Below are 56,668 nucleotides of genomic sequence, written 5' to 3'. Positions count from 1 at the left end.
TCAGCCGGCCGCGCGCGAAGAGCGCGTTGCGCTTGATCAGCTCGTCGATGACCGCCTGATTGGCGTTGCCTTTCTTGCCGTTGTCATCGATGACGCGCGCCGCACCGCCCTCGCGCCCGGGGCCGAAGCCCGGCGCGTCCTTGGTGAAGAAGCCGGCATCGTCGACCGTGAAGGGGATCGCGGTATCGACGCCGCGTGCCCTCAGCTGGCTTGCGGCTTCCATCCAGGCATCGAAGTCCTCGCGGCCATGGCCGGGCGCGGTGTGCACGAAGCCGGTGCCAGCATCGTCGGTGACATGCTCGCCGGCAACCATCGGCACCGGGAATTCATAGCCGCCGCCGAGCCCTTTGAAAGGATGCGAAAGCGTAAGCTTCCCAAGCTGTTCGGCCAAGACGCTATGAAGCCTGTTGAACGTGACCTTGGCCTTGGCCGCACAGTCCTCGGCCAGCGCGTCGGCAAAAATCAGCTTCTCGCCGGGCTGCGGACCGAAGGCGTTCTCGGCCGCCGTCACCTCATAGAGGCCATAGGCGATGCGCGGCGAATAGCTCACGGCGCGGTTGCCGGGAATGGTCCAGGGCGTGGTCGTCCAGATGACGACATGCGCCTCGACCAGATCGAGCGCGGCCTCGTCCAGCGCCGGCGCGGCGCCGGCGACCGGCTGGGCAAGACTCGCGACGGGGAACTTCACCCAGATCGTGTCGCTCTCATAGTCCTGATACTCGACCTCGGCCTCGGCGAGCGCGGTACGCTCGACCACGCTCCACATCACCGGCTTCGAGCCACGGTAGAGCTGGCCGGACATGGCGAATTTCAGCAGTTCGCCGGCAATACGCGACTCGGCATGGTAAGCCATGGTCGTATAGGGATTGCCGAAATCGCCGATGACGCCGAGGCGCTGGAACTCGTCGCCTTGCACCTTGATCCAATGAGCCGCGAAGTCGCGGCATTCCTTGCGGAACTCGTTGACCGGCACCTCGTCCTTGTTCTTGCCCTTGGCGCGATACTGCTCCTCGATCTTCCATTCGATCGGCAGGCCGTGGCAGTCCCAACCCGGCACGTAGTTGGCGTCATAGCCGCGCATCTGGAAGGAGCGGTTGATGACGTCCTTGAGGATCTTGTTCAGCGCATGGCCGATGTGGATGTTGCCGTTGGCGTAGGGCGGGCCGTCATGCAGCACGAATTTCTCGCGGCCGGCGGCCTCCTCGCGCAGCTTTCTGTAAAGGTCCATGTCCTGCCAGCGCTTGACCAGGCCAGGCTCCTTCTCAGGCAGGCCGGCGCGCATGGGGAAATCCGTCTGCGGCAAATAAAGCGTTTTGGAATAGTCGATCGTCTCAACGGTGTCGGTCATTGATCTGCCATCTCAGGGTACCCGACGACAAAAGCCGGGCGTTCAGGTCTTGCCTTGACGCATATCGTTTTCCCAAAAACGAAGCCACCTTCGGGCGATATGCGTTGATGTTCATGAAAAAACGCGAGGGGCGCGCGCGAAAAACACCCGGCGGCTCCAGCGGCGCTCAGGCCGCCCGGAACACCGGGCCCGTAATTCGTATCGCGATCGCGAAAAGGCGCGAAAAGCTCGTCATGGCGTGGCTTTTAGCGGATGGCGCGGCAGGAATAAAGCGCGGATTTCAAGGCATGAGGCCGCTTTCGCGACCTACATCGTGAAATTGAAGCGGTAAGTGGTCGAGACACCGAAGGTCCACTGGTTGCGGTCGCCCCGTTCCTTGACCAGGCTGGAATCGGCAGCCGGCCCCATCAGGCGCGAATATTCGGTGAAGACGCTCGCCGTCATCGGCTCGGTCACCTTCCAGGTGATCGCGCCGCCGAGGCCTGTCGACTTCACACCGCCGACCGGATGGTACTCGCTCAAGCCCGAAGCCGCCGCTTCCTTGGCATTGACGCCGTAATAGGCGTCGAAATAGTCCGACGAGGCGAAGGAAACGCGCGGACCGCCGGAGATGCGAACGGTCGGCGTGATGTCATAGAAGGCGTCGGCCGCGATATCGGCGACGAAGCCGTTGTGGGAGCGTATGCCATGCCGCAACTCGGCCCGCGCGCGCAGCCAGTCCAGCGGATAAAATTCGAAGAAGCCGCCCACCTCGCCGCCGAAGCGCACCGGATCGAGCCCCTTGAGCTCATCCTTGCTCTCGCGCGAGAATATGAATTTGCCGGTCAAGCCGGCGCGAACGGAACCGTCATCGATCAGCGCCAGCGAGATGTTGTCGTTGCGCGAGGTGAAACGCGCCTCCGGACCGACCTTGCCGAGCGAAATGATCGGCTGGGCGCTGAGCATGTATTTCTTGCCGCCCTCGAAATTCGGCGCGACCAGCGCTGTGGCGCCGAGCGTCAGATACCAGTCGCCGGATATCCAGCTGCCCTCACCCGCCTGGGCGACGGGCGCGGTGGACAGGCCCATGGCAACGGCCAGCGGAATCGTCCCGACAATACGCATCGTCACCCCTTACGCGAAACGCGCCGGCAGCACCACCTGCCAGCGCTCAAGCCATGCCGTGCGTTCGGTAAAATTTGACTTAAAGTCGTAAAGTCGGAACCAGCGGAATCGACGGACGAATTAGGCGACACGCCGGGTGCGGCGAGACGTCTCTATCAGATCGCAGGCCGCTTCCAGTCCGCCGGTAAGCGGATTCGATGCCCCGTAGGCAAGAGCCGCCTTGTGCCATTGCGCGGGGACCGCCGGGTTGCCGGCCTTCAGGATTGCCTGCCGCCAGATTTCAGGATCGTCGCGGTTGGCCACCACCAGCCCCGCTCCGCTGGCTTCGACATATTTTGCATATCCGCAGGCGTCCGATGCGATGACGGGCAAGCCGTTTGCGAGTGCCTCGAGGATCACCGTGCCTGTATTTTCAAGACGAGCCGGATGCAGCATGAAATCGCTTGCAACCACAATCGCCGGAATGTCTTCCTGGATGCCCAGCAGGGTAACCCGTTCCGACATGCCGGATTTGGCAATCAGAGCGCGAAGTCGCGTTTCCTCCTCGCTGCCTTTTCGAAGACCGGCGATCAGCCAATGGATATCCGGGAACGGCTGAAGGCCCTTTACCGCCCGATCGAGACCCTTCACCTTCAATCTGTTGGCGATGGTCAAGGCAATGACGGATTTGCGGGGAAGCCCAAAACGATCGCGGATCTCATTGCGGTCGACAGTGAGCAGTTCCGGTCTGCGGCGTTTCGGATCGAGCGTCGGGCCGACGACGTGAATGCGCGATTCCTCGGTTCGCCAGAAATCTCGGTAAAGCGCTGCCTGGTTTTCGCTGAGCGCAATGATCTGCACGGTGTTGCCAGGGGCAAAGATCATCGATTCGAGATTCTGCTGGCGCATGAAGCGGGGCGAAAACGGCCGCCACCATCCGAGCTTCGACACAAAATAGGGCGGATCGCCGGCATAGTAGATGTCCAGACCCGCCATCTTGTTGAAACCGACCACGCAGTCGAAGTCGCGCCTGGCCGTCAGCACCGACCTTCCCAGCGCATATTCGGTGCCCGGATTGGAGAGAACCCTTGCCGGCTGGATTTTTATCGTAGCCGAACTCTCGACATGACCGACCTGGCGCGTCGTCAGGATCGTCACGCTGTGGCCGCGCCCGACCAATCGGTCGCTGATATTGAGACAATCCCTCTGCAGACCCCCATTCATGAAGAGGGTAGAGATTGCGCAGCAGATTCTCATCGCGTTTTCCGGAGCGCCACCCCACCCCCAGGTCAGATCGGAGAGAGACCCCGGGTGCGCCCCAGACTTCCCCATTCAAACAAACACGCCGGGCGCTCAAATGTTGGTCGTGTTGAAAAGACGCATATGCTGTATATAGCCCGTTATCAAGAGACCTGGATGCTGTTGCATTCGAGCTTTTTCAAAAAACTCAATTGGAGCGCGCATGAAAATTCCACAGGGCGATCGTGGCTGCCAAGCCGGGTCCGACTGAAAGCCGCGGCGGCCGTGCCAAAGGCCCTGCGCGAATATAACTTGCGGCAATGGCTGAGGCTGCAGCCGCTGCTGCATGTCGTCAAGAGTGCCCGTTACCGGAAAATCGACCGAAGGTTTCTGCGTCAGCCGATCAAGAATGGCGACATCCAAGGGATCCGTGCCGCCGCCCGCGATCGCTATGTCCTGATTACCGTCGCTTTCGGCGATGCTCAGTGCCTGGAATTGCAGTTGCGGCTGACGAGACGATTCGTTCGCCATGATCTCCACATCGTTGCCGACAACAGCATCAGCGAAGCTTCCGCACGCGACAACAGGCAGGTATGCGCAACCCATGGCGCCGCGTATGTCAGGCTGCCGACCAATCCGTGGACCGCAAGAAGCCCGAGCCGGTCCCATGGCGCGGCGCTCAACTGGATGTGGCACAATATTCTGAAGCCTGCCGCGCCGGCCGCGTTCGGATTCCTGGACCAGGATCTTTTCCCGACGCAGCCATGCGACCCTTTCGAGCCTCTTGAAGTTGCGCCGTTTCACGGCGACCTCCGCAGGGCAGGCTCGCGATGGTATTTGTGGGCTGGCTATTGCTTCTTCCGATTCGACGCCGTCGGCCGCAAGCCTCTCGATTTTGGGCTCGACTGGTTCGCCGGCCTCGACACCGGCGGAGCCAACTGGGAGGCGCTCTATCGGTATGTGGATCCGAGCACAGTTCCGCAACGGCCGATAACCGCATTCGCGGCCTTGCCTGGGGTTGAGCTCAGACGGGCCTATTGCGAATGGCGGGGAAGCTGGCTTCATGAAGTCGGCCTCGATGGCGACCTCTCGTTGAAGGCGAAAAAGCGTGAGGCGGTGCTGCGGCTGCTCGCGCCCGCACTTGAGGTCCCGCTCGGATCGGCGCGACAAGGAAATTGACGGTCGACAGACTGAGGAAACTTTGGAATTGGAATTTTGAAGCCAGGCTGCCGACATCCGAGAATTCAACGGCCATTCGGTCGCGACCAATCATCGCAAGGAAAGTTCCATTGCCGACAGTAAGCGTCATTATTCCGGTGCGAGACGGCGCGCAATATGTCGGCGAGGCCCTGCAAAGCATCCTGGACCAGGATCTGGCGGATATCGAAATCATCGTTGTCGACGACGGATCTTGCGACGACAGCGCCGCGATCGCGACATCGATCGGCAACCGTGATGGCCGCGTCAAAGTTGTCGCCAACCACGGCAAGGGGATCGTCGATGCGCTGAACATGGGGATTTCGCTCGCGCGGGCCCCTCTTGCCGCGCGCATGGATTGCGACGATATCTCGCTATCCGACAGGTTGCGCCTGCAGGTGGCGTGTTTCCAGGCCGACGCCGATTTGCAGTTGCTCGGCACGGCGGGATTGCAGATCGACCGGGACGGAAACCCGTTGGGGCCGATAGACGTTCCGGCCGGCAACGACCAGTTGCGGGACGCGCTTGCCAGGTACAATCCGATGCTTCATCCGACGGTGATGTTCCGGACCGAGGCCGTCCGGCGCGCGGGAGGCTACCGTCGGGCGTTCACCTATGCCGAGGACTACGATCTTTGGCTGCGGCTTTCCGAGACCGGAAAACTGGCCAACATGGATGCGCGGCTCGTGAAGCTGAGATCGCATCCGGGACAGGTATCGCGCATGAAGCAGGACCAGCAGAAGGCTGCCGCGGCATTGGCCAGGCAGTCGGCGCTGCTGCGTCGCAATCGCACCGAGCCGTTCGACGCCAACAGCCAACCCGCGCAGGCCATCGCGAGCTTTCTGGCATCGCGCGCCGCCACAGGGGCCGGCATCTCCAGCCTGGAAAGACGCGACATCGAGTTGCTGTTGCGAACCGCGGGCATACCCATGGCCGTCACTTGCAAGCTGCTGTTCCTGGCGGCTGTCGGCGCCCCTTCCTTCAGGACGCTTGCGCTGGGACCTCGACTGGCCTGGCGCAGGATGATCGCGCGCCCTGCAAGAATTCGGCCCAGCTGATGCGGCTTGTCGTCGATCTCTCGAGCATGGTGCGCTGGCTCGGCCCCCCGGTCGGCCTGGTCCGCGTGCAACGCCACTACGCAGCCGCGGCGGCCGCATTCAAGGCCTCCGAGGTGGCATTCACGGTGTTCGACCCGATCGAGCGGATGCTTAGACAGGTTTCGCCGACCATGGCGACGGAGATCATCGCCGGCAACATTTCGTGCGACATGAGCTTTTACCCGGACCCTGCCCGCTTCAAGATACGTTTTTACGATCGCTGGCCGAACTGGGCCCGGCGGTCGCTGATGGCGATCATCAGACCGCGCCGGATCCTGATAATGGAAATCGGCGCGTTCGGCCTGCGCAATCCCGGCAGCCCTTTGCTTCGTTTCCTCGAGCGGATCGAAAACCGGCTGATGAAGGAAACCGAGCGGCGGCAAGTCGCTGGCGTGGGCGGTTCACGCGCCCGGATCGTCCCGCTCAGGACCGTGGCCGGCAACAAATACGACCTTTCGCCCGGCGACCATCTGCTCTTGATGAACAACGACTGGGCGCACACCGATATCGAGGTCATTTCGCGCGAGGCGCGCTTGGCCGGCGCAAAGCTGATCGTGCTGTTGAACGACATCATTCCGATCCAGTTTCCCGAATGGTACAAGCCGCACGACGTCAAGAGATTCACGGACTATGTGGATCTGGCGATGAGGCTGGCAGACCGTTTCATCCTGACCTCGAGGCGCGTCACCACCGATGTCGAGGAATATGCCGCCAAGCGCGGCATCCACCTGCCGCAGCTGGAGCATGTCCCTCTCGGCTGCGACAGTGCCCGCAAATCGAAGGCGGACGGCCGCCTGCCGGATGGGCTCGAGACGGATCGCTACGTCCTCTTCGTTTCCACCATCGAACCGCGCAAGAACCACTCGCTGCTCATGGATGTCTGGACGCGCCTCGTCCTGGACGGAACAGTCGCGCGTAGCGGCATGAAACTGGTTTTCGTCGGCCGCAGCGGCTGGATGGTCGATGGCATCCTGGCCAAGCTTCACGGCCATCCTGCCTACGGCAAGAGCCTCGTTCATCTCGACAACGTCGATGATGGTACGTTGTCCCTTCTTTACCGCAACAGCGCGTTCTGCGTGTACCCGTCGCTCTATGAGGGATATGGGCTGCCGCCCGTCGAGGCGCTGGCCTACGGCAAGGCGCTGATCGCTTCGACGGGCGGAGCCATTGCCGAAGTGGTCGGTTCGTCGGGACTCTGCCTTGATCCGCTCGACGTCGAAGGATGGGAGAACGCGATGCGGGAGTGGATCACTTCGCCCGCGGCCCGTGCTCCGTACGAAGCGAAGGCCGCAGATTTCGTGGCGCGAAGCTGGGGGCAGGCCGGCCGGGAGACGCTGGAGGCGACGCTGGCGCCCTTCCCGGACGAAGTCCAGCCGCCGCCAGGTTGACGATCTCTGCACGCCCGCCGATCGCGGTCATCCGGCCGACGCCGGCCAAGTCGGTTCATCGGCAAATGGCGGGCTGATGAAGGCGGCGCTTCGCTCGCGCCGCGCTGCTCGCTGGACGCTCAAGTTCATCGGGATTACCTTCCTTTCATCCGCAAGCGGCGCGGCGACATCGGAGGGAAAAGATCATGACCTTGCAAGGCGATGCTCTGAAAGACGCGATCGGCCAGACGCGGGACAAATGGGGGTGGTTCGTGGCGCTCGGCGTGTTGCTGCTGATCTTCGGCGGCATCGCTTTCGGCAATCTGTTCATCGCCACCGTCGCTTCCGTCTATGTCGTCGGCTGGCTGATGCTGATGGCAGGTGTCATCGAGATCATCCACGCCTTCGGGGTCAAGACCTGGGGACGTTTCTTCTACTGGCTGCTGAGCGGCCTGCTCTACGCCGTCGCCGGCTTCTTCGCCTTCGACAACCCGTTGCTCGCCTCGGCGGTGCTGACGCTGCTATTGGCCATCGCGCTCGTCGCTTCGGGACTTTTGCGGTCCTGGGTGGCCTTCAATCATCGGCCGCAGCAAGGCTGGGGATGGCTGCTGGCCGCCGGCATCATCACCATTCTGCTCGGCCTGATGATCGCCATGGGCTGGCCGGTGAACAGCCTCTGGGTGCTGGGCCTCTTCCTGGCGATCGATCTGGTGTTCCAGGGATGGAGCTTCATCGCCATCGGACTGGCGCTGAAGCGGTAGCGGCAAGCCGCGATCTAGGGTGTGTTGAGATTCAGGTCAGGCCGAACCGAGAACGGTGGTTTCCGAGAACCGGAGCGGAGCGTACTTTTCGTACGTGAGCACCGGAAGCGCAGGAAACCGTCGTTCGCAGGCCGGCATCACCTGAATATCGACGCAGCCTAGAACGCGATTTCGGCATCCAGTTGCGAGAGCGGGCGCACGCCCTTGAGCAGCGCCCTCGCCTCTGCCTCGTCCTTTTTCATCTGTGCTACCAGCGCATCGAGGCCGTCGAATTTGAGCTCCGGGCGCAGGAAGCCGAAGAACGACACCTGGCAGGTCTCGCCATAGAGATCGCCGGAAAAATCGAAGACGTAGGTTTCGAGCAGCGGCGCGCCATTGTCGTCCACGGTGGGACGCCGGCCGAAGCTGGCAACTCCGTCATGAAGCGCGCCGTCGGCGCGACGGAAGCGGACGGCATAAATCCCTTCCTTCAAGGCCGCTTCCGGCGAAAGCCGCATATTGGCGGTCGGGAAGCCGAGAGTGCGACCAAGCCGCTGACCGCCAATCACCTCAGTCTCGACGGTGAAACGGTAGCCGAGCAGGCCGGCGGCCTCCTCCACCTTGCCTTCGGCGAGCAGGTCCCGGATGCGGCTCGATGAAACCACCTCCGCGCCTTCATCGCGGAAGGCGTCGACCAGCGTCACGCCGAAGCCGTGCCGTTCGCCGGCCGCCATCAGAAAGGCCGGCCCGCCCTGGCGGTCCTTGCCGAAATGAAAGTCGAAACCGGTGACGGCGTGGCGGATGCCGAGGTTCTTCTCCAGCACATCGGTCACGAAAGCCTCGGGCGAGAGCGAGGCAAAATCGCGCGTGAACGGCTGCTCGACCAAAGCGGCAAAGCTAAGTCCGGCGAGCAGCCGCGCCTTCATCGGCGGCGGCGTCAGCACGAAGAGTGGCACCTGTGGCCGGAACACCTTGCGCGGATGCGGCTCGAAGGTGAGCACCAAAGCGGGCACGCCATTGCGGGTTGCTTCGCTCAGCGCGCGCTCCAGGACGGACTGATGGCCGCGATGGACACCGTCGAAATTACCGATCGCCACGACGCCGCCGCGCAGATGCGCGGGCAGCGGCGCGACAGCCGAAAGACGTTGGAAGGCTTGGTTCATGTCGAGGCGCCCGTCATGGCCAGACCTCCAACCTATTGCAGACGCGCAATGACGGCGACCGGCCGGTAGCCGTGCTTTTCAAGGAAGCCGGCCAGCCTTTCAGGATCGGGGCGGAGCGGATCGCCATAATCGCGAGCGTGAATACCGCCCGAGACATAGAGCACGTCAAAGCCGTTGTCGGCCGCGCCCTTGACGTCGGTCATCATGCCGTCGCCGATGGCGAGGACCTCGCTTCGCTCGACGGCGCGGCCAAGAAGGCCGGCGACCTCCTTCATGGCGACATCATAGATCGGCGCGAAGGGCTTGCCGGCAATCAACGTACGGCCACCCAGCTGCGCGTAATCTCGCGCGAGCGCGCCGGCGCACCAGATGGTGCGCTCGCCGCGCTCCACCAGGATATCCGGATTGGCGCAAATGAACGGCAGATTGCGGGCACGCAGCCGCCGCAGCAGCTCCGCATAGTCGGCGGGCTTCTCGACCTCGTCGTCATAGAGGCCCGTGCAGACGATGCCCGAGGCCTCGAATTCCTCGACGAGATCGACGTCGAGCCCATCATAGAGGCTGAAATCGCGCTCGGGACCGATGTGAAAGATCTTCCTCGGTCCTTCGGCGATCAGGTCGCGGGTCACATCACCGGATGTGACGACCCGGTCAAAGGCGTCGGCGGGTACCCCGATGACCTTCATCTGGGCGACGACGTCGGCGCTGCGACGCGGCGAATTGGTGATGAGCACGACAGGCACATTGGCCGCGCGCGCCCTTGCAAGCGCCGCGGCAGCGGCCGGAAAGTGCCATTCGCCATTGTGCACGACGCCCCATACGTCGCACAGTATGGCGGCGTAGCGCCCCGCAAGATCGTCGAGCGAAGCGATGATGTCAGGCGAATCCGCCATGCCGTGTCCCTGATTTCGATCCTGACAAGCGCGGCAGCCACTCATCAGTTCAGAGGACGCCACGGCCGATCCCGCATAACCGAAGCGCTTCATCCTGTCACCAGCTTTCCGGCATCGGCCTTCGACGGCGCGTCGGTGCACAGGGTTAATGCCCTGTCAAACGACCGTGCGATCTTGACGCTTCGAGGGAGCTAAAATTTAACGATTCATGGATCATGCTAAACGAGAAACTATAGGATCCTGGCGGGGGCTAAGGGCGTTGATCCGCAAATTCCTACGCGACAGACGAGGCAACTATGCTTTGATGACGGCCGTCACCATGATACCGCTGATGGGCGGGGTGGCGCTTGCGGTCGACTATACCGAGCTCATAAGGGAGCGGCAGGAGACGCTGAACGCGCTGGACGCCGCCGGCATCGCGACGGCACAGCATATCGTCGCCGGCGCCACCGACGCCGAAGCCAAGGCCTATGCCAAGACATTTTTCGAGGCCAATCTGAGGCACGTCCTTCCGGCGAACACCACGCTGACGGTCACCTTGCCCAACAACAATGCGGGCGGCGGCACGCTGGTGCTCGAAGCCGCCCTGAAGTACCAACCTTACTTCCTGCCGGCCGCGGTCGCATTGCTTGGCGGAACGCCGGGCCAGACGAACGTCAACTTCTCGGCCAGATCTGAAATCCGCCTTAAGAACACGCTGGAAGTGTCGCTGGTGCTCGACAATTCTGGCTCGATGGCCGAACTCGGCCACGGCTCGAATCAAGTACGTTTCGACCTTCTGAAGAGTGCCGCCAAGCAGCTTGTCGACCAGTTGTCGGGGCAAGCGCAGCTGATGAAGCAGATTTCCAAGCCGGTTCAGTTCAGCCTGGTTCCGTTCGCCGCCTCGGTGAATATAGGCCCGGCCAACTCGACGGCGGCGTGGATGGATCAGGATGGCATCTCGCCCATCCAGCACGAGAATTTCGACTGGACGACGATGACCCAGGGAAATTCGCTCTGGCCACAGAGATATGTCGAGAAGGTCGGCAGCATCTGGTATGCGCGCGGCACCGATTGGGATCCCACCCAAAAAGACAAGCCGCTGACGCGCTTCTCGCTCTACAAATGGATGCAGCGAATTTCGGCTTGCACCAAAGATTCGAACAATGTTTGCACGTCCAATATAACCTACGCGCCGATCGCGAGCTGGAGCGGCTGTGTCGAGTCGCGTCCTTATCCGTACAATATCCAGGATACGGCCGCCTCGACCTCCACGCCGGCGACGTTGTTCGTGCCGATGTTCGCGCCTGACGAGACCGACTATACCGACGGCTACTCCCGGCCCGCAAACAACAACTGGCATCTCGACGTGACGTCCAGCAGCGACAGCCCGACACCGACGCGCCAGAAATACATGCCGAAATATTTCAACTACGGCAACAAGGTCACCCCCGCCTACGGCAACAATGCCGGCCCGAACACCAGTTGCAGCACGACCGCGATCACGCCGCTGACCGATGTCTCCACCTCTGCCGGCGCCACCACGGTCAAGAACGCGATCGACGCCATGGTCGATGTCGGTGCCACCAACGTGCCGGAAGGCATGGCTTGGGGCTGGCGGACGCTTTCCAGCACCGCGCCCTTCACCGAGGGACGCCCGGAAACACAAAAAGGCAACGACAAGGTTCTGATTGTGCTGACCGACGGGGCCAATACCTATTACACGCCGGATTCGGTGAGTGCCCAGTCGTACTCCGGCACCTACTACAGGAGCGGCGGCAACGATCTTTCCGGCAACAAGGCCATCTATTCCGCGCTTGGATATCTTGCCTACGGCAGCCAGACCAAGCCGTTCGGAAGCACCTACACCTATGGCCGGCCATTCCTCGGCACCAGCATCAATGTCAGCAAGAGCGATTATTCGAACGCCAACTACACCAAGGCCATGAGCGAGCATCTGGCAACGCTATGCGACAACGCCAAGGCGGCCAACATCATCGTTATGACCATCGCCCTCGATCTCGATTCAACCAACACGGCCGAAGCGGCGCAGATGGCAGCGCTGAAGACCTGCTCGTCGGATTCGCGCTACGCTAAGGATCCAGCGGACCCGACCGGCAAGACGCCGAAGAAACTGTTCTGGAACTCGACCGGCGCCACGCTGTCGGACGACTTCAAGGCGATCGGCAACGAATTGTCGAACCTGCGCATCGTCAGCTAATCTGCTCGGACAAGCAATCGATGACGCCCGCCCTCCAGGCGGGCGTTTTCATCGTGCAGCGCACCATCGGAAATGATTTGGTTAGCGGCTGGTGAAGTCGCCGTTAAGCAATCGAGGGGTTTGCCAAACTGGTCCTTCAGCGTTTTGTGGAAATGTCGCCCGACAGAGAATCCGCCGGCGGGGGGCCGCTCGAGAAAAATGCGCAAATTCTGGCATCAATTCTGCCGTGACCGCCGCGGCAACTATGCGCTCATGACCGCAATCGCCATGGTGCCGCTGATGGGAGCAGTGGCGATGGCCGTCGATTTCAGCGAGCTCAACCGCCAGAAGCAGATGGTGCTCAACGCGCTCGACGCCGCCAATTTCGCCGCGGCGCGGCGGCTTGCCGAAGGCGCCACGGATGACCAGATCAGAGCCTATGCGGTCGACTTCTTCAACGCCAATTTGAGCAACATCGACCCCGCCGACATCTCGCTCAAAATCACGCTGCCCACCAGCCAGGCCGGCGGCGGTCTGCTCACGATGAGCGCGACGCTGAACTATCACCCTTACTTCTACCCGTCCTCCTCGCTGCTAGTCGGCGCATCCACGGTCGATGCGAACAAGTCGATCAACCTTGCCATGGACTCCCAGGTGCGGCTGAAGAACACGCTGGAAGTGGCGATGGTGCTCGACAATTCGGGCTCGATGACAACACCGGGCACAGGCACGGGCCAGAAGCGCATCGACCTGCTCAAGCAGGCGGCCAAGCAGCTCGTCGACACGCTCGGGCAGCAGGCAGCGCAGATCAAGCAGATCGACAAGCCGGTCCAGTTCAGCCTCGTGCCGTTCGCGGCATCGGTCAATGTCGGGCCGAACAACGACAACGCCTCCTGGATGGACACCTATGGGCTGTCGCCAATCGCCAACGAGAATTTCGATTGGTCGACGCTGAACGCTCCCGCCAAATACGCCCAGAAAATCAACGGCATCTGGTATAAAAAGGGCACCGGCTGGGGCGCGGAGGAAGGGCAGATACTAACCCGTTTCGAGCTCTATCGGGATATGAAGGTCGTCACCAGCCACGAACGCATCGCCGGCAGCAAGCGCGTCGTCTGCGACGAATATCGCGACAACCATACCTGCGAGCGCAGCCACAACGAATATGACTACAACGACACCTATGGCCCGTTCGCCAGTTGGCAGGGTTGCGTGGAAGTGCGGCCCTATCCCTACAATGTCAACGACACGCCGGCCTCCGGCGGGCCTAACAACACGGGTATCGGGATCGGCGATCCGGCGACCATGTTCGTGCCGATGTTCGCGCCCGACGAGCCCGGCAACCATTGGTATGTCACACAGGATCCTGACGAACCGAGGCCGGTGACCTATGGCCCCGCCAACAGCTGGTGGAACGACGATCCGTCGAGCACCACCGGCAAGACCAGGCAGTCCAATATGGCCAAATACTTCATGCCACGGCCGATCAATGCTCCGGTATTGAGCTCGGGCGCCGGGCCGAATTACAGCTGCACCACCACACCGATCACGCCGCTCACCGACGTCACCCAAACAGATGGGCTCGCGGCCATCAAGGCGGCGATCGACCTGATGCAGCCCAACGGCAACACCAATGTGCCCGAAGGCATGGCCTGGGGCTGGCGCACGGTTTCGAGCGCCGAACCCTTCACGGAAGGCCGTCCGGAATCCGAGCGCGGCAACGACAAGGTCGTCATCGTGCTCACCGACGGCGAGAACACCTATTCGACGGTCAGTTCCGATCCGGCCGGCAACAAGTCGACCTATGCCGCCTACGGCTATACCGGCGTCGGCTATAACGGCACATCGATCACCCGCCTGTTCGGCGGCACGTCGAGCGCCATCGGCCAGTTCAACTATTCGTCGAGCAACTACACCGCGGCGATGAACGAGCAGCTGGCGAAGCTGTGCGACAATGCCAAGGCGGCCAACATCATGGTGATGACGGTGGCGCTCGACATGTCGTCTATCAGTTCAAGCGACCAGAAGGCGATGGCCGCGCTGAAGGCCTGCTCTTCCGATTCCCGCTTCCGCAAGGATCCGACCGATCCCAGCAAACCGGCCAAGCTGTTCTGGAACGCCACTGGGGCGACGCTCTCCGACAACTTCAAGGAGATTGCCAACGAGCTGTCGAATTTGCGCGTGGTTGGGTAAAGGGGGCCGGCGCTGAAGCTGCTGATCTCCCTCCTTGCGGGGAGATGTCCGGCAGGACAGAGGGGGTGTGAAGGAACGCCAGCCCTTGTCTAACCGGTCACCGCTTAGGCCCTATGAGATTGTTGACGCTGGCGGGACAGCACCCCCTCTGCCTTGCGAGGCATCTCCCCCGCAAGGGGGGAGATCGGCAGCTTCGCCGATTTCGCCAATTGTCCGCGCTGGCGCAAAAGCTCCCGCAATCATGCTCTTGCTAACGCCGAGGCGCGTGATGATTGTCACGTCGCCACCGGAGACTCCGATGCCCGACGCCGCCAATCATCTTACCTTCGCGCTGATCTGCCTCGGCATGGTGCTCACGCCTGGGCCAAACATGATCTACCTGATCTCGCGCTCGCTGTCGCAAGGGCCGAAAGCCGGGCTGATCTCACTCGGCGGCGTGGCGCTGGGCTTCCTGTTTTATGTGGTCTCGGCAGCGTTCGGCATCACGGCGCTCATCTTCGCCGTGCCATACGCTTACGACGCGCTTCGCTTCGCCGGCGCGCTCTATCTGTTGTGGCTCGCCTGGCAGGCGCTGAAGCCCGGCGGGCGCTCGCCCTTCCAGGTCCGCGAGTTGCCGAGGGACAGGCCGCGCAAGCTCTTCGTCATGGGGCTGATGACCAACCTGCTCAATCCGAAAGTGGCCGTGCTCTACCTGTCGCTGCTGCCGCAGTTCATCAATCCGGCCAAGGGCCATGTTCTGTCGCAGCTTCTGGTGCTCGGCGTGACGCAGATCTCGATCAGCCTCACCGTCAACGCCATCATTGCGGTGACGGCCGGCTCGATCGCGAATTTCCTCGCCGGACGGCCGTTCTGGCTGGTCGTGCAGCGCTGGATGATGGGCACGGTGCTGACGGCGCTGGCCTTGAGGATGGCGACCGAGGCGCAGCGCTAGGGCACATTGATATTCAGGTGAGACCGGCCTGCGAATGACGGCTGTCTGCGCTTCCGGTTCTCACGTACAGCAGTACGCTCCGCTCCGGCCTTCGCCGGCCGAAGCCCTCATAAGTGTCTTTGCCCTATGAAGGCTACGGCCGGCGTAGGCCGGTTCTCGAAAGCCATCATTCTCGACCCCGCCTGACCTGAATCTCAACGCACCCCAAGGGCGAGCCATCACATCTACATCGGCCGGCGTACAGGCCGGATCTGCTCCGGCTCGACCACCTTGCGGTAGAGATGCCAGGTCGCGTGGCCGAGGATCGGCATGACGACGGCAAGCCCGGCAAATAGCGGGATCGAGCCGATCACCAGCAACACGGCGACCGTAAGCCCCCAAAGCGCCATCGTCAGCGGATTGGCCATGACGGCACGGGCCGAGGTTTCAATTGCCGAGACGGCGCCGACATCGCGGTCAAGCAGCAGCGGAAAGGCAATGACGGTGGTGGCCAAAACGACGGCGGCGAAAACGAAACCGACGGCGTTGCCGACGAGGATCAACGTCCAGCCCCTGCCGGTCGTCAGCACATCGCGCACAAAGGCGCCGACCGAAGCGGGCGGCTCGGCGCCGAACAGGCTGGTGTAGAGCGACTGCGCGGCGAACAGCCACAACAGGAACAGCGCGAAGAGCAGGACGCCGATTACCGCGATCGACGGCAGCGCCGGCGAATGGCGCACGTCGAGCGCATGGTGCCAGCGGCTGCTCATGCCGAGCTCGCGCCGGCGGCTGATCTCATATAGGCCAATGGCCGCGAAGGGCCCGATCAGCGCGAAGCCCGACATCAGCGGATAGACGAGCTGGATGGCGTTGGAGCCGGAGCTCCACCGGGTCAGGATCAGGCCGACGATCGGATAGATCAGGCACAGGAACACATAATGCGACGGCTTGGCCCAGAAATCCTCGGCGCCGAGCCTCAACGCATCCCAGAGATCCGACGTGGTGATGTGGCGCACCGTGGGCTGCACATGCATCCCGCGCGCGTCCGCCATGACATGAAAACCAGCCATAACCGTCCTCCGTTTTATACCGGGGGCGGTCACCGCCTGGGTGGCCGCCCGTGGCTGCCACTTTCAAGAACGCCGGGATGATAACCGATCTTCCGGGGAATGTCGCGCTTCATGCGATTTTCATCGCCCTGCCCGGCAAAAGCCACGATCGCCAGTATCAGAGGCCGCATGACCACCTCGATCACCACCTCCCCCGATTTCAACCGCCGCACGTTGCTCGCGGCCGCCGGCCTGGTGGCGCTTGCCGGCATAGCCGCCTGCAGCACCGTCTCCGTGCCGACCGGCGAAGGCGCCGGCGTCTCTTCGTCCGCGACAGCGACGTTGGCCAGTATCCGCAGCTCCGCCGGTCTGCCGACGCTGACGCCGGACGCGCAGCTCGAACAGGCGGCGCTGCAGCAGGCCGGCTATATGGCCTCGCGCGAGCGCATGAGCCACACCACTGGCTGGGGCAAGGATTTCGCCTCGCGCATGAAGGACAATGGCGTGCGCGGCGCCGCCGCCGAAAACATCGCCGAGGGCCGCTTCGACCTTGAGAAGCTGTTCGACATCTGGATGCATTCGGCCGGTCATCGCCGCAACATGCTCGATCAGGACTTCAGCCGCTTCGGGCTGGCCTATGTGCGGGACGGCCGCGATCCGGCGTTGCGCTATTGGGCGCTGGTGCTGGGCCGCTGAAAAGGCGGCCGGCTGAGAGCAGCGACTTTATCAATCCATATGCGCGGCCGGCGCCCCGCCCGCCGGTGCCGGTTTTGGCTTGCGCAGCAGAATGACGAAAGGAATGGCGGCCAGCGTCATCACCATCAGGATCTTGAAGTCGTTGATATAGGAAATCATCATCGCCTGAGCATTCACTGCGCGGTCGACCTGCGAAAGTGCTAGGGGATTGCCGGCGGCGGCCGCCGGAGAAGCGGCCCACAGGTTCGGGTTGTACGGATTGATGAAGGCCGACAGCTCGGTGTGGTTGATCTGAGTGTTGCGCACCATCAGCGCCGCGACCACCGATACGCCGATGGAGGAGCCCAGATTGCGCACCAGGCTGAACAGCGAGGTGGCGTCGGTGCGGTAGCGCGCGTCGAGCGTGGCGAAGGCGACCGTCGACAGCGGCACGAACACCATGCCCATGCCGAGGCCCTGGATGACGCCCGAGGAGATGATCAGCCAATTGTCCATCTGCGGCGTGAAGCTCGCCATCGTGTAGAGCGACTGCGCGGTGAGCAGGAAGCCGATGGCGACGAGGATCCTGGCATCGATCCTGTGCATGATGCGGCCGACGACCAGCATCGAAATCATCGTGCCGATGCCGCGCGGACCCAGCACGACGCCGATGGTCACGGTCGGATAGCCGAAGATGTTGGCCAGCATCGGCGGCAACAGCGACATCGAGGCCAGTATCAGTACGCCCATGACGAAGATGAAGCCCAGCCCGGTCACGAAATTGCGGTCGAGGAATATCTTCGGATCGATGAAGGGATGCTCGGCCGTCACCGTGTGGATGATGAACACCCAGAAGCCGGTGAGCGACAGAGCGAGCTCGATCCAGATTTCGGCCGAGTTGAACCAGTCGACCTCGCCGCCGCGGTCGAGCAGAAGCTGCAGCGCGCCGACACCGAGCGACAGCATGGCGAAGCCGAAGAAGTCGAAGCCGCGCACGCGCTTGGCGATGACCGGCAGGTAGGCGGCCATGCCGAGGAAGGCGAGGATGCCGACCGGCAGATTGATGAAGAACACCCAGCGCCAGTTGAAGTTTTCCGTCAGCCAGCCGCCGAGCGTCGGCCCCAGGATCGGCCCGAGCATGATGCCGGCGCCCCAGATCGCCATTGCCTGGCCATGGCGCTCCTTCGGGTTGATGTCGAGCAGGAAGGTCTGCGACAGCGGCACGATAGCCGCGCCGAACACGCCCTGCAGCAGGCGGAAGAGCACTATGGTCTCGAGGCTCCAGGCAAGACCGCAAAGCATGGAGAAGATGGTGAAGCCGACGACGGCGGTGAGGAACAGCTCCTTGCGGCCGAGCCTGTCGGCGAGCCAGCCGGTAACTGGCGTCATGATCGCCGCCGCCACGATATAGGAGGTCAGCACCCAGTTGATGTTGTCGGGCGAGGCGCCGAGGTCACCGGTCATGGTCGGCAGCGCGACGTTTGCGATCGTGGTATCGAGCGCCTGCATGATCGTCGCCAGCATCAGCGCGACTGTGATCAGTCCGCGGTGCGGCACTTCCTTGAAAGGTTCGGGCGTGCTCATGATGCTGAACTTCCAGCAGGTAACAAAAACATGTACGCTAGAGCATGATGCTGAAGTATCCTGCTCTATCTCTTTGATTAGAGGCGGATTCAGATTTCAGGTCGAACAGGCCCGAAATCATCCGGCTCTAGGTTTCCGGGCGGCAAGCCTTCGTTGAGAGACCTTCATCGCGGTGGGACGCGACTATCGATGTGGGGGTTACATCGACTGAAAGTCTCTGTTGGAGCGGATCCCTGCCGCCCGGAAACCTGAGGACCAACGGGTCCGTGGCCGGGCCTCAGCTTTCGAACGAGCCGCCATGCGGCTTGCCTTGCTGATCCTTGCCACGTCTCCACCGGACCAATCCCCTCAATGCCCGACGGATCGCGACGGGCTCGCTGTCTTACCGCGCCTGCTCCCCTGCCGTGGCGGGACCGAAGATCGACGGCAGGCCGCGCGCCACGCCGGTGTCGACGGTGACGGTGGCGCTCATGCCGGTGCGCAACGCCATCTTGGCGTCGGGGTCGGTCAATTCCAGGCGCACGGGAATGCGCTGCGTGACCTTGACCCAGTTGCCGGTGGCGTTTTGCGCGGGCAGCAGCGAAAACTCCGCGCCCGTCCCGGCGCCGATGGCTTTCACGGTCGCCTCGAAGGTGCGGCCCGGATAGGTGTCGACGACGATCTCGGCCTTCTGGCCCGGCTTCATGTTGGTGAGCTGGGTCTCCTTGAAATTGGCATCGATCCAGGTGTCGCCCGTCTCGACCAGAGCGAACAGCGGCGTGCCGACGCCGACATACTGGCCGACCTTGAACGACGCGGCCTGGTAGACGATGCCGTCGGCCGGCGCCTTGACCGTCGTCTGCGCCAGATCGTAGGCGGCCTTGTCGCGCGCGGCGAGCGCCGCCATCACGGTCGGATGCTTGTCGGTCTCGATATCCGGATTGCCACCGAGCGCTGCCTTGGCGCTGACGATGCCCTGCTGTGCGACGGCGAGCTGCTGCTTGGCCTTGTCGAGATCGTTGCGGGCCTCGTCGAGCGACGACTTGGCGTTGATGCCTTTCTGCGCGAGATCGGCGGCGCGGCCATATTGCGACTGCGCATAGTCGACCTCGCTGGAGGCGGACTTTTCCTGCGCCATCGCCTGGCTGTAAGCGGCGCGCAGCTGCTCGACATTGAGGCGCGCGGCGGCGACCGCCGCATCGGCCTGGGCGAGCGCAATCTTGTAAGGCTCGGGGTCGATGACGAAGAGAAGGTCGCCCTGCTTGACCAGCTGGTTGTCGGCTATGCCGACCTGCACGATACGGCCGGCCGTGTCGGAGGCGACCGAAATCCTGGCCTGCTGCAGGTTGGCGTTCTCGGTTTCCTGATAGCGGCCGCCCGTGATCCAGACATACGCGCCGCCGGCAAGCAGGGCCAGCGGCAGGGCGACCATCAACAGGAAGCGTCCGGGGCGGCGCTTCTTCTTCGGCGCCGGAGCGAGCCGCGGCTCGGCAGCCGCCGCAACCGGAGCGGCCGCCGGCTGGGCCGGTGCTTCAGCGACCGGCTGCGCCGGCGCAAGCTTGGTGACGTTGTTGTCGTCTTCTATCTTGGCTGCCGCGTTCATGCTGCTGCCCCTTCCGTATTCTTCATCTTTTCCAGGGACGTTTCGGCGTCCGTCAAATTCTGCACGATGGCGTCCAGCACTCGGATCAGGACGCGGCGTTCTTCCGCCGACACGCCGGTCAGCGATTCCTCATAGACCTCGCCCGCCAGGCTCTTGACGTCGGCATAGGCCGCGTTCGCCTTCTCGGTCGGAAAGATCATGCGCACGCGCCGGTCGGTCGCGTCCTGGCGACGCTCGATCCAGCCGCCCTCCTCCATGCGGTCGACCAGGCGGGAGACGCTGATCGGCTCGATTTCGAGGAGCTCGGCAAGCCGCGCCTGCGCGACGCCCGCCTCCTTGGCAACGCGCACGAGCAGGCGCCACTGCGCCGAGGAAAGACCCAACCCACTGGCGCGCGCCTCAAAACGCTTGCGCATCAGGCGCTGCACGTCGTGGATCAAAAATCCTAATCTGTCGATACCGTCGGAAACCATGAGCGATATATATAATAAGCGTGCTTACTATTCAAGAGGCCGCTTTGTTCCAGAAGCCGGCAAATCGACGTTGCAGCAAGGCAAGCTCCCTTACGGTTAGCGATCGATGAACGTGCAGGGGTCGGTGCCGGTAGGGCGGCAATCCGCAGTTCCTCATCCTGCTCGATTATCAGGATGGGGCCGGCTACAAAGAAACTGCTCGATTCCTCAAGGCGCATCTGGCGATGAAGGAGACTGACGCGGCCAGGAACGAGCGCTTTGTGCGTGCGCTACGCCGGGCGTACATTGCCTTGGCTTGTCAACTCGTTCGACTTCGCTCAAAGCGCAATTTCGATCAAACTGGCCGGCGGCGCGGGGGCTAGTGTGGCCGCGCCAAATGCGAGGGCCATGAACCCGACCGAGAAAGCGCTGTGGTTTGTCGAAAGCCACCTGCCCGACGCCATCAGCCTTGACGAGACAGCTGCAAGCGGCGGCGTGTCGCGCTTCCATGTGACGCGCGCCTTCGGCGCGGCCACGGGACGGTCGGTCATGGGCTATATGCGGGCACGCCGCTTGAGCGAAGCGGCACGCATATTTTAGCGGCGGTAATCGCCATCAGTTGTGGTCTGCATAGGCGGCAAAAGCTGCTCTGGAAGATTAAGTCGCTCGGCCTCTGATCTTTGGGTAAAGTTCACAGGCCGCGCTTCCACAAAATCACTCAATTTCTCATATGCCGTCTGCGCGGCTCTAACTTTCTTACGAATGAGGACCTCTCGCGAAAGCTCTAATACGATAGGTAACCGCCCTTCCTCCTCCGAGTTCCGTGAAAGAGTATGTAAGAACCATTGCACTGAAGGGTGCTCCGATTGCATCAACATTCGTACATCTTCCAATGGGCCTTGCGTACCCCATCCTTCCAATATTCTAATGCTAGCAACACTTGAGGCCACTTCGTTCGTATCGCTCTCCTCATGAAAAATCATTTTCTCTGATATCTTCCAGCCGCCCACATTTGGCCCTCGATAAAAGGCACGATGAAGCATAGCAATGGGCTGGAGGACTTCGCGAAAGGTTGGATCAGCGAGGAATATGCCAGTTAAGGTATCTAACGCCGCCATACTGCGACTGATCAGCCATCGTCGAATAGGCATCAGCTTTCGCAAGCGATTTATCAACTCGTCTCTGTTCTTCGCGTCAGGCAATGCCTTGATCCAGGCCCCAGCCAACCAAGGTGACGTCGCATCATCCGAAATCGGAATTTCCTTCAGAAAATCAATCAGCTTTTCATCAGCCGCTGCCGACGCGTTTCTGACAAAATAAAACAGTAACGTATTTAGGACCCAGCTGTCTCCGCGTTTACGCTTGGCCAATGCTAGCAATTCGACGAGTGCGCTGCTACCTGATCGTTCGATCACCCGACCTACCAAAGGAGGAGCGCCGTTCTTTGCCAAGGTGCTCGGAATCCCGCCCGCACCGTTCGTCGGAAAAAGTTCAATTTGCATTAGGCCCCTGGTTTGCCACCGGACCTCAGCTTCGCGCCACGTCGAAGGATTCCCGTGACGACCGCGTACCACCTCGTCCTTCCGGCCCCGCAACGCTTCGATCCCATCCACGTGAAACACCAGGGCATGTAGCACCCAAGGAAGAGCTAGCGACTTTGTCTCCTCTAGTTGGTTCCGGTCTATAATTTGATCCATGAATGCAGCGGCTTTGCCGATCGACGGATTATTGGAAAAATCCGCTGCGGCCTTGGCAACGTGCCAGACTGGCAGAGCATCATCAGGCACCGCGTCAACCTGGATTGCCGATGTCATGCTAAAATACTTAATAGAAAAATCAGTTGGCACGCCGTCTTGGTCAATTAACCTACATGATTGCAACCGAGGCAGCCCCCCGCAGACAATAACATCAGGCGACGGATCGGCCTCTTCGGGATCTCCAATGCCAAGATCGCCAACCCAAGATGCGACCTCCTTTGGTTCAGCTTGCCATTGTGATTTTCTACTCTTCGCGACAAAATCACCTTGAATAGCAAGAAACGACGTGGAATCGAACACTTCCAAGAAATCACTACTAGTGTTTGGCCACGACGAGACTAGCAGTTCCTCAATCCACGCAAAATGCCGCCCTTTATCTTGATAGGTCAATAGCGCCAAAAGGCGAAGCGCCGCTCGGCGGGTGACGTCGTCGCCGCAGTTTATCGCCTCCACAAAAATTGGCTCTAAGATAGCATTCTGACTCAGATCCAAAACGCGCGCCAACGACGAGATTATGGACCTTTGCGGGACCGAAAGGACCCTTACCGCCCTTGAGATAAGCTTCTTGCGATAGAGCGGAAGACTTGCAGCCGTGCCATCCGCCAACAGTTGAAGAGCCAAATTGGCTCCGGTCCTGACGATACGATCATCGGGGGATCGATCACCAGCGTCCAAACTGTCGATGAGCGCGATGACGGTTTCGCGAAGTGCCTCGTGAGCGGTCGAAGCAAATATCTTACTACAAGCGATTTTAAACACATGGAGCCAATGGGCTCGACCGGCAATTTCGAATAGACGGTCCTTGATACTGCTTTCCGGGCTTGTAGTCAGCCGTGCCGCAGCCATGAATTCTTGTAATGACCTCACATCAAAGGCTATTTGGCCCTCAATTTGGGAACGCAGGAAGACGAGCCGATTGGTCGCTAGATCTGCAATCTCTACCGCCAACGTTCCCCCAACGTCATCAAAACCGTCGCTAGCAAGCTGATTACCGACCAGATCCGCGAATTCTTCCACCGTGAAATAGGCATTGGCTCCGCCGGCACTCTCCGCACGCAAATGAAGAAGATAGCCTGCGTCATAGTGAATTCGGTCGATCTGCGACTTAAATCTTCCAATTGTTGTTCCGCTTGGACCGCCCTTTGCGATTTCTCGATCACGTAGCGTCTCGTAGTGCCGATAAAATAATGTCCAACGATCTTTAGGAATATTGTTGTGCGTCGACACCAATTGAAACAGCAGCATAACCTGCAACGGACTTGTCATAAGTGGCGCCGTCGTTTCTTCCTCTGCCGCCTCAGCGAGAATTGACAAGATTTCTTCGCGACGAGTATCTTCGCTTACCAGGATCGGAGCAACCCGTGTGGCGAGCTTGATTGCGGCGGCGGGACTCAAAAGCTCCAGCCTCCAGTGCATCCACAATTTCGGCGCAAGCTCCTCCTGGTAGCCCTGCGGTCTGCTTGTCGAAAATATAAGAGCGTCCGCATTTATCTCATGCAGCGTATCAATCAGCCGCTCAATTTCTTCTATAACTTGAACTCTATTTCCGCTGTGTGGAACCTCATCTAATCCGTCGAGGATGATGACGGTTGGAATAGTCCCTATCCATTCTCGAAGTTTCGCACTGTCTATATCGACTTCGCTAAGTTTCGCAATTTGCTTAGCGATGTAAGCCACTATAGAGAAACCGACATCTGCCTTCTGCGCTTCACTTAACGCGTCAGCGAAGCGCGGCAATTCGATATGGAACGGATATCGGAGCGGCCCTTCGAGCGAGATGCCTTCAGCAGCTGCACATTTGAGAATAGCCGTTATGGCGCTATTCACCTCAGGCGTTTGCGTCAATCGCATTTGATGCAACAACCTTGCTCGGCAAAGCTGCGCCAAAAATTGACCTATAGTTGACTTGCCCTGCCCAGGGCCACCTAAGAGAACAATCCGATTGGGCAGCGGCGTGTTGCGACGGCAATCGCACTCAACCGAATCTTCCCACGATTGCCAAGATTGTGGATCGAATTTGTCAGCGGATCGTGACATCAGCCGAGCTAGAATTCTGGGATGATCAAAAACTGATTCATCTCCGAACTCAATTTCATCGTCTACCTCTGGGGCATCAGAGTCATCATCAATGTCTTGCCGGTCACCTCTAAGATTTGCAAAATCAAACGCCTCTTGTTCATAGGCTCCCTCATCGATTGGCAGGTCCGTAAACACTTCTTCAAGCATCACAGTCCTGCCGATCGCCTGCCCTATATCTCGCGTTTTAATCTCACGTGACTGCCTCAGGCCGTTTCGTAGATACCGCGAAAGAACGTCCTCGTGCTTGGGACCGGCAAGTTTGCGTAAAATTGCAGCGAGAACGTCACCCGGTTGAACCCAAAACTCAAACAGCGTTCGTACGTTTGAGTGCACGTCCAATAACGTACTTATTGTATCCAAATGCCAGACAACGACATCCCTAAACCCTAGTTTCTTCGCCCATCCCTGCAAATGCGCATAGACCTTGTCAACTCCTCCTTGGCCTCGGCCCGATTTGTCGGCTGCAGCGCCGCTTAGCCGAACATTTGATGCGATAACGTAATAATCCGGCCGCTTTAGAGCTCTCTTTGAGTCAGCAAACTTGGCCATCTCCTGGTCAATTTGTTTGATTAGCCAAGAAGTATTTTTTACCGGAGATTCATTTACCTGATGGTATTTCGCCTGGAATACGATATAGCCGTCCCATTCCTTGCTGCCAATTGTGCATGGTCCGGTGTAGGTTGCTTCACGAGCACCGTCTTTGCCTGCCCCGTAGATTTGAATAGTGGCACCGACTGCGGCGGATGCGAGCGCTTGGATGAGCCGCTCGAAGGACTGCGTAGAGAATCGAGAGAAATCGTATGCCATTCCGTCACTATAGCGACCGTCGGACGATTGCTCAGTCCGCGATGAATATATCCCCTACAATCTGTTTACAGGTACAAACCGCACCAGCGAGAGTCGACACGCGCACTGGTTTTTTACGTTGGTAACTGCCGATCGATGAATCATTCTTTGCTGGCGCGCAATTTCGATCAAACTGGCCGGCGGCGTAGGGCTAGTATCGTCCCGCCAAATGCGAGGAGCCATGAACCCGACCGAGAAGGCGCTATGGTTTGTCGAAAGCCACTTGCCCGACGCCATCAGCCTCGACGAGATAGCGGCAAGCAGCGGTGTGTCGCGCTTCCATGTGACGCGCGCCTTCGGCGCGGCCACGGGACGATCGGTGATGGGTTATATGCGAGCGCGGCGGCTCAGCGAAGCGGCGCGCAAGCTGGCCGGCGGCGCGCGCGACATTCTCTCGGTCGCGCTCGATACCGGCTACGGCTCGCATGAGGCGTTCACGCGGGCTTTTCGCGAGCAATTCGGCACCACGCCGGAGCTGGTGCGCGCGCAAGGCTCGACCGAAAACCTCGACCTCGTGGAGCCCATTCTGATGGACAGTTCGCTTCTCACCACACTCGAGCCGCCGCGCTTCGAGACCAGCCGCCCCTTCCTCGTCGCCGGGCTCGGCGAGCGCTACAGCTGCGAGACCAGCGCCGGCATCCCGATGCAGTGGCAGCGCTTCGCCCCTTATATCGGCAACATTCCGGGCGAAGTGCCCGGCGTCTTCTATGGCGTGTGCACGAATGGCGACGATGCCGGCAATTTCGACTATGTCGTCGGCGTCGAGGTGACGGACTTCTCCGACCTGCCGAAGGATTTCCACCGCGTGCGGGTGCCGGCGCAGAAACATGCGGTATTCTCGCATCGCGAGCACATCTCGACCATCCGCCGGACCGTCAACACGATCTGGAACAGCTGGCTGCCGGCCTCGGGCCACGAGATCGCCGACGCGCCCGAGTTCGAGCGCTATGGGCCCGAATTCGACGCGCGCACCGGCAATGGCGGGCTGGAGATCTGGGTGCCGGTCAAGGGGTGATGGTTTTCCCTTCTCCCCCTGTGGGAGAAGGTGGATCGGCGCGCAGCGCCGAGACGGATGAGGGGTGTTCCAGCGGAGTGAGACGTTGGCATTTCCTGGAGCACCCCGCGCCTTCGGCGACACCTTCTTCCACAAGGGGAGAAGGAAAAGCGCTAAAGCTCGAGATTCCACGTTTGCCCGACAAGATCCTTGCCGAAGGAATGATGGCGTTCTTCCTCGACCAGCTTGAAGCCGGCAGCCTGATAGATACGGCGGGCCGAGCCCAGTACGTCGTTGGTCCAGAGCGTCAGCGTCCGGTAGCCTTTGGCGCGCGCGAAGGCGATGCATTCGTCGACCAGCCGCCGACCGATGCCGAGGCCGCGCGCCGACGGTTCAACGTAGAGCAGCCTGAGCTTCGCGACCTTGGGTGACTTGCGCATGACGAAGACCGAGCCGACCACCTCGCCTTCGCGCTCGGCGATCCAGCTGCGCTCCCATTGCGGGACGAAGTTCTTGACGAACTCACCGAGGATCTCTGCGACCAGCGCCTCGTAAGTTTCGTCCCAGCCATAGTCCTGCGCGTAGATGAGGCCTTGACGGTGCGTGATCCAGCCGATGTCGCCGACCTGCAGCGGCCGCAGAATATAGGGAACCTTGGCTTCAGGTCTGTCGCCGAGCAAGTCTTGGACGGTGCGCATGGCGTTGACCAGCCGCTCCTGTTCGGCCGGGGCCAGGCGATCGAGCAGCGCGCGCACCTGGTCATGCGAATCCTGGTTGAGAGGCGCAAAGGCTTCCCTGCCGGCCGGCGTCAGCGCGATCGAGGCGCGGCGCGCGTCAGTGTCACTAGCTTCGCGTCCGACCAGGCCGCGCTCCTCGAATTTCTTCAACAGCCGGCTGACATAGCCGGGGTCGAGGCCGAGGTCGCGCACCAGGTCGCTTGCGACCAGCCCATCGCGATGGGCGAGCTCGTAAAGCACCCGCGCCTCGGTCAGCGAGAACGGACTTTTCAGCAGGCCCTCGTCGAGCAGGCCGAGCTGGCGGGTATAGAAGCGGTTGAAGGCGCGCACCGCATCGATACGATCCTTGCCTGGGTGATTGTGAATGGTCATGGGAAAATCCTCCTGTCTTGGACAGGATCAACCATTTAGTTGACTTAGTCAATTAATATGGCGAGCGGAACACTACACAATTTCGTCATTCCGGGCGGAGCAAGGAGCGAAGCGACGCGCAGTTGCGGAGGCCAGTGCCAATCGCGACCGCAGCGGCCCTAACCCATTGGCAGCACTGGCCAAACCTCCACAATACTCCCGGCCGAGAACACAGCGATCGCCCCAAAATGCTGCAGCACCGCCTCGCTCTGCGTCGGCCGCAGGAAGGCATAGTCGCCGGGCTTCACATCTGCGCCCGCCGGCAGGCCCATGAATTGCTGGTTGGACGACAGGCCCATCAATCCGTTCGGTTTCATGCCTTCGGGAAACACCGGCTCGGCCATCCATTTGCCGCCATAGAGATAGCAGCCCTTGCGCGGGAAGAGGCCAAGCCCCTGCAGCGCCCTGGAAACCGCCGGCGGGCCGGGCAGCATCGGATCGAGCGCCTTGAGGATCGGCGTGGCGATAAAGGCCGCCGGCTGGAAGCCCTCCAAGCCAGGCATGTCGAAATCCTTTGGCAGCACGAAGGCCGAGCCGATCGACACTTCGTTGGCGACGCCGCCGCCATGCAGCAGCGCGGTCTTGGAGCCGCCGATGTTGAGGATGCGGCGCTGGTCCGGATCGAGGACGGCGGCAAAACCGGCGGCTTTTGCAGAGGCCTGCTTCAGCGCCTTGGCCGCGCCCCCGAACAGGCCCGGTATCTCCGGCGCATGCGCCTCATAGGCCATGATGCCGTCGCAGAGCAGACCTTTTGGAATCGTGAGCGCGTTAATCTCGGCGGGATCACGAAAACCGCCGCGATGCAGGCCGACATCCACCTCGAAAGCGAAGCGCAATTCTGCGTTGAGCGCGGCAGCGAGCGCGCCATATTCCGCCAGCCGTTCCGGCGTGTCGATCAGCCAGCAGACGCGCGACCAACAGCCGGCGCCACCCCTGGTCAGCGCGGCCTTGGCGGCACCCACCGGCATCGGCTTGCCGTAGAGAAGATCGCCCTCGGAAAACGCGTCAAGCACGGCCTGCGTCAACGGCGGATGGAAGGTCATAAAGCGATTGGTGGCAAGCGCCTTGGCGATGTGCGAAAGCAGCGGCACGCAAGGCAGCGACTTGTCGACCAGCCGCACGCCAAGGTCCGGCGCCAGCCTTTGCTTCACCAGCGCGATGTTGCCGTCCAGCCGGTCGCGATCGAGGACAAGGCAGGGCCGGAAAATCTCGGCGGCCATCAATGCATCGGCCAGGGCGGCGAAATAGGCGCTCATTGTTGGATGCCGAACAGGCCGGCCATGTAGGGCGAGACGAAACGGTTTTGCGGATCGATGTCGCGCCGCACCGCCATCGCATCGTCCCAGCGCGGATAAAGCTTCTTGAAGTCCGCCGCCTTCAGGCTGTGCATCTTGCCCCAATGCGGCCTGCCGCCACACTTGCGGAAGATCGGCTCGGCGGCGCGCCTGAAAGGCAGCGGGTCGTTCGCCGCATCGTGGTGGATTGCGATCGAGCAGGTCAGCCTCTTGTAGAATGGCGAAAGCCAGAATTCGTCGGCCGCCACCGAGCGCACCTCGATCGGGAAATAGACTTCCGGGAAATGCTTTTCCGTAAGCGCAATGATCTCGGCCAACGCTTTGGGACCTTCCTCGTAAGGCAGGTGATACTCCATCTCGTTGAATTTGGTGCGACGCTCGCTGGCGTAGACGTTGAGCCAGTCCTGCACATAGTCTTCCGCCGGCACCTTCCTCACCGCCCCTCTGATCAACGCGCGGCGCAACCACGGCAGCCAGTGCAACGCGGTCCGAAGCTTGCGTAAAGTCGCCAGCCCTTCCTCGTCGTCCTCGGTCGGCCGCATAGTCGGCGCCGCGTCGCTGAGATCGCTGGCGATGAACTGGGCGTAGCCGGAGAACGGGATGTAGTAGAACTCGGCCGAGCGATGCGCGGCCATCATCATCTCGAAGTTTTTGAGCATGTCGCCGATCGGCAGCACCCATTTGCGGCGGCGCAGCCGGTAGGTGGCGATGTTGTTCATCGCCACTTCGGTCAGCACGCCGAAGGCGCCTAGCGCGACGCCCGTGGCGTGGATCATGTCCAGGTCGTCTGCCCGGCTGAACTCGCGCAGCTCGCCTTGCCCATCGACGAGTTGCAGCGCCTCCAATTGCGTGTGATAGGCGCCGAGAGTCGGCCCGGAGCCATGCGTTGCCGTGCCCAGCGCGCCGCCGATCGCCTGGCGGTCGATGTCGCCCATGTTGGGCAGACCCTGGCCGACGTCCTGCAGGATGTGCATCAAGGCGCCGAGCCGCGTGCCTGCCCTCACCCGCGCCCGGTTGTTCGCGGCATCGTGCGAGACTAGCCCCTCGATCTTCTCCAGCGAGACGATGGTGCCGTCGGACTGCACCAACGGCGTGAAGGAATGGCCGGCGCCGGCGACGCGCAGCGGACCGGGTGCCGAGCGCACCAGTTCGGCCAACTCGCCGGCATCGGCCGGCGCCGCGATCAATTTCGGGGAAGCCGTGACGAAGCCGGACCAGTTGCTCCACGCGGTTGCCATCTTGACCCCTTTGCTCAGACCCGGCCGCGCCGCCGCGCGACCAGCACGAAAATGCCGAGCAAAAGCACGCTCGCCAAAGCGGCGGCGGCGGCGAATTCGGGCACGGGCCGGAAGTCCGCGCCGTCGATCAGCAGCGAAGCGGCGACCGGGCCGATGGCGAGGCCGAAGAGCTGGGCGGCCGGCACCAGCAGCACCGCGGTGCGCGTCTCGTCGGCGGTGATCGCCAGCCGGATCTGGTAAGGCACGATGAAGAGCAGGATGAAGCCCATCACCAGTGCCACGGCCCAGAACACCGAAAGACCCGGGCCGGACGCAAGCAGCAGCGAGCTGATCGCCGCGACGATCCCGATGACGGTGATGGCAAAACGATAGTCGATGCGCGCCTCGAAGCTTGTCGCGGTCATCGCGCCGAGCACCTGCGCGGCAAGGCTCGCCGAAACCATCAAGCCGACGGTGCGGCCATCGATGCCGAACTGTGCGCCGATGGGCTCGAGAAAAGCCCAGACGGCGCCGAAGAACATGAAATAGCAGAAGATCGACAGCAGCGCGGCGATCGTCGGCACGGTTGCCACGTTGGCGAACTGTTCTTGCTTAGGCAGGTCGGCATAGTCGTCGGGCACGGTCCATGCCACGACGAGCGAAAGCAGACAGACGATGCCGAGCGAGATGAAGCCGCCGGCCGAGCCCGCTCTCGGCACGGCAAAGAGCGCGAGGATCAGCGCCAGCGCGCACTGCGCCAAGGTCTGCAGCGTGACGAAATAGCCGCCGATGCGCTCGGCCCGGCGCGAGCGGGCGATCAGCTCGGTCGCGACAGCGACAAGCCCGCCCTCCGCGAGGCCGGCCAGCGTGCGCGCGCCAATCAGCGCATTGGGGCTGCCGGCATAAGCGGTCCAGACATTGGCGAGCGCGAGCAGGACAAGCAGCACCGTGCTTTTCCAGCGCATGTTGCGCGCCGGCAAGAGCATCGCCACCACGCCCGAGCCGATAGCGATCGCGATCATCTCGGCGGTGGCGACCAGCGCCAGCTCGTCGCCGGTGACATGGCCTTCGCTGTAGAGCGCACCGAGCAGCACCGGCTGCAGTCCGAGGATGAGGAGACCGACCGAGCCGATCCACAGCGCCGAGGCCAGTTGCAGGCCCGTCGGATTGCCGACAAGCCAATCGCCATTTTCCGCTTGCGCAGCTTGCGATGCGGTCACGAGGCGCTCTCCCTTGCAGCTCACTCGAAAAACTGACAAGTTGTCAGTATTTGACGGAACTGATACTTGATCATGTTTCTTGTCAACCGCGAATTCGCGGCTTTCACGAGATTTGGCGCATGACGCAGACAAGGCGAACAGCGACGGAACCGCGGCGCAGGCCGAAGCAGGAGCGCAGCCGCGAGCGCATCGACGCGATCCTCGCCACGACCATGCGCCTGATCGGTGAGAAAGGCATCGACGCGGTGACGATGAAGGAAGTCGGCGCGCTGGCCGGCGGGCCGATCGCTACCGTCTATCATTACTTCCCCAGCAAGTCGGCGATCCTGGCGATGCTCTATGAGCGGTTCTCCGAGGAAAGCCGCGCACGCTTCGGCGCGATCATCGCCAGGATAGCCCGGCTGGACGACGTGACCGCCGCGGCCGACCAGCTGCTCGACGATTATCATGCCCGTGTCGCCGCGGACCCAGCCATCCAGGACCTGCAGAACGCCATCCAGGCCGACAAGGCGCTGCAGCATCTCGACATCGCCGAGACGAGGCAACAGGCGAAGATGTTCTGCGATAAGGTCGGGCCGATGCTCCAAGCGGAGCAGCGCGAGGCGTTCGGACGTGTCGTGTTCCTGATCTTCCAGCTCGCCGGCAGCGTCGTGCGGCTGGCGCTGACACAGGACGAAGCGGAGGGACGGAGGACGATCGAGGATTATCGGTCGATCATCCATACGCAGTTGAAGCTGTTTTTGTAGCCGACGCCATAATCGGGGCCGCGCCTGGCTGCCTCAGCCCGCTTCCAGCTTCGGCCCCAGAATCTCCACCAGCCAATCCACAAACACTCTCACCCTTGGCGAAAGCTGGCGGCTCGGCGGATAAAGCACCGAGATCGGCGTCGGCGTCGGCGGATTGTCCGGCAGCACCTCGACCAGCCGGCCCGCTTCGATGTCGGCGGCGAAGCGGCGGCGCGGCGCCTGGTAGAGGCCGAAACCCTGGCGCACGAGCGTGGCGGCGGTGTCGGAATTGGAGACGGTGACGCGCGACGGCAGCACGATCTCGCGGATCTTTCCATCGACGGTGAACTCCAGCGGCATCACCTGGCCGGTGCGGGACGAGACGAAGCCGATCATGACGTGCCCGGCAAGCTCGTCCAGAGTGCGCGGCAGGCCGTAGCGCTCGACATAGGCGACGCTGGCAACCGTCGCCTCGCGCGCCATGCCGATGCGGCGCGCGATCATGTCGCTGTCGGGCAGCGTGCCGGCGCGGACCACGCAATCGACGCCTTCGCGCACCAGGTCGACGAAGCGGTCGCCCTCGCCGATATGCACGCTGAGTCCGGGATAGCGGGCGAGCAGCGCCGGCAGTTCCGGAATGACGAAGGTGCGGGCCATGTTGCCGTTGATGTCGATGCTCAGACGTCCGCGCACCTCATGCGCGCCGAAGCTGCCCTCGGCATCCTCGATGTCGGCGAGGATGCCGATGCAGCGCTGGTAATAGGCCTCGCCGTCCAGCGTCGTGGTGACGTGGCGCGTTGTGCGCCTCAGCAATTGTACGCCGAGCCGCTCCTCGAGCTGCTTGATAGCGGCGGTGGCGCTGGAGCGCGGCAGGCCGAGATCGGCGGCGGCCGCGGTGAAGCTGCGCCGTTCCACAACGCGAGTGAAGAGCCGCATGCTGTCGAACCGGTCCATCGCCGATTGTTCGCACAGACTGAATAGTGTTGGCAATCCATGGCCGATTATATCGATCAGGCAGGCGAGTATATGCATCTCCATCCAAAAGAAGGAGATTCGCCATGACCACTCGTCCCATTGCTCTCATCACCGGCGGCAGCCGCGGCCTCGGCCGCAACACCGCGATCCACCTTGCCCGGAGGGGCGTCGACGTCATCGTCACCTATCGCTCGCGCGCCGACGAGGCGAAGAGCGCAATCGCCGAGATCGAGGCTGCCGGCGGTCGAGCAGCGGCGCTTGAGCTCGACGCCGGCGCCGTCGCCAGCTTCCCGGCTTCCGTTGCGGCGTTGAAGAAGACCCTCAAGGACACCTGGCAGCGCGACCGCTTCGACTATCTCGTCAACAATGCCGGCACCGGCCTGCGCAAGATGATCGCCGAAACGACGGAAGAGGAATTCGACACGCTGATGAACACCCATCTGAAGGGCGTGTTCTTCCTCACCCAGGCGCTGCTGCCGCTGATCAATGATGGCGGACGCATCATCAACATCTCGAGCGGGCTCGCCCGCTTTGCTGCTCCCGGATCGTCGGCCTATGCGATGATGAAGGGCGGCATCGAGGTGTTCACGCGCTACCTCGCCAAGGAGCTCGGCCAGCGCGGCATCACCGCCAACACCGTGGCGCCCGGCGCGATCGCCACGGACTTCAATGGCGGCCATGTGCGCGACAATGCCGAGATCAACCGCATGGTGGCCGGCGTCACCGCGCTCGGCCGCGTCGGCGTCCCCGACGATATCGGGCCGATGATCGCCTCGCTGCTCTCCGACGACAATCGCTGGGTCAACGCCCAGCGCATCGAGGTGTCTGGGGGCATGAATATCTAGACGATCGGTCACTTGACCTGGCGGATCAGTCCTTCGAAGCCGTCGGCAAGATTGGCATTGCCGGCGGCGATGAAGCTCGACAGGTTCCTGGCACGCCCAGGGGTCTTGTTGGCATCGAGCAGCACCGCCCTGCCCTCATGCATGACGAAGTCGAACTTGCCGTAATCGAAGCCGAGCTGGCGCCGCAGCGCGCGCAGCTCGTCCGGCACGGGCACCGCCTCGCGGCGGATGGTGTCGTCGCCCTTGACCAGGCTCTGCGGCGAGACATGACGGGTGCAGCGCTCGCGCTCGCCGCAGAACAGCCAGAAGCGGGCGCCAAAACCGTCCGGCTCCGGCTCGGGAATGAATTTCTCGACGACCAGATCCCGGCGTTCGAAGACCGCGGCCGGAACATCGGCGAGCGAGGCATGGATCTCGTATTTTTCGAAGGCTTGGACGCCGGGAAACGGCTCCGGCCTGCCGGCTCGCCGCGCGCGCCGGTTCAGCTGCTGTTCCGGCGTTCCCCGATGGTTGAGGCTGCTCTTGACGATGACCTGTCCCTGCCAGTCGTCGCCTTGGCCAATCACGGCGCCGCTGACGCGGCGTTTCGAGATGTCGGCGGCCCCAAGATTGAGGCAGAAGGGAAAGCGGCGCGCATAGTCGACATAATCGGGCGGCGTCACGGTCGCGTCGAGATGCAGCACCGCGATGTCGGCGGCCGGCTTCGCCGAGGTGCCGCGCAGGACCCGCACCGAATGGCCGCGGCGCTTCAGCTCCTCCAGCAGGTCGAAGAGCATATACGGGCTGTCACGGCGCAGCAGCAGCCCGCGCCGGGTCTGGAAGCGGTCTTGTTCATGCGTGATGACGGCGATGCGTGCCATGCGCCCCACTTGGCTTATCATGCGCCTTCGATTATGCGACGAACACAATGCCCTAACCGATACAGGGTTTGCATGACCGAGCACTGGAATGCAATTCGCAAGCACTGGCAGTTGCTCGGCTCGCCGCTGCGGCCGCCGGCTCAGGTGGTCGAGGCCTACGAACGTGAGCTCGAGCTTTCGCAATCGCACGTCGTCATGCTCGGCGTGACGCCCGAGCTCGCCGGGCTCGGCGCCACGATGACGGCGGTCGACGAGTCTCCCGACATGATTGCCGGCATCTGGCCGGGCGACACCGATATGCGCAAGGCGGTGCAGGGCGACTGGTTCGACTTGCCGTTTCCCGGCGCGAGCATCGAAGCGCTGATCGGCGATGGATGTCTCTCCGTCATCGGCGCCGCTGACCTCAGACGCACGCTGTTCGCGTCGATTGCGCGTTCACTCAAATCCGTCGGCCGTGCCGCCATCAGGCTTTATGCTTCCCCCGGAACTCCAGACGACCCGAAGGATGTCCGCGCCCTGGCGTTGAGCGGCGGCGTCTCGACCTTCCATGAACTCAAATGGCGCGTGGCAATGACCGCCATCGGCGGAGCGCCTGATTACACGATACCGGTGAGGGGCATCCTCGAACAATTCGACAGGATGTTTCCCGACCGCGAGGAGCTGTCGGCTCGAACCGGGTGGGAGCTGCCGACCATCGGGACCATCGACGTCTACCGGAACTCGTCCGTCGTCTACAGCTTCGCCCCGGCGGCAGCGCTGATCAAGGAAGCCCAGACCTTCTTCGATGACGTCCGGCTGGCCTCGACCGGCACATACGGGCTCGCAGAACGCTGCCCGTTGCTGGTGCTGCGTTCGCCGAGGCGCCTGGACTAACGGGCGGGTTGCTCGTCGGCGCCTCGCGATGGCCGGTGCATTTCGGCCTTGCGTCTCGCACGAGAAAAATTTCGCGCCGCTGCCCCGTTGCGCGCGCCTTGACTCCGGCAACCCAGCGGCCTATCTCAGCGCCACGTTAGCACTCGCCTTTGGTGAGTGCTAACTTATATCCGGCGGCCTCGCCGGATGGAGGAACAGTTCTCACCGTTCTCATTCGAGGAAGAAAACATGGCAAAGTCCAAGTTCCGCCCGCTTCATGACCGCGTGGTCGTTCGCCGGGTCGAATCCGAATCCAAGACCGCCGGCGGGATCATCATCCCGGATACGGCGAAGGAGAAGCCGCAGGAAGGCGAGATCATCGCCGTCGGCTCCGGTGCCCGCGACGAAAGCGGCAAGCTCGTGCCGCTGGACGTCAAGGCCGGCGACCGCATCCTGTTCGGCAAGTGGTCGGGCACTGAAGTCAAGCTCAATGGCGAAGACCTTCTGATCATGAAGGAATCCGACATCATGGGCATCATCGGCTGATCATCGGCCTCACCTGAATCTTCATCTTCGGGCTCTTCCCGAGCCCCTGCCAGGAGCTAAAACATGGCTGCCAAAGACGTAAAATTCTCCCGCGATGCCCGTGAGCGCATGCTGCGCGGTGTCAACATCCTCGCCGACGCGGTGAAGGTCACCCTCGGCCCCAAGGGCCGCAACGTCGTCATCGACAAATCGTTCGGCGCCCCGCGCATCACCAAGGACGGCGTCACCGTCGCCAAGGAAATCGAGCTTGAGGACAAGTTCGAGAACATGGGCGCCCAGATGGTCCGCGAAGTCGCTTCGAAGACCAACGACATCGCCGGCGACGGCACCACGACCGCAACGGTCCTGGCGCAGTCGATCGTCCAGGAAGGCCACAAGGCGGTCGCCGCCGGCATGAACCCGATGGACCTGAAGCGCGGCATCGACCTCGCCGTCACCGAAGTCGTCACGGCGCTCGGCAAGGCCGCCAAGAAGATCAAGACTTCCGAGGAAGTCGCCCAGGTCGGCACGATCTCGGCCAATGGCGACGAGTCGGTCGGCAAGATGATCGCGGAAGCGATGCAGAAGGTCGGCAACGAAGGCGTCATCACCGTCGAGGAAGCCAAGACCGCCGAAACCGAGCTGGAAGTCGTGGAAGGCATGCAGTTCGACCGCGGCTACCTGTCGCCCTACTTCGTCACCAACGCTGACAAGATGGTCGCCGATCTCGAGGACGCCTACATCCTGCTGCACGAGAAGAAGCTCTCCAACCTGCAGGCCATGCTGCCGGTCCTGGAAGCCGTCGTCCAGACCTCGAAGCCGTTGCTCATCATCTCGGAAGACGTCGAAGGCGAGGCCCTGGCCACGCTGGTCGTCAACAAGCTGCGCGGCGGCCTGAAGATCGCCGCCGTCAAGGCGCCGGGCTTCGGCGACCGCCGCAAGGCCATGCTGGAAGACATCGCCATCCTCACCGGTGGCCAGGTCATCTCGGAAGACCTCGGCATCAAGCTCGAGAATGTCGGCCTCAACATGCTCGGCCGCGCCAAGAAGGTGTCGATCTCCAAGGAGAACACCACCATCGTCGACGGCGCCGGCAAGAAGGCCGAGATCCAGGGCCGCGTCGCCCAGATCAAGCAGCAGATCGAGGAGACCACCTCGGACTACGACAAGGAGAAGCTGCAGGAACGTCTGGCGAAGCTCGCCGGCGGCGTTGCCGTGATCCGCGTCGGCGGTGCGACCGAAGTGGAAGTCAAGGAAAAGAAGGACCGCGTCGATGACGCCCTGAACGCGACCCGCGCGGCCGTGGAAGAAGGCATCGTCGCCGGCGGTGGCGTCGCCCTCCTGCGCGCTTCGGGCAACCTCAAGGCCACCGGCGCCAACTCCGACCAGGCCGCCGGCATCAACATCGTGCGTCGCGCGCTGCAGGCTCCGGCCCGCCAGATCGCGGCCAACGCCGGTGCCGAAGCCTCGATCGTCGCTGGCAAGATCCTCGACAACAAGGGCGCGACCTTCGGCTACAACGCCCAGACCGGCGAGTATGGCGACATGATCGCCATGGGCATCGTCGACCCGGTCAAGGTCGTGCGCACGGCTCTCCAGGACGCGGCCTCGGTCGCCGGCCTGCTCGTCACCACCGAAGCCATGATCGCCGAAGCTCCGAAGAAGGAAGCTGCCGGCGGTATGCCGGGCGGCATGCCCGGCGGCGGCATGGGTGGCATGGGCGGCATGGACTTCTAAATCCAGGCTACCAAGCCAATGCATACGAAAGGGCGCCGAAAGGCGCCCTTTTTGTTTTGCATTTGGAGATCAAATCCGATTCCTCAGGCGGCACTCTCCGCCTGCCGTGCCTTTCCGGCAAGCACCGCCTGCTCGACCAGCGCAGCGACCTCGTCGGCAACCGCCTGGACCGGGGTACGGTCGCGGGTGGCACGGGCGATCACCATCAGGCCTTCGAGCGAGGATTCGACCAGCAACGCCAGAGCCTGCGCGCGCCGCTCCGGCACCCCTGCCCGCATGAAAGCCTGGCGCAGCAGCCCGATCCACTGCTCGAAGGCTGAGCGGCAGATTTCAACCAGGTCCGGAACGTCGTTCGGCGCGTCGAGCACCACCGGCGCCACCGGGCAGCCGAGCGAGAATTCGTTCTCCTCCAGCATGCGGGCGACCGACTGGTAGATGTGGTGGACTGCAACGGCGGGATCGCTTTCCTCCAACAGCGCCGCGCCCAGCCGCTCTGTCACATCGGCGACGCTGGCGCGCGTCACCTCGATGACAAGCTGGTCCTTGCCGCCAGGGAAATGAAAATAAAGCGAGCCGCGGGGTGCCGCGCTGGCGCTCAGAATGTCGTTCAGCGACGTGCCGTGATAGCCGCGCTGCCGGATGAGCAGCGCCGTCGCCTCAATCATGCGGGTGCGTGTATCCGTCGCCACGTCGACCTCTAGAATGTCAACCTCTGTCAGGAGTGCGCATTATAGGACTTGCCCCAAATATGACAATCGGTCTACATAATATGTAAATCGGTCTACATATTTCGGAGACAGCGATGCAGATTTACCGGCTCAAGGAATTCGGCGACATCGAGGGACTGGTCATGCGCAAGGAAGCGCTGCCCAAGCCGGGTGCAAACCAGATCCTGGTACGAGTGCGCGCCGCCTCGCTCAACCGCCGCGACACGATGATCCTCAACGGCACCTATCCTTTGGCACCCCGCGCGGGCATCGTGCCGCTGAGCGATGGTGCCGGCGAAGTCGTGGCCGCCGGCGACGGCGTCACTCGCTTTGCCGTCGGCGACCGCATCACCGGCAGCTATTTCGCGCGCTGGATCGACGGCCGCATCCATCCGGGCGTGATCGACCAGCTCGGCTGCACACTGGACGGCGTGCTGAGCGAATATGCGCTGCTTGACGAGCAATGGGCGGTGCGACTGCCGGACCATCTTTCCTGGCAGGAGGCTGCGACCTTCACCTGCGCCGGGCTGACGGCCTGGAGCGCGCTGACGCACGCCGAGATTCCGAAGCCGGGGCAATGGGTTCTCACCATTGGCTCAGGTGGTGTTGCGCTGTTTGCCTTGCAGTTCGCCAAGCTCATGGGCTGCCGTGTGGCCGCTGTCACCTCGCGGGCGGAGAAGACCGACAGGCTGCGGGCGCTCGGTGCCGACCTCGTCGTCGCGGCAGCCGAGACACCGGAATGGGGCATGAAGCTGCGCGAGGCGACCGGCGGCATCGACCTGGTCGTCGAAACCGGCGGCCCGGCGACTTTTGCGCATTCGCTGATCGCCAGCACGCTTCACGGGCGCATCGTGCTGCTCACCGTGCAGGACCGCGACGGCAAGTCGGTCGAGATTCCGGGCGCCGTCTATCAGCGCAGCCTGGTCACCATCGCTCGTCTCTTTGTCGGCAGCCGCAACGGGCTCGAGACGATGCTTGCCGCGGTCGCCACGCACCGGCTGAGACCGATCGTCGACAAGGTCTTCCCCTTCGCCGAGGCGCGCGAGGCTTACCGCCATTTCCAGCTGGGCGACGTCTTCGGCAAGGTCGTCATCGACGGCGCGTGATCGCCGCTTTTCCGCAAAACCAGATAGGAGATCAGCCATGACAATCCGCGAAGCCTCCGCCCAATGGCAAGGAACGCTCAAGGAAGGATCCGGCCGGCTGCGGCTGGGAAGCGGCGTTTTCGAAGGCGCCTATTCCTTCCCGTCGCGCTTCGAGAACGGCCCAGGCACCAATCCGGAAGAGCTGATTGCGGCCGCCCATGCCGGCTGCTTTTCGATGGCGCTCACCGCCATTCTCGGCGCCGAAGGCCACACGGCCGAGAGCATCCACACCATCGCCAAGGTGCATCTCGGCGCGACCACGGCCGGGCCGACGATCACCCGCATCGAGCTCGAAACTCAGGCGCGCATCGCCGGCATATCGGCCGAGGATTTCGAGCGGCTGGCGCAAAAGGCCAAGGCGGCCTGTCTCGTCTCGCGCGCGCTGGCGGGCGTCGCCACCATCACGCTCAAGGCGAGCCTCGCAGCTCAATGAAACGACAGGAGAAGATCAAATGACCCATGAACACATCATCGACATCGCCGCGGCCAAACGCTCCGCCGAGACGGCGGAAATCATGCGGCGCTACAACGACGTCTTCCAGCGCCACGACCCTTCGGCACTGAACGAACTGGTGGCGCAGGACTGCGTGATCGAGAACACCACGCCGGCGCCCGACGGCGCCCGCCGCACCGGCAAGGCGGCTTGCGTCGAATTGTGGTCGGCGATCGCTACCGGACCCGGTACCCGCTTCGACATCGAAGAGACGTTCGTCGCCGGCGACCGCGCCACGATCCGCTGGCGCTTCTGGATGGCCGACGGCAGGTCGCTGCGCGGCGTCAACTTGATGCGCGTCGCGGATCGGCAAATCGTCGAGGCGATGGGCTACGTGAAAGGCTAAGCGTCGACCACCGCAACCGCATCGACCTCGATCAGATATCCAGGCGACAGGCTGGCCACTCCCAACACCACGTTGGCCGGCTTGTGGTCCCCGAACAGAGCCACGCGGGCGGCATCGATGATCGGGTAATGGTCATCGAGCCGATAGTCGACGACGTAGATCATGATCTTCGCCACGTCGTTGGGACGGGCGCCTGCGGCGGCAATAGCCCGACCGAGATTGGCGAACACCTGGCGCGTTTGAGCCGTGAAATCACCTTCGCCGACAAGCTTGCCGTCTAGGTCTTCAGGTTCCTGGCCGGCGATAAATATCAGCCTGGTGCCCTTCGCCACGACAACTTGGCTGTATGTGTCAGGCTTCGGCAGATCCTGGGGATTGATGCATTCAAGCGTCATTGCGACCGCCTTTCTTACTCGGATTTCCGGCCTTCCTCGGATTTCTGGATCTCTCGAGCCTCATCAGCCCAAAGCTCCCCCGAGGCGACATGGGCTATGTAGAGGGCTGGCGCCAAAGGCTACCGATCGGCAAGCGCCAGCTTCGCGCCGAGCATGACGAACGCGGCGGCAAAGCTGCGGCGCATCCATGTCAGCACCTTCGGCCGCGACACGATATGGCTGCGCACCGATGCCGCGAAGACGCCGTAGATGGCGAAGACGACGAACGTCATCAGCATGAAGACGCCGGAGAGATCCAGCATCTTGGGCAGCGCGTGCGGCTCGGTGGTGCTGACGAATTGTGGCAGGAAGGCAAAGAAGAAGATCGACAGTTTCGGGTTCAGGATGTTGATCAGGATGCCCGAGGTGATCGTTCTGGCGGTCGAGCGCGGCGCGGCGTCCTCGTCGATGCTGAGGCCGCCTTTTTCCTTCAATGTGTTCCAGGCCATGTAGAGCAGATAGGCGACACCGAGATATTTCAGCGTCTCGAAGGCGACGGCGCTTGTGTGCAGCACTGCGGCCAGGCCGGTGATGGCGGCCGCCATATGTGGGATGATGCCAAGCGTGCAGGCGAAGGCCGCGATAATGGAGGCGCGCGCGCCGCGCGAGAGGCCGGCGCCAAGCGTGTAAATGACGCCGGTGCCGGGCGAAGCCACGATGATCAACGACGTCAACAGGAATTCAATGCTCATGGATTTCCTCCGCTGCCCTGCCCGGCGGGAAGGTACCGGGAGGCGTGCAACAGGGCAAGCGGGGCGCTTTTCCTCGCCCCGCGATGCGGGGGCAAGGAAACTAGCTGACCGCCAGCCCATGCGCCGCCCTCGCCATCAGGCAGTCGCCGCCGCCGGGCATGCAGGCCCGGCAGACGTCGGGGCGCAGCTCGTAGATACCGCAGGCCGTGTGCTTGCCCACCTCGCCGGTGAGCGCCGAGCATCGGCCGCCCTCGCAGCGCATGCCGGACTGGTCGGCCGCTACCAGCTCGGCCGGGATGCGGTCGAGCTGCTCATCCTCCTCGGTCGAAAAGCGCGGCCAGTCCGCCGAGTAGGAGCAGCAGGCGCCGCAGCTCTGACAGTCGAAGACGGCGACCGCGCCGCCATCCTCGTCGACAGACACAGAGGGCTGACCGAGCAGGCCGAGCGGCCCGGCTGTGCGACCGCCGTCCTGCGGCAAGGGCGCTACTTCTTCCTGGTCTTGCGCGGCGGCGCTTCGGCCGGCGACTTGAACAGATCGGTCGCAACCTCTGCGGGCGCATCCGGCTTTGCCGCCGGCTTGGCTGGCTTGGCCGCGGCGGGCGGAGCTGCCGGCTGGTCCTTGGCGGAGAATTTTATGGCCATGTCAGTCCTCGTCAGAAAAGCGCGATGATGGCGCATTCGGATTGCGCAAGCGGCCGATCAGCGCCGAGACCGCCGTGATGTTCATTTCCTCGGGCGACCAGTTCCTGGCGTCCTCGATGTGGTGCGGCGCCAGCTCACGATGCGTGCTGCCGCTGTAGGCGGCATCCTGATAGCTGGTGCGTTGATGGGTCCTGGCGTCTTCCCGCACATACTCAATCAGATAGTTCGGGGCTTCGGCGCGGCCGCGCACGCCAACGCGCACCTGGGCATCGCCATGCGCGCGCTTGCAGCGTTCGAGCCTTTCCAGCACTCGGCGAACATATTCGATCGGCTTGTCAAGGGTGTCGATCATATCGGCGATGGTCGCATCGGCGGCGATCGGCGTTGATGGCACGCGTTTGGCGGCCATCAGCGTGTGCCTGCCGGTTTCGGCAAAGCCTGCCCACATGATTCATTCGAGCTAGCGGTCAAAATCTTCTCCTGCCCGCAGGTTGATGCCGAAATGGCAGAGCGTCTTTCGGCCATGACCACGCACAAAGCAACATTGGCGTCGGATTAAATTGCGGACGTCCGCATCCCTGGCCTTGCAGCATCCTTATCACATCGTGGCGGACGTTGGGGCTATCCGCAAAAAGGGCAAAAAATTCGTCGGCTGCGGAACCAATGTCGTGGCGGGCCGTTTTCACTCAAGCCGTCAGCAATTCACGAGCAATCGAGAACGGTTGACGGCAAAAGCGCCTCCCGCGCCGTAACAAGCGCGAGAGGCGTTTTCTGTTGTTCACCGCTCCTGATCGGTCGGACGGATAAGTATCTCGTTGACATTGACCCTTGGCGGCTGGCTGACAGCATAGAAAATCGCGTTCGCAATGTCTTCCGCGGTCAGCGCTTCCATCGTGGCGAGACGGTGTTCGAGTCCGGCCTTGGATTGCACGTTGGTGATATGATCGCCGAGTTCCGTACGCACAAGGCCCGGCTCGACGACGGTGACGCGCACCTTGTCGGCATAGACCTCGCGGCGCAGCGATTCCGAAAAAGCCACCACCCCGAATTTTGTCGCCGCATAGCCGCTGGCGCCGGGATTTGCGACCCGGCCAGCGACCGAGGAGACGTTGACGATATGACCCTTTGAAGCCTTCAGGTGCGGCAGCGCCGCCTTGGTGGTCGCCATCAGACCGATAAGGTTGAGCTCGATCATCTGGCGCCAGTCGTCTAGATCGGCTTCGGCTGCAGGAGCAAGCAGCATCACACCGGCATTGTTGACGAGGATATCGAGCCGTCCCCATTCGGATACGACCTTGTCGACCATCGCGGTGATGTCGCCGGGCTTGGCGATGTCGGCTTCAATTGCGAGCGCGACGCCATCGGCCTGTTCGATGCGCGCAACCAATGCTTCGAGGCGATCGGCACGACGGGCGGCGACCACGACTTTCGCGCCGGCCGCGGCAAGGACTACGGCGGTGGCCTCGCCGATGCCGGACGAAGCGCCGGTGACGACCGCGACTTTGCCCGTGAGTGGTGAATTTGCGGTTGTCATGAGAAATCTCCAGGAGCCCGGCCCGCCCCTTCACATAGGCCGGGCCGCCGGGGCTTGAAGGCCCCCATCAGAGCAGTCGACGCAATTTGCCGAGCCGACCCGGGCTCAATCCTGTTCGTGCGGCCCGGGCTCCGGCCAGGGCTCCCTGGCGGCTTCCGCATACCAGTGCCGCATCGCGGGCGTCGCCAAGACCGCGTCGACATAGGCGCGGGTGACGGGCGCCAGTTCGCCGCCATAGGTGTCGAAGCGCGTCACCACCGGCGCATACATGGCATCGGCCGCGGTGAAATGGCCGAACAGGAACGGGCCGCCTTCGCCATATTGCTCGCGGCACTGGCGCCAGATCGCTTCGATCCTCGCCCGCTGCGCCTCGCCCTCGGCATCGAGCGGCTTATGGGATTTCGGCCGGCGCAGGTTCATCGGCCAGCCGTAGCGGACCTCGCGGAAGCCCGAATGCATTTCCGTCGCCACCGAGCGCGCCAGTTGACGGGCGCCGAGATCGGTCGGCCAGAGCCTTTTTTCCGGATAGAGATCGGCCAGATATTCAAGGATGGCAAGCGTTTCCCAGACGATCCTTCCATTGTGATTCAAGACCGGCACGAGGCCGGTCGGCGACACCTTGGCGAGGTTTGCCGCCGTCTCGGGCGTGCGCAGCCGCACGAAGCCTTCCTCAAAAGGGATATCCAGTTGCTTCATCGCCACCCATGGCCGCAGCGACCATGAGGAAAAGCACTTGTTGCCGATATAGAGGGTGAACTCCGCCACGACCGCCTCCTGATGATGTCAATTCGCTGCGGCCGTCATGATCGCCGCCGGCCTGACGCCGGCGCGGGCCTGGATCGCAGCGACCGCTGCCTTTATGTCGGGGTTGACCTCGATCGCCTTGCGGCCGGCCTGATCGATCGGCAGCCGCAGCCTGGTCGGGATCTCGTTGAGCTTCGTCTGCACCGCCGGATCGACATCGGCGACGGGAATGTAGGTGGGCGACGGGTGGCCGACTTCTGTGCTCAGCACGTTGATCGGCCCGACATCGTCGGCGACGCAGCCGGCCACGGCCATCAAAACTGCGACAAAGGCCACACGAAGACGCAAACTCGTTTCCCCCAGGACTGCCCTCTCCGCAGCCGCGGCAGACCCTAACCGGATTGCGTTATCCGATGCAACCGCACCGAGAGAGAGATCGCCGCGGCCTGGAACCCAAATGGATCCGGCACGTTGTCAGACCCGGATGCGGTTCTCGTGTCCAGTTTCCCTTCCAGACCCAGGAGATGCGCGCATGGTGAACAGGGATCAGGTCGCCCGGTATCGCCAAGCAGATGAAGGGCTCAGTCAAGCAAACGGCCGGCAAGGCCACCGGCAACAGGCGGATCCAGGCTGAGGGCGCCGCCGACAAGATCGCCGGCAAGATGCAGAAAGCTTATGGCGACGTGAAGGAGAAGGTTCGCAAAGCGTTCTGAGGCCGTCTTGTCTTGATGGCAGATAGGCAAGAGGCCGCCGCGAGGCGGCCTTTTCATGTCTGGAATTGCTTGGCGAAAGCGTTGGTGAATGCGATCTCGCCATGGTCGCCGGCCGCCTCGCCCAATACCACATCCATGTTGCCGGCAGTGACCCTGGCCAGCGCGAAGCCGCCCATATAGGCCGCCTTCGGCTTGATGATGTCGAGCCCGTCACGCTGGTAGATCATCGGCACTTCGTGCTGGTGGCCGTGGAAGACGGCAATCACATTGTAGCCCTTGATCGCGGCCAGCAGCGCCTGGCGGTCGGCCTCGCCCCACCAATGCGGGCGACCGGAGCCCACGTCATCATAGGTGCGTTTCAGCGGATCCCAGCGCTCCGTAGAGAAAGAGTCCCAGCCATAATGCTGGAACAGGATGACCGGCCGGCCGTCGCCGGCATAAGTGGCGAGGTCCTGCTTCAGCCAAGGCAGGCTGCTTGGCGCGCCATGGCCGGTATCGCCGGCGAAGCGGTGCATCTGGACGAGATGCAGGCCGCCCCAGTCCCAGGAATAGCAGTCGGTATCGACGTCGTATTCGGTAGCGGGCACCGGCGGCTTGAAGAACACGCCGGGACGATGGTTGACCTCGACATAATCGCGCAATTCGCGGCGATACCAATCGACGTGCGGCGGCGAGCCGTTCTGGTCGAGATCATGATTGCCGAGCCCGACATAGACCGGGATGTGGATCCGGTCCGGCCCGACACCTTCCTGATAGCGCTTGGAGAACTGCAGAAGCTGCGTGCCTTCGCTAGGCTCGGTGACCTGGCCGCCGCCATCGTCGGTGATGTCGCCGCCGGTGACGAGGCCGAGCGGCGTGCCGATGCGGGTGCCGGCCGAATGCAGGCCAGTGGCAACGCCGTCGATCTCGGCCGGCCACTTCTTGTCGGCAATCGCGTTCAAGGCCGCGACGTTGCGCAGAAGTGCTGCATCGGTCTTGCCTTCCTGCAGGCAGTTGGGACTGAGCCCGTTCGCCATGCGGCAGGCATGAATATCGGCGATGAAGAGGAAAGTGGCGTCGATCGGCTGGATGCGCCTGCCGGTCTGGCCGAAGGCGACGCGAGGCAGCCCGCCGGCAGCAGCGAGACCTCCGGCGATGAAGACGCGGCGCGAAACGGTTGCTGGCGAAGAGCGATTCATCGTGACCCGATTAAACAACCTCGGACCGCCTCCCTCTGTCCTGACAGCATTTATCGCAACAGCACCCTGCGGCGTCGTCTCGTTGCCAATCCGCCCGAAGACGGATGCACGCTTTCCAGCCCGCTCAAACACTCGCGCAACACCCCGGCATCCTGCGATGTCTTGGCCATCGACATGGCGCCGGAATAAGCAGCCACCGCAAGCGCGGCGAAGCGGTCGGGATCGGTCCCACCCTCCCCGCCGTCCTGCTGGTCGGCTCGGATCTTGTCGGCGATCGCCCTCCGCCAGCCGGCGAAAATCTTGGCAAGCGCCAGGCGAAACTCGTCGTCGGCCAGCGACAGTTCATGCGCCAGATTGTTGAGCGGGCAGCCGCGGACATAGCCCTGTCGCTCTAGCTCCGCAGCCACCGCCTCGAACACGGCCCGCACGCCTTCGCGGGCCGATGACGCCGCCAGCACCGGGTCGATCCAGGTCTCCTGGACCGCCGCCGCCACTCGTTCCTCGATCACTGCGAGCGCCAGCGCCTTCTTGGTCGGGAAATGGTGGTGCAGCGCGCCGCCGGTGACGCCGGCCGCCGCCATCAGATCGCCAAGGCTTGAGGCGTGATAGCCGCGCGCCTGGAAGGCGCCTTCCGCCACGTCGAGGACGCGCCGGCGCATGCCTTCCGGATCGTTGGTGCGCTTTTTGCCTATCGCCATCTCCGCCTTCTCCCCTTGTGGGAGAAGGTGTCGCCGAAGGCGACGGATGAGGGGTGATCCAGCTTGGCAATGACGGCGATCCGTCACCCACCCCTCATCCGTCTCGGCGCTGCGCGCCGATCCACCTTCTCCCACAGGGGGAGAAGGGAAGAAGATAGCAGATTGACAAAACAGGACAACCGGTCTGTTTATAAACAGGACGATCACCCTGTTTTGAGATTCTGGCCATGAACCGACCTTCCCGCCTTGCTTCGCCCGTCGTCGAGCTTCGGCAATACACGCTCAAGCCCGGACAGCGCGAAACGCTGATCGCGCTGTTCGAGCGGGAGCTCGTCGAAACGCAGGAAGCGACGGGCATGACCGTCATCGGCCAGTTCCGCGATCTCGATCGCCCCGACATGTTCGTCTGGCTGCGCGGTTTTGAGGACATGGAAACGAGAAAGGACGCGCTGAGCGCCTTCTATGGCGGCCCGGTCTGGGCAGCGCATCGCGATGCCGCCAATGCGACGATGATCGATTCCGACGACGTGTTGCTGCTCAAACCGGCTTGGCGGGGCGCGGGGCTCGACCTGTCAGGGTTGCAGCGGCCGACAGCCACCGAGGCCGAAACCATGAGCAATGGGAGCCGGTTGCTCGGCTTTGTTGAGATTTCGATTCACCATTTGCGGCCAGGTGCCGAGGCCGGCTTTGCCGAACGCTTCCAGGCTGAGGCGGTTCCGCTGCTTGCGGCAAACGGCGCCCGGCTTCTCGGCGCCTTCGTCAGCGAGCATTCCGAAAACACATTTCCTCGGCTGCCCGTGCGAGCCGGCGAAAATGTCTTCATCGCCATTACCGGTTTCGACGATGGCGATGCCCACGCGGACCATCAGGCCGCTCTCGCCGCTTCGCCGGAATGGCAAGTGGTTCGCGAAACCCTGCAAGCTGTTTCGACGAAGCCGACCGAGACGTTGCGCCTGACGCCCACGGCCCGGTCGCTGTTGCGATAGTCACGCTGCCGGAAACATGCCGGCTATTGCCTCGGCGACAAAGGCCGGATCTTCCCAATGCGGGTTGTGGCCGCAATCCTGTGCCCACACTAGGCGCGATCCGGCCAGCGCCCCTGCCATCGCCCGCTGATGCGCTTCGCCAAAAAGCGGATCGCGCCCGCCTGCGATGATCAGCGTCGGGGCCTGCACGGCGCGCGCCGCGGCGGTCAGATCGGTTCCACGGACTTCTTCGAGAATGGCGCGCCAGCGCGCTGCGGGAATCGCGGACGCGTCTTTCGCCAGGCCGGCGAGAAAAGCCCGCGGCACGCCCGGCCGGCAGGCATGCCACCAATCATAGAAGGGATCGACCGGCGAGATCGGATCGCGCAACGCGGCGACTTCATCGATCAGTTGGTGATCCTGTTCGAAACCGGGCATCAGCGCGCTTGCCAGGGTCACCAGCCCGCCGACCAGTTCCGGATGCCGTGCGGCCAGCGCGATAGACACCATGCCACCCAGCGAATGGCCGACGACGACCGGCCGATCGAGCCGCAGGCGCCGGATCAGCCCGGCAATGTCGTCGGCGAAATCGGCGACGCGGCAGCCCTCGCCCGCCTGCGAGCCGCCGTGGCCACGCAGGTCCGGCATGATAAGCCGGCGGCCGGGAAGATGCGGCGCCAGCAGCGAGAAGCTGCGGCTGGTGTCGGTGAAGCCGTGCACCAGGACAAGCGGCGGCTCCGAACCGGGGATCTCGACATAGGCAAGGTCGAGACCGCCGATATCGACGATCCGCTTGCGCCCGGCCCAAGACGCCTGCTCGACCTCCTGATCCGTCAGTTCCAAGGCTGACGGCTCACAGTCCGAGCTTTTCCTTGACCGCGGCAAGGCCGGGCTTGCCGTCAAAGGTGTTGACGCCGGCCAGCCACGCATCGAGCCGATCCTTGTGCAGGGTGATCGACTTCAGCGCCCCATCCTCCGGCTTCATGCCGTCATTGATGAGATAGCCCATACCGACATTTTCCATGTCGATGTCGAAGGCAAGGTTCTTCAGGAACTGCGCGACGTTGGGACATTCCTGCAGGAAACCCTTGCGCACCTGGGTGGTCACGGTGGCGGCGCCGAAATTCGGGCCGAAGAACTTGTCGCCGCCGGTCAGGTATTTGAAGTCGTACATCGTGTTCATCGGGTGCGGCGCCCAACCTTGGAAGACGATGAACTGCTTCTCCTTGATCTCGTAGCCGACCTCCGAGAGCATGCCGGCTTCGCTCGACTCCACCACTTGCCAGCCATCCAGACCATATTGCGGATCGGCAATGGCATCCATCATGAGCTGGTTGGATCCGGGCTCGATGCCGTACATCTTCTTGCCGAACTTGTCGGCGAATTTGTGCAGGTCCGACAGGTCCTTGACGCCGGCGTCCCAGACATAAGTCGGCACGGCGAAGGTGTATTTGGCGCCGACCAGGTTGACGCGCACATTCTCGATCGAACCGTCCTTCTTGTAGGGCTCGTAGTAGGTGACCATCGCAGGATCCCAGTAGCCGAGGAACAGGTCGAGGTCTTTGTTCTTCATCCCTTCATAGATGACGTTGATGCCAAGCACCTCGCTTTGCGGCTCGTAGCCGAGCGCCTGGAGCAGCACCTTGGCCACACCCGTGGTGAAGGCGAGATCGTTCCAGCCGGGTTCGGCCATGCGAACCGCTTTGCAGCCTTCGGCTTCGGCGGCGCCGGCCGCCTGGGAAGCCGCCATTAGCGCCGCGACCCAGACGCCTCTCGCAAGCATGCGCAACATTCCGGTTCTCCTCTTTCAATCCTTTTTGACCTTGTGGTCATTTTATTGTCCCATTGGTCAATCATTGATCTGGACGGGCGAAAATGTCAACGTGGATTCGCCATGCATGGATCGGTCCGGTGAAACTCACGCGTCTCAGCGACATTCGCCGCAAGGAACTGCGGCAGGCGGCCTTCGCGGTGCTGGAGCGCGAAGGCATCGCTGGCGCGACGCTGGAAAAGGTCGCGGCCCAGGCCGGCGCCTCGAAGGGCATCGTGCTGCATTATTTCCGCAACAAGCAGGAGCTTTTCGAGCACGCCATGCGCGAGGCGAACGCCGTGCTCTGTGACGCCGTCGTCGCCCGGCTTCAGCGGGCGCGAACGCCGATGGAACGGCTGGACGCCGTGATCGAGGGCAATTTCGAGGAGCATTTGTTCCTGCCGCCGCTTTGCCACGCATGGCTGTCGCTCTGCGCCGAGGTACCGCGCGACGAGAAGCTGGCGCGCATCCAGAAAGTCATCCACGCGCGCATGCGCTCGAACCTCTTGTCCGGCCTGCGTGGCCTCGCTGCGCCCGAACTGGCCGAAGAAATCGTGCTCGGCGTCACCGCTTTGATCGACGGACTGTGGCTCAGGCTTGGCCTGCAGCCGGGCAGCGTCACGCGCGAACAGGCCGTGCGCCAGGTCAAGGATTTCGTCGCGGGCCGGCTGGGCCTGCGCCAGCCCGCGCCGGTCGAGCTAGCCTCAGCCGGATAAGTTCATACCGACGATCGCTCCCGCGCTTGACCGTCCGCGTTGCTCAGCGCTGCACTCCCGCTCCAACGGCGGCTATACCCCCGGGAGAGCACTTGCGGTGCCGTCCCAGTCCTTGAAGCCGAGCGTTCCCACCTCATCGAGTATCTGCTCGCGGATCCAGCGATGCGGTGGTTCATCATCGCGGCGGGCGTGCCAGTACATCCTGACCGCCGGCGATGGTATCGGGATCGGCGCCCGATAGATGCCGATCGGCAGGGATTTTGCCGCCGCTACCGCGAACTGCGTTGGAACCGCGGCCAGATAAGGCCCGTTCGCCACGGCCAGCGCGACGGCCTGGAAGTGCGGCAAAGCAAGCATGACGCGACGCGCCCGGCCCATCCTGCCCAGCGCATCGTCGGTGAAGCCCGACATTGATCCATCGATGGAGCGCAGCGCATGCGGCAGCGCGCAGAACAGGTCGAGTGGCACCTCTTCGCCCTCGGCGATGCCGGCCTGGCCGAGCGCCGCATTGTCCTTCGCCGCGACAATGGCGAAGGGCGAGCCGAACAGCGCCACGCTTGAGACCCACTCCGCGACCTCCAGCGGGCGCTCCAGCGCAAGGTCGATCCGATCGTCCTGCAACAGCTTCGAGACGTCGCCGATGGCGCTGTCGAGGAAACGGAACGATACGCCGGGCGCCACCGCCGCAATGCGCGCGGCGAAGGGCGGCATAAGAAGCATTGAGAAGAAATCCGCGCCCATGAAGGTGAAGGTCCGTTCCAGCCTTGCCGGATCGAAATCGGTCGCCGGCTGAAAGGCGCGCTCGATCTCGCGCAGCGCTGCACGCACCGGCTCCGCCAGGCTTTCGGCGCGAGGCGTCGGCACCATGTCGTTGCCGCGGCGCACGAAGAGCTGGTCGTTGAGCGCATGGCGCAGGCGGTTGAGCGCGGCGCTAACAGCCGGCTGGCTGAGGCCGATCTGCTCGCCGGCGCGCGTCACGCTCTTCTCGCGCAGCAGCGCGTCGAGCACCCTCACCAGATTGAAGTCGAGCGCGTTCAAATTCATCGCATCAATCCGCCCCATACGATCATTCGATTTCCATCACCGGCTCATCCTTGCTTAGGTCGCCGTGGAAGCCGCTTTGTCGGCACTCAACAAGGGAGAGCAATGATGACAATGATCAACACGACGATCGCAGGCAAGGAACTCCTCTGGTTCAACAACACGCTCGTTGCCATCCAGCTTTCGTCGGCCGACGGCGAGGACGGCATCTGCATCATCGAGCACCGCCAGCCCTACGGCGATTCCGCGCCGCTGCACGTGCACCGCAATGAGGACGAGGTGTTTCACATCCTCGAAGGCCGGATACGTTTTGTCGTCGACGGCCGCGAGCGGCTTGCCGGCGCCGGCGAAACGGTGCTCGCTCCGAAAGGCCTGCCGCACACTTATAAGGTCGAGTCTCTCGAAGGCGCCCATACGCTCACCGTCGCGCGCGGTTCGGATTTCGAGACGATGGTGCGCAAGGCTAGTCGCCCTGCGGAGCGAGCCGAACTGCCGCCGGCGGCAGCGCCGACGCCGGAGATGATTGAGGTGTTGACGAGCCTGTGCGCCGAGAACGGCATCGATATTGTCGGGCCGCCGCTGAAGCGCTGATCTCCCGCCGGGCATCTCCCCATAAGAAGGGGGAGATTGGCCGTCACCGCCGTCTCGCCCAGAGCGAGAAGAAGAGGCCTCTCTTCAACCGATTTGCATCTTCCCCGACCGCAATCTCCGCTTGAAGCGGTTTGTGCAACGCGATACGCCCTTGCCCAAATCGACAGACGGAGACTTGCCGTGAGCGCTGAAAAGACCAGAACCGAAACCGATACGTTCGGCCCCATAGAGGTGGCGGCCGACCGCTATTGGGGCGCGCAGGCGCAGCGTTCGCTGGGCAATTTCAAGATCGGCTGGGAGAAGCAACCGGCTTCGATCGTGCGCGCGCTCGGCATCGTCAAGCGCGCCGCGGCCGAAGTGAACATGGAGATGAAACGGCTCGATCCGGTCATCGGCAAAGCGATCGTCGAGGCGGCGCAGGAAGTGATCGACGGCAAGCTTAACGATCATTTCCCGCTGGTGGTTTGGCAGACGGGCTCGGGCACGCAGTCCAACATGAATGCCAACGAGGTGATCTCCAACCGGGCGATCGAGATGCTCGGCGGGGTAATGGGCTCGAAGAAGCCGGTGCATCCGAACGACCACGTCAATATGAGCCAGTCGTCCAACGACACCTATCCGACGGCCATGCATATCGCCTGCGCCGAGCGGGTCGCGCACCACTTGGTCCCAGCACTGCACCATTTGCACAAGGCGCTCGGCGCCAAGGCCCGCGCCTTCAACCATATCATCAAAATCGGCCGCACCCATACCCAGGACGCCACGCCGCTGACCCTCGGCCAGGAATTTTCCGGCTATGCCGCGCAGGTCGCCTCCTCGATCAAGCGCATCGAGCTGACGCTGCCCGGTTTGCAGGAGCTGGCGCAGGGCGGCACCGCCGTCGGCACGGGCCTCAACGCGCCGGTCGGCTTCGCGGAAAAGGTGGCGGACCGTATCGCCGCCATCACCGGCATCGCCTTCGTCACTGCCCCGAACAAGTTCGAGGCGCTGGCGGCGCATGATTCCATGGTGTTCTCGCATGGTGCCATCAACGCGGCGGCCGCGGCGCTGTTCAAGATCGCCAACGACATCCGCCTGCTCGGCTCCGGCCCGCGGTCGGGTCTCGGCGAGCTCTCGCTGCCGGAAAACGAGCCGGGCTCCTCGATCATGCCGGGCAAGGTCAACCCGACCCAGTGCGAGGCGCTGACGCAGGTCTGCGTGCAGGTGTTCGGCAACAATGCAGCACTTGCCTTCGCCGGCAGCCAGGGCCATTTCGAGCTCAACGTCTACAACCCGCTGATGGCTTACAATTTCCTGCAGTCGGTGCAGCTGCTGGCCGATGCTTCCGTCTCCTTCACCGACAATTGCGTGGTCGGCATCGAGGCGCGCGAGGACAACATCAAGGCCGCGCTCGAGCGCTCGCTGATGCTGGTGACGGCGCTAGCGCCGACCATCGGCTACGACAACGCCGCCAAGATCGCCAAGACCGCGCACAAGAACGGCACGACCTTGCGCGAGGAGGCCTTGGCCACCGGGCTGGTCAGCGAAGCCGATTACGATCGGCTGGTGCGGCCGGAGGACATGACGCATCCGGGATAGTTTTCGCCATCGGGGAAAGCCCACGTCGTCATTCCAGGGTCTCCGCGACGGAGCTTCGCTCATGCTACGCCCGAGAATGACGAAGCATTTAACGTGTCGGCGAATATCCGAAAGCCCGCGACTGCCGCTGCCCAAACCACCGACTCGGTAGCAGAGCCATTTGGTGGCAGAACAATTTACTCCCCCGGCGCAACCTGCCGACAGGTTTTTCGCGCGCTGCTGCCGATATCGGAATATATATTCTGTGAACAATGTGTCGTCACATAGGCGGCTTTGGTGAACAGTAACGGTCGTCTACCTGACGGACTATTCAACCCCGTTCGGAGAACCGCCATGTCCATCAACTCTTCCGTCGCCGGCACCGCGTCCAACAGCTCCACCACGATCCTCCTGGGCCGCATTCTGCTCGCCGTCATCTTCCTGCTTTCCGGCTTCGGCAAGCTCACCGCGATTTCCGGTACTGCCGGCTATTTCGGCGCTCTCGGCCTGCCGATGCCAACCGTAACCGCCGTCCTGGTCGGCCTGATCGAGCTGCTTGGCGGCCTTGCCATTCTCGTCGGCTTCCAGACCCGGATCGCCGCCTGGGTGCTCGCCATCTTCACGATCGCCACCGGGCTGGTCGCGCACACCGGCTGGGCCGACCAGATGCAAATGATCCAGTTCCTCAAGAACCTCGCCATCACCGGCGGCTTCATACTGCTCGCCTCCTCGGGCGCCGGCGCCTATTCGATCGACGCCAAGCGCGGCTGATCTTTTTCCTCCCATACTGAAGCAATCCTCCCAAACTGAAACGAAAGCGGTGCGGAATTTTCCGCATCGCTTTTTCGTTTTCCGGTTGTAGGCGTAGACTGCGCCGGCAGCCGGCCTGATGCCGGCAAGGGAGATGACCAATGCTCCGCAACGCATTGCTTCTCGTCTCGCGGCTCCTGCTCGCCGCGTTGTTCGTGCCCTCCGGTTTCCAGGCGCTCACCAACATCGCCGGCACGACCAGCTATTTCGCCGGCCTCGGCCTGCCGCTTCCGACTCTTGCAGCCTGGGGCACCGGCCTGTTCGAGCTGATCGCCGGATTGCTGATCCTGGTCGGCTTCCAGACGCGGATCGTGGCGCTGCTGCTTGCCGCCTTTAGCGTAGTCGCCGGCTTCATCGGTCACTACGGCCAGGGCGCCGACGATGCGACCCTCGCCTTCCTGCACCAGCAGATGCTGATGAAGGACATCGCCGTTGCCGGCGGCTTCCTGGCGCTCGCCATGGCTGGCGCCGGCGCATGGTCGGCGGACGGGCGCGGTTTCGGCCTCGGTGCCGAAGTGACCTGAGCCGGCCCTATTTCACTGACATGCCTATTTCACCGACACACTTGGTCCGCCCTCGACCGCCAGCACCAGGCGCCGGTTGGTGATGCGCGCGAGCTGTGCCAGCCGGCCGGCAGGACGCTCGCCATAGAGGTCGGCGAGCGAGGACGGCAGCACCAGCGCCAGCGCTTCGTTGCCGCGGCTCTCCCATTTCAGCCTCGGCATCACGCCCGGCATAGCCGCCGTCAGCAGATAGACGACGCGCATCATGGCCGCCAGCGTGCGGGCGCGTTCCAGAAGGCGCGGCGGCGCCAGCGCCTTGATCTCGGGTGCGATGCCGTCGTTGAAGACGCCGTCATGGCGATAGGCGTTGGCCAGAGCCAGATAGGCGCGGCCCGGATGGTCGACGCCGGTGAAGGAGGCATGCGCGATGATGTTGAGCGACTGCCGGCCGCGATATTCCGGATGCGCGCGCCAGCCGATATCGGCAAGCAGGCAGGCGGCATGGCGGTAGCGTGCCTCGTCTTCCGTCTCATCAATGCCGAAGGCCTTGAACGCCTTGCCGGTCCATTCGACCAGGTCGTGCGCGTGATGCACCGAGCGCGAGCGCAATAGCGCCAGTTCCTCGGCGGCCGAGATCAGCGGGTCGGCCTTCTGCTCGGCGGCGTCGAGCAGCGAATAGAGGAAGCCCTCGCGCACGCCCTGCGCCGAGACGACGATCTTCGACGGCTGCATGGCCGACATGATCTCCTGCAGCACGACGGCACCGTAGGGCAAGAGCGAGCGGCGGTTCTTGGAAACGCCCTCGATGCCCCTCACCTTCTCGACCTCGCTGCGGGCGACCTGCTTGAGGAAAGTCTGCGCGCTGTCGGCCGATATCTCGTAGTGATGCATGACGCCGAGCGGGTAGTTGTTCATCTCCATATGCAGCCGGGCAAGGTTTCGCCAGGTGCCGCCGACTGCGTAGAAAACCCTGCCCTGCCCGCCCTTCAGAAGCTTCGCCCGCGCCAGTTCCTGGCGCGCGATCTTTTGGGCCTGCACGAGCGAGTTCTTCGCCATATCCTGCAGGCGCAGGCCGCCGAGCGGCAACGTGATGCCGTCGCCCATCGCTTCGCCATTGATGTCGATCAGCTCAAGGCTGCCGCCGCCAAGATCGCCGGCGATGCCGTTGGCCGGATGGAACCCGGAAATGACGCCGAGCGCCGAATAATAGGCCTCCTGACGGCCGGTGAGCACGCGGATCTCGGTCTTCAGCACCTCCTCGGCACGGTGGATGAAATCGGGGCCGTTGCCAGCTTCGCGCGCCGCGGCGGTAGCTAGCACATACATATGTTCAGCGCCCGCCTGGTCCGACAGCGCGCGGAACCGGCGGAATTCCTCCATCGAGCGCGTCACCGCCTCCGGGTCGAGCTTGCCCGTCGAAACGATGCCGCGGCCGAGGCCCGCCAGCATCTTCTCATTGAACAGGAGCGTGGGCGAGCGCGCCAACCCCTCATAGACGACAAGGCGGATCGAGTTCGATCCGA

The 56,668-nt window shown here is 62.8% G+C and carries 54 protein-coding genes and 2 pseudogenes (2 of these 56 running past the window's edge); 25 read left to right on the top strand and 31 right to left on the bottom strand.

Annotated elements, in window-relative coordinates; translation table 11 throughout:
* The 3 genes from ileS to LB552_RS24115 form a co-directional block, all read right to left on the bottom strand.
* Positions 1-1,348 carry the beginning of an isoleucine--tRNA ligase gene (gene ileS / locus LB552_RS24125; protein WP_224610670.1) on the bottom strand. It extends 1,616 nt beyond the left edge of the window, so the window shows 1,348 of its 2,964 coding nt (coding positions 1-1,348); it begins with the start codon at positions 1,346-1,348; the stop codon falls past the left edge of the window.
* Between the two features lie 306 nt (positions 1,349-1,654).
* On the bottom strand, positions 1,655-2,452 hold the full coding sequence (locus tag LB552_RS24120; RefSeq protein ID WP_224610669.1) for a MipA/OmpV family protein: 798 nt from the start codon (positions 2,450-2,452) through the stop codon (positions 1,655-1,657).
* A gap of 120 nt (positions 2,453-2,572) precedes the next feature.
* The gene (locus tag LB552_RS24115; RefSeq protein ID WP_411909048.1) at positions 2,573-3,655 is read right to left on the bottom strand and encodes a glycosyltransferase family 4 protein; all 1,083 of its coding nucleotides are present in this window, start codon (positions 3,653-3,655) and stop codon (positions 2,573-2,575) included.
* 192 nt (positions 3,656-3,847) lie between these two features.
* On the opposite strand from LB552_RS24115, the gene LB552_RS24110 reads away from it, so the two are divergent.
* From LB552_RS24110 to LB552_RS24095, 4 genes are all read left to right on the top strand, one after another.
* Positions 3,848-4,849, top strand: a complete 1,002-nt coding sequence (locus LB552_RS24110; RefSeq protein WP_224610668.1) for a hypothetical protein — start codon at positions 3,848-3,850, stop codon at positions 4,847-4,849.
* Between the two features lie 110 nt (positions 4,850-4,959).
* Positions 4,960-5,925 (top strand): glycosyltransferase, encoded by a 966-nt coding sequence (locus tag LB552_RS24105; RefSeq protein WP_224610667.1) that lies wholly within the window; start codon positions 4,960-4,962, stop codon positions 5,923-5,925.
* Entirely contained in the window at positions 5,925-7,352 is a 1,428-nt protein-coding gene (locus tag LB552_RS24100) for a glycosyltransferase family 4 protein (protein WP_224610666.1), read from the top strand. Before LB552_RS24105 ends, LB552_RS24100 begins: the two co-directional genes overlap by 1 nt.
* A gap of 185 nt (positions 7,353-7,537) precedes the next feature.
* Positions 7,538-8,092, top strand: a complete 555-nt coding sequence (locus tag LB552_RS24095; protein ID WP_224610665.1) for an HdeD family acid-resistance protein — start codon at positions 7,538-7,540, stop codon at positions 8,090-8,092.
* A gap of 158 nt (positions 8,093-8,250) precedes the next feature.
* Here the strand turns inward: LB552_RS24095 and LB552_RS24090 are convergent, their stop codons facing one another.
* On the bottom strand, positions 8,251-9,234 hold the full coding sequence (locus LB552_RS24090) for a bifunctional riboflavin kinase/FAD synthetase (protein WP_224610664.1): 984 nt from the start codon (positions 9,232-9,234) through the stop codon (positions 8,251-8,253).
* 32 nt (positions 9,235-9,266) lie between these two features.
* Positions 9,267-10,127: a TIGR01459 family HAD-type hydrolase gene (locus tag LB552_RS24085; protein WP_224610663.1), complete on the bottom strand. Its 861-nt coding sequence runs from the start codon at positions 10,125-10,127 to the stop codon at positions 9,267-9,269.
* Between the two features lie 304 nt (positions 10,128-10,431).
* Here LB552_RS24085 and LB552_RS24080 point away from each other — a divergent pair, with 304 nt between their 5' ends.
* The 3 genes from LB552_RS24080 to LB552_RS24070 all read left to right on the top strand — a co-directional run bounded on the left by LB552_RS24080 (position 10,432) and on the right by LB552_RS24070 (position 15,430).
* Entirely contained in the window at positions 10,432-12,327 is a 1,896-nt protein-coding gene (locus tag LB552_RS24080) for a pilus assembly protein TadG-related protein (protein WP_411962555.1), read from the top strand.
* A 198-nt stretch (positions 12,328-12,525) separates the two neighbouring features.
* Positions 12,526-14,499 (top strand): TadE/TadG family type IV pilus assembly protein, encoded by a 1,974-nt coding sequence (locus LB552_RS24075; RefSeq protein ID WP_224610661.1) that lies wholly within the window; start codon positions 12,526-12,528, stop codon positions 14,497-14,499.
* A 298-nt stretch (positions 14,500-14,797) separates the two neighbouring features.
* A complete protein-coding gene (locus tag LB552_RS24070; RefSeq protein WP_224610660.1) occupies positions 14,798-15,430 on the top strand; it encodes a LysE family translocator in 633 nt (210 codons plus the stop codon).
* A gap of 224 nt (positions 15,431-15,654) precedes the next feature.
* Here the strand turns inward: LB552_RS24070 and LB552_RS24065 are convergent, their stop codons facing one another.
* Positions 15,655-16,479 carry a DUF2189 domain-containing protein gene (locus LB552_RS24065; protein ID WP_224610659.1) on the bottom strand — a complete coding sequence of 275 codons (825 nt, stop codon included), beginning with the start codon at positions 16,477-16,479 and terminating at the stop codon, positions 15,655-15,657.
* Positions 16,480-16,647: 168 nt separating this feature from the next.
* Here LB552_RS24065 and LB552_RS24060 point away from each other — a divergent pair, with 168 nt between their 5' ends.
* Positions 16,648-17,154, top strand: coding sequence for a CAP domain-containing protein (locus LB552_RS24060; protein ID WP_224610657.1), 507 nt, complete (start codon positions 16,648-16,650; stop codon positions 17,152-17,154).
* Between the two features lie 30 nt (positions 17,155-17,184).
* On the opposite strand, the gene LB552_RS24055 is transcribed toward LB552_RS24060, so the two are convergent.
* The 3 genes from LB552_RS24055 to LB552_RS24045 all read right to left on the bottom strand — a co-directional run bounded on the left by LB552_RS24055 (position 17,185) and on the right by LB552_RS24045 (position 20,772).
* Complete coding sequence (locus LB552_RS24055) at positions 17,185-18,717, bottom strand: DHA2 family efflux MFS transporter permease subunit (RefSeq protein WP_224610655.1); 1,533 nt, start codon at positions 18,715-18,717, stop codon at positions 17,185-17,187.
* Between the two features lie 382 nt (positions 18,718-19,099).
* Positions 19,100-20,299 carry an HlyD family secretion protein gene (locus tag LB552_RS24050; RefSeq protein WP_224610653.1) on the bottom strand — a complete coding sequence of 400 codons (1,200 nt, stop codon included), beginning with the start codon at positions 20,297-20,299 and terminating at the stop codon, positions 19,100-19,102.
* Positions 20,296-20,772: a MarR family winged helix-turn-helix transcriptional regulator gene (locus LB552_RS24045; protein ID WP_095767923.1), complete on the bottom strand. Its 477-nt coding sequence runs from the start codon at positions 20,770-20,772 to the stop codon at positions 20,296-20,298. Before LB552_RS24045 ends, LB552_RS24050 begins: the two co-directional genes overlap by 4 nt.
* Before the next feature lie 387 nt (positions 20,773-21,159).
* Here LB552_RS24045 and LB552_RS24040 point away from each other — a divergent pair.
* Positions 21,160-21,342, top strand: a pseudogene (locus LB552_RS24040) (AraC family transcriptional regulator); the annotation flags it as partial.
* Positions 21,343-21,347: 5 nt separating this feature from the next.
* Here LB552_RS24040 and LB552_RS24035 read toward each other — a convergent pair.
* The gene (locus LB552_RS24035; RefSeq protein ID WP_224610651.1) at positions 21,348-25,394 is read right to left on the bottom strand and encodes an NACHT domain-containing protein; all 4,047 of its coding nucleotides are present in this window, start codon (positions 25,392-25,394) and stop codon (positions 21,348-21,350) included.
* A 220-nt stretch (positions 25,395-25,614) separates the two neighbouring features.
* Here LB552_RS24035 and LB552_RS24030 point away from each other — a divergent pair, with 220 nt between their 5' ends.
* On the top strand, positions 25,615-26,448 hold the full coding sequence (locus LB552_RS24030; protein ID WP_224610649.1) for an AraC family transcriptional regulator: 834 nt from the start codon (positions 25,615-25,617) through the stop codon (positions 26,446-26,448).
* A 152-nt stretch (positions 26,449-26,600) separates the two neighbouring features.
* On the opposite strand, the gene LB552_RS24025 is transcribed toward LB552_RS24030, so the two are convergent.
* The 4 genes from LB552_RS24025 to LB552_RS24010 form a co-directional block, all read right to left on the bottom strand.
* On the bottom strand, positions 26,601-27,536 hold the full coding sequence (locus LB552_RS24025; protein WP_224610647.1) for a helix-turn-helix domain-containing GNAT family N-acetyltransferase: 936 nt from the start codon (positions 27,534-27,536) through the stop codon (positions 26,601-26,603).
* A gap of 158 nt (positions 27,537-27,694) precedes the next feature.
* The gene (locus tag LB552_RS24020; RefSeq protein ID WP_224610645.1) at positions 27,695-28,831 is read right to left on the bottom strand and encodes an alanine racemase; all 1,137 of its coding nucleotides are present in this window, start codon (positions 28,829-28,831) and stop codon (positions 27,695-27,697) included.
* Positions 28,828-30,108: a D-arabinono-1,4-lactone oxidase gene (locus tag LB552_RS24015; protein WP_224610643.1), complete on the bottom strand. Its 1,281-nt coding sequence runs from the start codon at positions 30,106-30,108 to the stop codon at positions 28,828-28,830. Before LB552_RS24015 ends, LB552_RS24020 begins: the two co-directional genes overlap by 4 nt.
* A gap of 14 nt (positions 30,109-30,122) precedes the next feature.
* Entirely contained in the window at positions 30,123-31,307 is a 1,185-nt protein-coding gene (locus LB552_RS24010; RefSeq protein ID WP_224610641.1) for an MFS transporter, read from the bottom strand.
* 119 nt (positions 31,308-31,426) lie between these two features.
* Here LB552_RS24010 and LB552_RS24005 point away from each other — a divergent pair, with 119 nt between their 5' ends.
* Complete coding sequence (locus LB552_RS24005) at positions 31,427-32,053, top strand: TetR/AcrR family transcriptional regulator (protein ID WP_224610639.1); 627 nt, start codon at positions 31,427-31,429, stop codon at positions 32,051-32,053.
* A 33-nt stretch (positions 32,054-32,086) separates the two neighbouring features.
* On the opposite strand, the gene LB552_RS24000 is transcribed toward LB552_RS24005, so the two are convergent.
* Positions 32,087-32,986 (bottom strand): LysR family transcriptional regulator, encoded by a 900-nt coding sequence (locus tag LB552_RS24000; protein WP_095768457.1) that lies wholly within the window; start codon positions 32,984-32,986, stop codon positions 32,087-32,089.
* Positions 32,987-33,090: 104 nt separating this feature from the next.
* Here LB552_RS24000 and LB552_RS23995 point away from each other — a divergent pair, with 104 nt between their 5' ends.
* A complete protein-coding gene (locus LB552_RS23995; RefSeq protein ID WP_224610637.1) occupies positions 33,091-33,852 on the top strand; it encodes an SDR family NAD(P)-dependent oxidoreductase in 762 nt (253 codons plus the stop codon).
* 8 nt (positions 33,853-33,860) lie between these two features.
* Here LB552_RS23995 and LB552_RS23990 read toward each other — a convergent pair whose 3' ends face one another.
* Complete coding sequence (locus tag LB552_RS23990; protein ID WP_140840806.1) at positions 33,861-34,712, bottom strand: hypothetical protein; 852 nt, start codon at positions 34,710-34,712, stop codon at positions 33,861-33,863.
* 72 nt (positions 34,713-34,784) lie between these two features.
* On the opposite strand from LB552_RS23990, the gene LB552_RS23985 reads away from it, so the two are divergent.
* The 3 genes from LB552_RS23985 (at position 34,785) to groL (ending at position 37,826) form a co-directional block, all read left to right on the top strand.
* Complete coding sequence (locus LB552_RS23985) at positions 34,785-35,585, top strand: class I SAM-dependent methyltransferase (RefSeq protein WP_224610635.1); 801 nt, start codon at positions 34,785-34,787, stop codon at positions 35,583-35,585.
* A 228-nt stretch (positions 35,586-35,813) separates the two neighbouring features.
* Positions 35,814-36,110 carry a co-chaperone GroES gene (groES, locus tag LB552_RS23980; protein ID WP_010915433.1) on the top strand — a complete coding sequence of 99 codons (297 nt, stop codon included), beginning with the start codon at positions 35,814-35,816 and terminating at the stop codon, positions 36,108-36,110.
* 63 nt (positions 36,111-36,173) lie between these two features.
* A complete protein-coding gene (gene groL / locus LB552_RS23975) occupies positions 36,174-37,826 on the top strand; it encodes a chaperonin GroEL (RefSeq protein WP_224544686.1) in 1,653 nt (550 codons plus the stop codon).
* Positions 37,827-37,909: 83 nt separating this feature from the next.
* Here the strand turns inward: groL and LB552_RS23970 are convergent, their stop codons facing one another.
* Entirely contained in the window at positions 37,910-38,515 is a 606-nt protein-coding gene (locus tag LB552_RS23970) for a TetR/AcrR family transcriptional regulator (RefSeq protein ID WP_224610633.1), read from the bottom strand.
* A 113-nt stretch (positions 38,516-38,628) separates the two neighbouring features.
* Between LB552_RS23970 and LB552_RS23965 the strand changes: the two genes are divergently transcribed.
* Genes LB552_RS23965 through LB552_RS23955 form a run of 3 tightly spaced genes read left to right on the top strand, consistent with a single transcriptional unit; the run spans position 38,629 to position 40,517 of the window.
* Positions 38,629-39,639 carry a zinc-dependent alcohol dehydrogenase family protein gene (locus LB552_RS23965; protein ID WP_224610631.1) on the top strand — a complete coding sequence of 337 codons (1,011 nt, stop codon included), beginning with the start codon at positions 38,629-38,631 and terminating at the stop codon, positions 39,637-39,639.
* Between the two features lie 37 nt (positions 39,640-39,676).
* Entirely contained in the window at positions 39,677-40,111 is a 435-nt protein-coding gene (locus tag LB552_RS23960; RefSeq protein ID WP_140840798.1) for an OsmC family protein, read from the top strand.
* Positions 40,112-40,130: 19 nt separating this feature from the next.
* Positions 40,131-40,517: a nuclear transport factor 2 family protein gene (locus LB552_RS23955; protein ID WP_140840796.1), complete on the top strand. Its 387-nt coding sequence runs from the start codon at positions 40,131-40,133 to the stop codon at positions 40,515-40,517.
* On the opposite strand, the gene LB552_RS23950 is transcribed toward LB552_RS23955, so the two are convergent.
* The 8 genes from LB552_RS23950 to LB552_RS23915 form a co-directional block, all read right to left on the bottom strand.
* Positions 40,514-40,912 carry a RidA family protein gene (locus tag LB552_RS23950; protein WP_224610630.1) on the bottom strand — a complete coding sequence of 133 codons (399 nt, stop codon included), beginning with the start codon at positions 40,910-40,912 and terminating at the stop codon, positions 40,514-40,516. The genes LB552_RS23955 and LB552_RS23950 overlap by 4 nt on opposite strands.
* Before the next feature lie 119 nt (positions 40,913-41,031).
* Positions 41,032-41,643 carry a LysE family translocator gene (locus LB552_RS23945; RefSeq protein WP_224610629.1) on the bottom strand — a complete coding sequence of 204 codons (612 nt, stop codon included), beginning with the start codon at positions 41,641-41,643 and terminating at the stop codon, positions 41,032-41,034.
* A 100-nt stretch (positions 41,644-41,743) separates the two neighbouring features.
* Complete coding sequence (locus tag LB552_RS23940; protein ID WP_140841072.1) at positions 41,744-42,082, bottom strand: YkgJ family cysteine cluster protein; 339 nt, start codon at positions 42,080-42,082, stop codon at positions 41,744-41,746.
* Positions 42,083-42,126: 44 nt separating this feature from the next.
* A complete protein-coding gene (locus LB552_RS23935) occupies positions 42,127-42,285 on the bottom strand; it encodes a hypothetical protein (protein WP_181174749.1) in 159 nt (52 codons plus the stop codon).
* Position 42,286: 1 nt separating this feature from the next.
* The gene (locus LB552_RS23930) at positions 42,287-42,694 is read right to left on the bottom strand and encodes a hypothetical protein (protein ID WP_318012064.1); all 408 of its coding nucleotides are present in this window, start codon (positions 42,692-42,694) and stop codon (positions 42,287-42,289) included.
* Positions 42,695-43,063: 369 nt separating this feature from the next.
* Positions 43,064-43,819 (bottom strand): SDR family NAD(P)-dependent oxidoreductase, encoded by a 756-nt coding sequence (locus LB552_RS23925; RefSeq protein ID WP_224610628.1) that lies wholly within the window; start codon positions 43,817-43,819, stop codon positions 43,064-43,066.
* A 105-nt stretch (positions 43,820-43,924) separates the two neighbouring features.
* On the bottom strand, positions 43,925-44,584 hold the full coding sequence (locus LB552_RS23920; RefSeq protein WP_224610627.1) for a glutathione S-transferase family protein: 660 nt from the start codon (positions 44,582-44,584) through the stop codon (positions 43,925-43,927).
* An 18-nt stretch (positions 44,585-44,602) separates the two neighbouring features.
* Complete coding sequence (locus tag LB552_RS23915) at positions 44,603-44,911, bottom strand: hypothetical protein (RefSeq protein WP_224610626.1); 309 nt, start codon at positions 44,909-44,911, stop codon at positions 44,603-44,605.
* A gap of 184 nt (positions 44,912-45,095) precedes the next feature.
* On the opposite strand from LB552_RS23915, the pseudogene LB552_RS23910 reads away from it, so the two are divergent.
* Positions 45,096-45,276 (top strand): annotated as a pseudogene (locus LB552_RS23910) (CsbD family protein).
* Positions 45,277-45,329: 53 nt separating this feature from the next.
* Here the strand turns inward: LB552_RS23910 and LB552_RS23905 are convergent.
* Positions 45,330-46,454, bottom strand: coding sequence for a metallophosphoesterase (locus LB552_RS23905; RefSeq protein WP_224610625.1), 1,125 nt, complete (start codon positions 46,452-46,454; stop codon positions 45,330-45,332).
* Between the two features lie 50 nt (positions 46,455-46,504).
* Entirely contained in the window at positions 46,505-47,152 is a 648-nt protein-coding gene (locus tag LB552_RS23900) for a TetR/AcrR family transcriptional regulator (RefSeq protein WP_224610624.1), read from the bottom strand.
* A 227-nt stretch (positions 47,153-47,379) separates the two neighbouring features.
* Between LB552_RS23900 and LB552_RS23895 the strand changes: the two genes are divergently transcribed.
* Positions 47,380-48,138 carry an NIPSNAP family protein gene (locus LB552_RS23895; protein ID WP_224610623.1) on the top strand — a complete coding sequence of 253 codons (759 nt, stop codon included), beginning with the start codon at positions 47,380-47,382 and terminating at the stop codon, positions 48,136-48,138.
* Here the strand turns inward: LB552_RS23895 and LB552_RS23890 are convergent, their stop codons facing one another.
* Together LB552_RS23890 and choX are read right to left on the bottom strand one after the other, a co-directional pair.
* Positions 48,139-48,960 carry an alpha/beta fold hydrolase gene (locus tag LB552_RS23890; protein WP_224610621.1) on the bottom strand — a complete coding sequence of 274 codons (822 nt, stop codon included), beginning with the start codon at positions 48,958-48,960 and terminating at the stop codon, positions 48,139-48,141.
* A 10-nt stretch (positions 48,961-48,970) separates the two neighbouring features.
* Positions 48,971-49,909 (bottom strand): choline ABC transporter substrate-binding protein, encoded by a 939-nt coding sequence (gene choX / locus LB552_RS23885; protein WP_224610619.1) that lies wholly within the window; start codon positions 49,907-49,909, stop codon positions 48,971-48,973.
* A gap of 83 nt (positions 49,910-49,992) precedes the next feature.
* Between choX and betI the strand changes: the two genes are divergently transcribed.
* On the top strand, positions 49,993-50,643 hold the full coding sequence (betI, locus tag LB552_RS23880) for a choline-responsive transcriptional repressor BetI (protein ID WP_224610617.1): 651 nt from the start codon (positions 49,993-49,995) through the stop codon (positions 50,641-50,643).
* A 72-nt stretch (positions 50,644-50,715) separates the two neighbouring features.
* Here betI and LB552_RS23875 read toward each other — a convergent pair whose 3' ends face one another.
* Positions 50,716-51,687 (bottom strand): LysR family transcriptional regulator, encoded by a 972-nt coding sequence (locus LB552_RS23875; RefSeq protein WP_224610615.1) that lies wholly within the window; start codon positions 51,685-51,687, stop codon positions 50,716-50,718.
* Positions 51,688-51,792: 105 nt separating this feature from the next.
* On the opposite strand from LB552_RS23875, the gene LB552_RS23870 reads away from it, so the two are divergent.
* From LB552_RS23870 to LB552_RS23855, 4 genes are all read left to right on the top strand, one after another.
* Complete coding sequence (locus LB552_RS23870; protein WP_224610613.1) at positions 51,793-52,275, top strand: cupin domain-containing protein; 483 nt, start codon at positions 51,793-51,795, stop codon at positions 52,273-52,275.
* 180 nt (positions 52,276-52,455) lie between these two features.
* Complete coding sequence (gene fumC, locus LB552_RS23865) at positions 52,456-53,853, top strand: class II fumarate hydratase (protein WP_224610612.1); 1,398 nt, start codon at positions 52,456-52,458, stop codon at positions 53,851-53,853.
* Positions 53,854-54,186: 333 nt separating this feature from the next.
* Complete coding sequence (locus LB552_RS23860; RefSeq protein ID WP_224610611.1) at positions 54,187-54,603, top strand: DoxX family protein; 417 nt, start codon at positions 54,187-54,189, stop codon at positions 54,601-54,603.
* Positions 54,604-54,743: 140 nt separating this feature from the next.
* A complete protein-coding gene (locus LB552_RS23855) occupies positions 54,744-55,166 on the top strand; it encodes a DoxX family protein (RefSeq protein WP_224610610.1) in 423 nt (140 codons plus the stop codon).
* A 24-nt stretch (positions 55,167-55,190) separates the two neighbouring features.
* On the opposite strand, the gene ppx is transcribed toward LB552_RS23855, so the two are convergent.
* Positions 55,191-56,668, bottom strand: the 3' portion of a protein-coding gene (gene ppx, locus LB552_RS23850; RefSeq protein ID WP_224610609.1) for an exopolyphosphatase. Its footprint extends 58 nt past the window's final position; the window shows 1,478 of its 1,536 coding nt (coding positions 59-1,536); its start codon lies off the right edge, out of view; its stop codon occupies positions 55,191-55,193.

It is taken from the genome of Mesorhizobium sp. CA7 (genome assembly GCF_020165015.1).
In the GTDB taxonomy this organism is placed as follows: domain Bacteria; phylum Pseudomonadota; class Alphaproteobacteria; order Rhizobiales; family Rhizobiaceae; genus Mesorhizobium.
This window is presented reverse-complemented; position numbering and strand designations above follow the sequence as displayed.

Bases quoted from the DNA above. Each gene is read 5' to 3' on its own strand.
- LB552_RS24060 (WP_224610657.1), top strand. From the start codon at position 16,648: ATGACCACCTCGATCACCACCTCCCCCGATTTCAACCGCCGCACGTTG.
- LB552_RS23905 (WP_224610625.1), bottom strand. From the start codon at position 46,454: ATGAATCGCTCTTCGCCAGCAACCGTTTCGCGCCGCGTCTTCATCGCC.
- LB552_RS23860 (WP_224610611.1), top strand. From the start codon at position 54,187: ATGTCCATCAACTCTTCCGTCGCCGGCACCGCGTCCAACAGCTCCACC.
- LB552_RS24055 (WP_224610655.1), bottom strand. From the start codon at position 18,717: ATGAGCACGCCCGAACCTTTCAAGGAAGTGCCGCACCGCGGACTGATC.
- LB552_RS23855 (WP_224610610.1), top strand. From the start codon at position 54,744: ATGCTCCGCAACGCATTGCTTCTCGTCTCGCGGCTCCTGCTCGCCGCG.
- LB552_RS23985 (WP_224610635.1), top strand. From the start codon at position 34,785: ATGACCGAGCACTGGAATGCAATTCGCAAGCACTGGCAGTTGCTCGGC.
- LB552_RS24120 (WP_224610669.1), bottom strand. From the start codon at position 2,452: ATGCGTATTGTCGGGACGATTCCGCTGGCCGTTGCCATGGGCCTGTCC.
- LB552_RS24090 (WP_224610664.1), bottom strand. From the start codon at position 9,234: ATGAACCAAGCCTTCCAACGTCTTTCGGCTGTCGCGCCGCTGCCCGCG.
- LB552_RS24025 (WP_224610647.1), bottom strand. From the start codon at position 27,536: ATGACCATTCACAATCACCCAGGCAAGGATCGTATCGATGCGGTGCGC.
- LB552_RS24115 (WP_411909048.1), bottom strand. From the start codon at position 3,655: ATGAATGGGGGTCTGCAGAGGGATTGTCTCAATATCAGCGACCGATTG.
- LB552_RS24075 (WP_224610661.1), top strand. From the start codon at position 12,526: ATGCGCAAATTCTGGCATCAATTCTGCCGTGACCGCCGCGGCAACTAT.
- LB552_RS24000 (WP_095768457.1), bottom strand. From the start codon at position 32,986: ATGGACCGGTTCGACAGCATGCGGCTCTTCACTCGCGTTGTGGAACGG.
- LB552_RS24085 (WP_224610663.1), bottom strand. From the start codon at position 10,127: ATGGCGGATTCGCCTGACATCATCGCTTCGCTCGACGATCTTGCGGGG.
- LB552_RS23875 (WP_224610615.1), bottom strand. From the start codon at position 51,687: ATGAATTTGAACGCGCTCGACTTCAATCTGGTGAGGGTGCTCGACGCG.
- betI (WP_224610617.1), top strand. From the start codon at position 49,993: ATGTCAACGTGGATTCGCCATGCATGGATCGGTCCGGTGAAACTCACG.
- LB552_RS23995 (WP_224610637.1), top strand. From the start codon at position 33,091: ATGACCACTCGTCCCATTGCTCTCATCACCGGCGGCAGCCGCGGCCTC.
- LB552_RS24070 (WP_224610660.1), top strand. From the start codon at position 14,798: ATGCCCGACGCCGCCAATCATCTTACCTTCGCGCTGATCTGCCTCGGC.
- LB552_RS24095 (WP_224610665.1), top strand. From the start codon at position 7,538: ATGACCTTGCAAGGCGATGCTCTGAAAGACGCGATCGGCCAGACGCGG.
- LB552_RS24005 (WP_224610639.1), top strand. From the start codon at position 31,427: ATGACGCAGACAAGGCGAACAGCGACGGAACCGCGGCGCAGGCCGAAG.
- groES (WP_010915433.1), top strand. From the start codon at position 35,814: ATGGCAAAGTCCAAGTTCCGCCCGCTTCATGACCGCGTGGTCGTTCGC.
- LB552_RS24035 (WP_224610651.1), bottom strand. From the start codon at position 25,394: ATGGCATACGATTTCTCTCGATTCTCTACGCAGTCCTTCGAGCGGCTC.
- LB552_RS23990 (WP_140840806.1), bottom strand. From the start codon at position 34,712: ATGGCACGCATCGCCGTCATCACGCATGAACAAGACCGCTTCCAGACC.
- LB552_RS23900 (WP_224610624.1), bottom strand. From the start codon at position 47,152: ATGGCGATAGGCAAAAAGCGCACCAACGATCCGGAAGGCATGCGCCGG.
- LB552_RS23945 (WP_224610629.1), bottom strand. From the start codon at position 41,643: ATGAGCATTGAATTCCTGTTGACGTCGTTGATCATCGTGGCTTCGCCC.
- LB552_RS24045 (WP_095767923.1), bottom strand. From the start codon at position 20,772: ATGGTTTCCGACGGTATCGACAGATTAGGATTTTTGATCCACGACGTG.
- LB552_RS24080 (WP_411962555.1), top strand. From the start codon at position 10,432: ATGACGGCCGTCACCATGATACCGCTGATGGGCGGGGTGGCGCTTGCG.
- LB552_RS23955 (WP_140840796.1), top strand. From the start codon at position 40,131: ATGACCCATGAACACATCATCGACATCGCCGCGGCCAAACGCTCCGCC.
- LB552_RS24100 (WP_224610666.1), top strand. From the start codon at position 5,925: ATGCGGCTTGTCGTCGATCTCTCGAGCATGGTGCGCTGGCTCGGCCCC.
- LB552_RS23925 (WP_224610628.1), bottom strand. From the start codon at position 43,819: ATGACAACCGCAAATTCACCACTCACGGGCAAAGTCGCGGTCGTCACC.
- LB552_RS23965 (WP_224610631.1), top strand. From the start codon at position 38,629: ATGCAGATTTACCGGCTCAAGGAATTCGGCGACATCGAGGGACTGGTC.
- LB552_RS23895 (WP_224610623.1), top strand. From the start codon at position 47,380: ATGAACCGACCTTCCCGCCTTGCTTCGCCCGTCGTCGAGCTTCGGCAA.
- LB552_RS24065 (WP_224610659.1), bottom strand. From the start codon at position 16,479: ATGGCTGGTTTTCATGTCATGGCGGACGCGCGCGGGATGCATGTGCAG.
- LB552_RS24030 (WP_224610649.1), top strand. From the start codon at position 25,615: ATGAACCCGACCGAGAAGGCGCTATGGTTTGTCGAAAGCCACTTGCCC.
- LB552_RS24050 (WP_224610653.1), bottom strand. From the start codon at position 20,299: ATGAACGCGGCAGCCAAGATAGAAGACGACAACAACGTCACCAAGCTT.
- LB552_RS24110 (WP_224610668.1), top strand. From the start codon at position 3,848: ATGCTGTTGCATTCGAGCTTTTTCAAAAAACTCAATTGGAGCGCGCAT.
- LB552_RS23935 (WP_181174749.1), bottom strand. From the start codon at position 42,285: ATGGCCATAAAATTCTCCGCCAAGGACCAGCCGGCAGCTCCGCCCGCC.
- choX (WP_224610619.1), bottom strand. From the start codon at position 49,909: ATGTTGCGCATGCTTGCGAGAGGCGTCTGGGTCGCGGCGCTAATGGCG.
- LB552_RS24020 (WP_224610645.1), bottom strand. From the start codon at position 28,831: ATGAGCGCCTATTTCGCCGCCCTGGCCGATGCATTGATGGCCGCCGAG.
- groL (WP_224544686.1), top strand. From the start codon at position 36,174: ATGGCTGCCAAAGACGTAAAATTCTCCCGCGATGCCCGTGAGCGCATG.
- LB552_RS23870 (WP_224610613.1), top strand. From the start codon at position 51,793: ATGACAATGATCAACACGACGATCGCAGGCAAGGAACTCCTCTGGTTC.
- LB552_RS23960 (WP_140840798.1), top strand. From the start codon at position 39,677: ATGACAATCCGCGAAGCCTCCGCCCAATGGCAAGGAACGCTCAAGGAA.
- LB552_RS23930 (WP_318012064.1), bottom strand. From the start codon at position 42,694: ATGGCCGCCAAACGCGTGCCATCAACGCCGATCGCCGCCGATGCGACC.
- LB552_RS24015 (WP_224610643.1), bottom strand. From the start codon at position 30,108: ATGGCAACCGCGTGGAGCAACTGGTCCGGCTTCGTCACGGCTTCCCCG.
- LB552_RS23950 (WP_224610630.1), bottom strand. From the start codon at position 40,912: ATGACGCTTGAATGCATCAATCCCCAGGATCTGCCGAAGCCTGACACA.